We start from the raw sequence: 57,671 nt of genomic DNA, 5'->3' as shown, positions 1-57,671 counted from the left end.
TGAAGAACAAGGATCTGACGGCCTTCATCTGCGATTATGTTCGTCTCATCATCATAGGCAACGCCCGCTCCCACGAGATCGAGGCGCTGATGGATGAAGAACTCGACACCATGCAGCACGATAAGATGAAGCCCTATCATTCGATCACGATCATGGGCGATTCCTTCCCCGCCATCGGTATCGTCGCCGCCGTTCTCGGCGTCATCAAGGCTATGAGCCATATCAACGAATCACCCGAAGTGCTCGGCCATCTCATTGGCTCGGCGCTGGTCGGCACCTTCCTCGGTATCATCCTGTCCTACTCAGTCTGCGCGCCGCTGGTCTCGCAGATCAAGGTCGTGCGCAACAAGCAGCATCGTCTCTACGTCATCGTGAAGCAGACGCTGCTGGCCTATATGAACGGCTCCGTACCGCAGGTGGCGCTTGAATATGGTCGCAAGACCATCTCCTCCTATGAGCGTCCGTCCATCGACGCCGTCGAGCAGGAAATGATGAACCCCGGCGGTGAGAGCAAGGCGGCCTGATGACCATGAGCCAGCAATCCGCACACAAGATGCAGACGATGGATCGAATCCTCTACGCCAAGCTCACGGGCAGCCTTGGCGATGAGGCGGCGCTTACAAAGCTCGGCACGGCGTTCGGACAGGTCTATGCTGAATTTCTGCCCGATATGATCAAGAGCGAAACCGGTCTCGACATAGGGATCGCCTATGCCAGCTGTCAGCCGGGTCTCATGAACGATCTGGTTGCCGGACTTGGCGGCAGCTACGCCCTGGTAAACGGTTCGCTGCGCAACTGGGCGCCGAAATTCGTGCTCGGCTGCGGCGCCGGCTTTATCATGACGCTCATGGAACATATGCTGGGAGCTCGTCTGGAGGACATGGAAGCCGCCGTTCCCCGGCCGCTTTCGGTGATCGAACTCGATCTTTCCGTCATGGTGTTCGACAAGATCGCCAATGTGTTGCGTTCGGCCGTCAATGCGACCGGCGGCTTCGAGCCCTATCTGGACCCGCCCCACAATGTCGAAGATCGTCCGGCACCGGTCAGCGGCGAAAAGGATGAATTCGCCGCGGCGATCACGATGACGGTTTCGCTCGGCAAGTCGCTTTCCCAGGTCGTCATCATCGTGCCCCAGCGCGAACTGTTGCGGACCGTCGTCAGTGCACCGCGGCCGAAGAACACGACGGCAGCCTCCGAGACATGGTCGGAACAGCTCGGCGAGCAGGTGCGTCGCTCGCAGGTGACGCTGGATGCGCGCATCCGGCTGCAATCCCTGACGCTCGATACGATTTCCAGGCTCGCCGTCGGCGATGTCATTCCATTCATGGATGCGAGCGACGTGCGGGTCGAGGTTAGCGCCAACAGCAAGGATCTCTACATCTGCGAATTCGGACGCTCTGGCGAAAACTATACGGTGCGCGTCAAGGACAATGTGAATTCCGATGACGAGCTTCTTCGGCACCTGATGAATTGACCGGCTGGCGGTGCCCGCCACCCACGGCAGCTTGAGGCAAGTTTCAACTGGAATAGTGATTTCATGGCTACGAAGACGATACAGCAAAGCAGCGAGGAATCGCTCGAAGTTTCAAGCAGCGACGCCGCGTTGGACGAGGCCATCGATGGCCTGCGCGGCGTCCTGAAAAAGGGCAATGAAGGCAGTATGCCGGATCTCGATGCCGATGCATTCGGCGCGGAACCAAGCACCGGCCTTTCGACATTCGGCGATTTTGGCGACGACAATTCCGGCTCGGCCTTCGGCGACAGCGACTTCGGTAGCCCATCCTCCGAGCCTGTCCCGCCGGGGAGCGCTCTTGCCGCCAATCTCGACCTGATCATGGATATCCCGATCGACGTCCAGATCGTTCTCGGTAATTGCCGGATGCAGGTCTCCGGCCTGATGAACCTGACCGAAGGTGCCATTATCGCACTCGACAAGAAGATCGGCGAGCCGGTCGAAATTACCGTAAACGGCCGCAAGATCGGCCGGGGCGAAATTACCGTTCTGGAACATGACGACACCAGGTTCGGTATCAAGCTCATTGAAATATACAATACGAAAAAAAGCTGAACCCGGCTCAGGATGAGCCCACTCCCCGTGCGGGATGGAGACGAAGACCATGATGGACTTTGACGATTTCAGCGGCGCGCTTGCCGAGAAACCGTTATCTCAGACTGAAAAAGCGGCGGCCGTCCTTCTTGCCATGGGAAAGCAGGTGGCGGGACGGCTGCTCAAGTATTTTACCCAGAATGAACTGCAGCTCATCATCGCCTCGGCACAATCGCTGAGGCTCATTCCACCGGATGAATTGGCGCTACTCGTCGCGGAATTCGAGGACCTCTTCACGGAGGGCGCCGGCCTGATGGACAACGCCAAGGCCATCGAGAGCATTCTCGAGGAAGGCCTGACGCCGGACGAGGTGGACAGCCTGCTCGGCAGGCGTACCGCCTTCCAGGCTTACGAAACCTCGATATGGGACCGTCTCGGCGAGGCCGATCCGGTTTTCGTCGCGAAGTTCCTCCTGCGCGAGCATCCGCAAACCGTCGCCTATGTGCTGTCGATGATGCCGTCGGCCTTCGGCGCGAAGGTATTGCTGCAGCTTCCGGAAGCGCAGCGCCCAGACATCATGAACCGTACTGTCAACTTGAAGGAAGTCAGTCCGAAGGCGGCGCAGATTATCGAGAACCGCGTTCTCGGGCTGATGGCGGAGATCGATGCCGAACGCAACGCTTCCGGCTCGACCAAGGTCGCGGATCTGATGAACGAACTCGACAAGCCGGTGGTCGATACCCTGCTCAACTCGCTGGAATCGATCAACAAGGAATCGGTCGAGAAGGTCCGTCCGAAGATCTTCCTGTTCGACGATCTCATCCGCATGCCGCAGCCGAGCCGCGTGCTGCTGCTCAACGACATCGCCGCAGACATTCTCACCATGGCGCTCCGGGGTTCGAACAACGAAATCCGCGAGATCGTGCTTTCCTCGATCAGTCCGCGCCAACGGCGCATGATCGAATCCGATCTGCAGATGGGCAATACCGGCATCAACCCACGCGAAATCGCCATCGCGAGACGCGCTATCGCGCAGGAGGCCATCCGGCTCGCCAATTCCGGCCAGATCGAGCTCAAGTCCAAGGAAAATACGCCTGTGGAAGAAGCAGCGTAATCTCGGCACGACTCACCTAATTCGTCTTAGTATGTTCAAGCTCAGGGCCGCGTGTGATGCGCGGCCTCTTTCCGTTTCATGAAGGACGGCTGTTTTGGCTGACGAAGACAAGGACAGTAAAACAGAAAAGCCGACGGAGAAAAAACTCCGCGACACGGTGGAGAAAGGCAACGTTCCCCACTCCAGGGACGCAACCATCTTTGCTTCCATGCTCGCGACCATCATCTACGTCACCTTCTTCCTGCCGGAGCGCATGGGCCGCATGGGCGAAGTCCTGCGCGACCTCTTCGAAAAGCCGGATCAATGGCAACTTGAAACAGGCCCCGACGCCATGTTGCTGTTTACCCGCCTGGGCTGGGAAGTCGGCAATCTGGTGCTGCCGGCCGTCGTGTTGTTCTTCGCCTTCGGCATCGGCTCCTCGATGTTCCAGAATCTGCCGACGCCGGTTCTCGACCGCATCCAGCCGCAATTTTCCCGAATATCGCCCGTCTCCGGATGGAAGCGGATCTTCAGCACATCCGGCCTGGTGGAATTCGGAAAATCTCTCGCCAAGATCGTGGTGGTCGGCATCATCATGTTTTTCGTGCTGCGAAGCCAGTTCTTCCACGCGATGGACTCCATGTCTTCCGACCCGCAGACAATCTTCGTGCGCCTGTCGACGATCGTTCAGCGGATTCTGGTCATCGTGCTCATGGCGACGGCGGTCGTCGGTATCGCCGACGTGTTGTGGAGCCGATATCACTGGTTCGATCAGCTGAAAATGACCAAGCAGGAGATCAAGGACGAGCACAAGCAATCCCAGGGCGACCCGATCGTCAAATCGCGCCAGCGCTCGATCGCGCGAGACCGCGCCCGGCGCCGCATGATGAAGCAAGTGCCGCGCGCGACCCTCGTCATCGCCAACCCGACGCACTTTGCCGTGGCGCTGCGCTATGTGCGCGAAGAGAATGACGCGCCCGTCGTCGTCGCGAAGGGGCAGGACCTTATCGCCTTGAAAATCAGAGAGATAGCGGAGGCCAACAATATTCCCGTTTTCGAAGACGTGCCCCTCGCACGCTCCATGTTTGCGCAAGTCTCGGTTGATAGCGTCATTCCGTCAGTATTTTACAAAGCTGTCGCCGAGCTCATCCATAGGATCTACGCCGCGCAGACGAATAGAAAACGGGTACGATAAACCAAATGAAAAAATGCCCCTACTCTGCCCAACGTGAACAAATACTTGCCGAAGCCATCAGCCCGGTCGCGAGCGAGCTGCGCCTCCTCGACGCCGCCGACCTGATATCGCTGCTGCGTTTCGAACGATATGGTAATATTGCTGACCTCGTTGCCTCGGCGGCCGAGCTCTATTTCCTCCCCGGCACAGTCAATTTCGGACTTGGCGGCGATTACAAGCTCGATTGGGGCGGCCCGGCGGAGGTCACGATCGACCTCGAAATCAAGCCGCACGGCGTCACCATCTATGCGAAACTGGCGCTGGCCGAGCATCATGCCGGCATCGAGATCAATCACATCGCCTTTGACAGGGCGTCGACCGATCCGGACGAGAATACGGCGCTGCTCGCACGTAGTCTCATGGATGCCCGCTACGTAATCCATGGCGAGATTGCTCGCGCGAGCTGAGCTGCTTCCAAATCTTGCAATTTATGTGATAAGGGCTATCCGCCGCGGCGCGGCGGCTCAGCCTATCAGCTTATATAACCGAAGCGGATCGCCTTCGCGATCGCCTGGATGCGGTTCACGCTGTCAAGCTTTATCGTGGCCGAGCCGAGATAGGCGTTGACGGTGTGTACCGACAATCCGAGCTTCTCGGCAATTTCCTCGCTGATGCGGCCGTCGCCGGCGAGCTGCAGACAGACGATCTCACGCTCGCTGAGTGCTTCGGCGGCCTGCGAGCGACGTTCATCAAGCGACAGGAGCTCCATCATGAGCTGGCAGCAGCGGCCGTGCAGCTCCACGATCATGTCGCTCGCCAGATCCATGAATTTCGCAGTGAAGACGACATAGCCGTTCCCCACGCTACCCAGCCGTACGGGAAAGGCAACGCCGGCAAATGGCACGAGATGCGGTTTCAGGCGCTGCGTGAACGAGGCGAAGTCCAGCGTCTCGGCGGTGCTATCGCTATCGCGGCCGTTCCACATGAGAGGAAGCATCGATTTCTCGATATGCTCGATCAGCGCATCGCTATAGGCGTCGACGAAAGCCTTGCCGACGACGGAGTTCGCTGAGCCCCAATTGTCGAGCTCGCATACCAGGCGCTGCTTGTGCGGCAGGCCGGAGCCGTGGAGACGGTAAACCGCAAAATGCTGCGCATCGATCAACTTCAGCATCGAGACGAGCTTCGGAAAAAGATCGGAGCGGCCAGAAATCCTGCCCGAGCGGGTAAGCCGTGTTTCTGCCGGCGTACCCGTCGTCCTGTCTGGCTGATATCGCATTCACTATGCCTTCAAACGAGATTGTTTCGGACGGCGAAGGCAATTGCCTCCGATCTGGTCTTGGTCGCGGTCTTACGCATGACACTGGTGATGTAATTGTTGATGGTATTGCGCGATATTCCAAGGATCATGGCAATCTCGTCGCTCGTCTTTCCCTCGGCGATCCAGAACAGACATTCCAGCTCACGTTCAGTCAGATCGAAATCGCGCTCCGACCTGACTTCGACGCAACGCGTGAAGCTGGCAAGGTAACCCGACAACAGACCGACATCGCGGAGGCGTTCGAGCAAGAACGGCACGGAGTCGCGGGTCAACAGCAGCAAGGAGAAGCGCGTTCGGCCGACGTTGAAAGTCATAGCGTAATATTGGCGACCGACGCCTTCCGGCAGCTCGACATCGTCGGGCAAGACAGCCGCACTCGGCTGGAACAGCGCCATGCATTTTTCCAACTCGCCGGTGCGGCCATAGCCGCTCGTCAACTCCGGTGCAAGGCGCCTGACAAGATCGAAAGGCCAATCGCAGGCCACGACGAAATCGAGACCGTTCTCCTGTATGAGATCGCACCGCGCCAGAAGATAATGAGAGGCGCCGGCATAGCTCGCCAGCGCGCGCAGGCCGGCCTGCAGATAGGATGGGCCGGCAATGGCGCTCAGCTGCAGAATGAGCTGCTCGCGCGACATGGCGCCGATGGATGCCGCTGATCGCGCATCCCTGTCGCCCTTGCTCGCCTGCGATATCTGCATATCCATTCTTGCATTTCCTGCCGCTGCTGGACGATCGGCCGTCAAACGAGAGCATTGTTCCGTCAGCGCCCAGCGCATTGCCAAGAAAGCCGCTTTCGGTTCTCGGCAAGGCATTCGCGCCGATTCATTCTCTTCCGCGACTAAAATACATCCCGGCGCGGGCGGGGCAGATGAGCGCACTCACTACTGAATTCCATGTCGGCAATCGCATTGGCATCAATCGCCGCATACACAACCATCGAACCATGAATTGATTTTTCCGCGTTCCCGGACTCTGCAAACTCTTCGAACCTGCGAAACACGGAAATCGAGGGCCGAATCGCGCTGCTTAAACAACCATTGCGGAAAGGCATATCAGTTGTAAGTCGATTCTTTCTACCCAGCAACGGCATTTCCAGTGAAATTCCATCTTACGCACACGTCAAATTACCCAGTTGAATCAGAGAGGCCCCAGGACGGCAAGGGCAAGGGAAGAGCGGCATTTCAAGTACCCTCAAATGAGAAAGGACCGGGATCTCTCCCGGTCCTTTCGTCAGGCTGCCTGGTCGACGGCCCATTTTCTGAGGATCTTCGCGGCTCGTTCCTCGCTGATCTCCACCATCCGCGAGAGGCGGCGTTCAGGCCCTTCCTTGACGCGGCGGTTGAAGGTGCCGCCATCGTCGCCCATCGTCAGCAAATCGTCGGTGCTGTCGAAGCCGAAATCCGAGCCAAAGCCGTCCATCAGGGCGGCGCCGGGTCCCTCGACCGCGGGAGCGAAGTCCGGTAGTTCCAGGCCCGCTGCTTCCGGCAGAGCCGTGCCGCTGCCCGCGCCAGCGCCGAGCGAGCGGATCAGTGGGCGGAAGCCGACCCAGACGATCAGGAAGGCAACCGCGACGAAGGCGAGCGAGTTGATGATGCCGGCCATGTTACGGCCCAGCATATCCGTGACGCTGAAGCTGGAGGAATTGTCGTCGAGCAACTGATTGTCGAGGAAGTCCATCGCATTGACGGTGACGATGTCGCCACGGCTCGGATCGACGCCGGCCGCAGTCGCCACGATCTTCTGCATCTCGGCGATATAGGCGTCGATTTTCGCCTGATCCGCGCCCTGGCCGACCATCTGCGCGACGCGGCCCCTGTTGACGACCACGGCGACGGACAGCTTCTCGATCTTGTAGCTGTTGCGTGTCGTCGCCGTCGTCTTGCTGTTGATTTCGTAGTTGGTCTGTTCTTCGCGCTTGTCGGACTGATCGTTCGAGGTCGGCGTGTTGCCGCCGGATTGCGGGGCCGCCTGCGGAATATTCTGCTGGACGGTTGCCGCGCTGTCGGGCTGGCTCTGCTGCGACTTCTGCGCTTCCTTCACCGTGCGGACGGAGCGCTCGACCTTCGATTCCGGATCGAAGGTGGTTTCCTGCACCTGCTGGCTGTCGGTATTGAGCTGCGCCGTTACGCTGGAGCGGAAGTTGTCCATGCCGAGGAAGGGTGCGAGCGCCTTGTCGATATTCGACTCAACTTCGCCCTGCACATTCTGCACGATGCCGAGATTGCGGCTGAGCGCACCGTTGCTGGGATCGTCGCCGGAGGCAAGCAACTGGCCGGTCGAATCGAGAATCGTGACGTCATCGACCTCAAGACCCGGAACGGCGGACGCGACGAGATGCCGGATAGCCGGCGCCGACTTGCGCGCCGCTTCCGCACTGGCGCGGATCATGACCGAGGCAGTCGGCTTCTGATCCGCCTTTCGGAAGTTGCCGACATCCTGCATGACAATGTGCACGCGCGCCGCGCTGATGCCGGCGATGGAGGTGATCGTGCGGCTGATTTCTCCTTCGAGCGCACGAACGCGGGTGACTTCCTGCATGAATGAGGTCAGGCCGAGCGAACCGACATTGTCGAACAGCTCATAGCCGGCATTGCCGCTATTCGGCAGACCACGCTCGGCGAGAAGAGCGCGGGCTTTGCCGGTCATGCCGGTCGGCACAGTCAGGCTGGTACCATCCGTACCGACCTGAAAGTTGATCTTTGCTTCGGCAAGCGCGATGCTGATCTGATTGAGATCAGTGGCATCCAGGCCGACATAAAGCGTCTCCTGGGTGGGCTTATTGACGTAAAGGGCGGCAAGAAGGACCAGCACAATGGAAGCTGCGCCCACGCCGCCCATGATCAGCAGGCGTGTTCTCCCGAGATTCTGGAGATTCCGGAACAAGGGAACTAATTGATTTAACAGATTCATTCTGTTCTCGCACGATTCGTCAAAGACCTGATGGCTTTGTGCCGTGCAGCGAAAATAGAAATCGAAACTTGTGCGAACGTTTCGTCGGGCCGAAAAACAGGAAAAAAGCCGGAGTAAATTAGAGAAAATTATATAAGAAAAGCAGCATTTACCGTGGCGGCTTCGATCAGAAGAAATCGAAATCGCCGGCGGCTTTCGCCGTGGGTTGGGAGTGCGCATGGAAACTGCCGCCGCCGAGCGCCTTTTGCATTTCCGTCAGCTTGACCAGGCTCAAGGCCGTCGCAAGATCGACCGTCCAGCCCTCCGGCATGGCGCCGGCAATCGTGTCGATGAATTCAGCGATGCCGCGCGTCTTCTGGACGGCGAGATCGATACCCTGGATGACCTTCATCGTGTCGGGCGATTCGAGCACGTTGATACCACTGATATCGAGCAGTTGCGGTTCGATGCGTTCGATCAGATAGGCGACGTCATGCAATTCGGAAACAATGCGCAGAAGGATGGCCGGAAGCGTTTCCTCGATGGTGGACGTTTCGGCACGCTGGAAGGGGGTCATGCAGTAGCCTCGCTGATCAGAAAAACTCGATCGTGTTGTCGACCGGCTTGGGTGCAACAACCGGACGCTGCTCGAGCGCCACGGTCTTCTGCGTCTCTGCGCCGGTTAGCGGATATTGCCTGGCACGTCCGGAGATCGGCCAATATTCGATCTTGCGCCCATGCTCGCCGCCCGTGCTGGAGCCGACAACCGGGATACCTTCGTCTTTCAGAAACTGCATGGCGAAAGCCGCATTCTGCTCACCGACATTGGAAAAGGTCGCGATCGTCTTGGCGCCGCCGAAGACCTTAGCCTCCAGCCGATCACGCCGCGCGCCCTTTTTCAGGAGGCCGTTGATCAGAAGTTCCATCAGGTGCACGCCGTAACGCGTCGCATCGCCACCGCTCATCGGCGAAGTCGCCATTCCCGGGAGGAGGAAATGGTTCATGCCGCCGACGCCAGCGACCGGATCACGCAGGCAGGCCGCCACGCACGAGCCGAGGATGGTCGCCAGCACCACGTCCGGATCGCTGACAACCTTGTACTCACCCTGGATGATGTGCATGCGACGGACCGCACCCTCAGCAATCATTTCAGCGCTCCGAACACGGCCTCGATGGCCGCTTTCATTTTCTCCATGGTGAAAGGCTTGGCCAGAACGTTGTTGGCCCCGAGTTGTGCCGCCTTCTGAACCAGAGCGCGGTCGCCTTGCGCCGTCAGGATGATGAAGGCCGCCTTCTTGGTCGCCGGATTGTTGCGGACGGCCTGAAGAAGGCCGAGCCCATCCATCTTGGGCATGTTGAAATCGGAGATGACCAGATGATGCGGCTGCTGCTGCATGATCTTCATCCCCTGTTCGCCGTCACCGGCAGCCGTGATCTGCTTGAACCCGAGCTGCGTCAGCGCGTCACTCAACAAGAGGCGGCTGGTGACCTGATCGTCGACGATCAGAACTTTGATTTTCTCCGCTAGAGACATTATTCGCTCCCTTCCTTTCGGGCGGCTGTTATTTTCAAAATTTCCTCGCCAATGGCGTTCAGCGGAAACTGTTGTTCGACGGCACCAAGCTCGTAGGCGACCCTCGGCATCCCGTAGACCACGCAGGTCTTTTCATTCTGGCCGATGGTGCGCGCGCCGGCATGACGCATCTTGAGAAGACCGGAGGCGCCGTCGCGCCCCATGCCGGTCAGGATCACGCCGACGGCATTGCGGCCCGCCAGTTCGGCGACCGAATCAAAGAGCACGTCGACGGAAGGGCGATGGCCGTTCACCGGCCCACCGTCTGCCAGACGGCAATGGGGTGCCGAAGCGTTGGCGACCCGCAGGTGCCTTTCGCCGCCGGGCGCCAGATAGATCTTGCCTATTTCAAGCCGTGCCCCGTCGGTCGCCTCCTCCACGACAGGCGCACAGAGGCGGTTCAGCCGCTCGGCAAAGCTGCGCGTGAAGCTCGGAGGCATATGCTGGGTGATGACCGTCGGCGGGCAGTTGGCCGGAAATTTCTGCAGCACGTTGATCAATGCCTCGACGCCGCCGGTGGACGAGCCGATGGCGACGATCTTGCGGCCGACGCGGAAATCGGCAACGGCCGGCGGCGGCGTACGGCTGGCGGCGGGCTTGACATATTGCCGCTGCGAGCGGGCGGCGGCCTTCACCTTCTCCGCCAGGTCGCCGAAGGGGTGCGGCTCGCCCGGGGAGGGCTTTCCGACACAATCGAACGCACCGATTTCCAGCGCGGCGAGCGTCGCATCCGCCCCGCGATGTGTCATTGTGGATACCATGATGACCGGCATGGGCCGCAGCGTCATGATCTTTTCCAGAAAATCGAGGCCGTTCATGTTCGGCATCTCGATATCGAGCGTGACGACATCCGGATTGAGCGCCTTGATCGCAGCGCGTGCTTCAAGAGCATCGCCGGCCTGACCGATGACGTCGACCTCCGGATCGGAGCGCAGTACAGCGGTGATCAGGCCACGCATGGTCGGGGAATCGTCGACCACGAGAACACGGGCAGCGGCGCTCATGACTTTCTCCCCGCGTTTTTACCGAGATAGCGGTAGGTCGTAATGCCGACATTGTCGAAGAGATGTTTCGCCTCGCCGGCAACCCGCTCGGAATGGCCGATATAGAGGTGGCCGCCCTCCTGCAGCTGTCCGGCAAAGCGCGACCAGATCTTCACCTGTGTCGGTTCGTCGAAATAGATGACGACGTTGCGGCAGAAGATGACGTCGAAGGCACCCTTGAGGGGCCACTGCGCCATCAGGTTCAGCTCGTTGTAGGTGATCAGCCGCTTGACGCGATCGTCGATCTGGAACTTGCGTCGCCCCTGAACATCAACATCCTGGAACCATTGCTTGCGCATGGCAGGCGAGATCGTCTCGAGGGCTGCTTCGTCATAGGCGCCTGCGCGGGCCAGACTGAGGATCTTGGGGTCGATATCCGTCGCCAGAATCTTGAAATCGAAGTCCGCGGCATTCGGCATGAGCGCCAGAACCGTCAATGCTATCGAATAGGGCTCCTGCCCGTCGGAACAGGCAGCCGACCAGATCCGCACACGGCCTCCGGCCTTGGCGCGGGCGAGGAGACCAGGCAGAACCTCATCGCGAAGATGATCGAAATGATGATTTTCCCGGAAGAAACGGGTAAAATTGGTCGTCAGATGCGACAGCATCTCGCGCCGTGCAGCGCTTCCCGCCGGAGAGGAAACCAGCAGGCAGTAGTCTCTGAAGCCCCGCAGGCCCAACGCACGAATATGCTTCGACAGCCGTGAATAGACCAGCGACGCCTTGCTTTCGTTGAGGGAAATGCCCGCATCCGCATAGATCATGGCGGCGATCTCGGCGAGATCGCGCCGGGTCAGCGGATATTCGCCGCTGGCCAGGACCTCGTCTGGCGATGCCTTGAGATCTATTGCTCCCATCACGCTCATGCAGCTTCGCTTTCGTTTTCAGGAAACAGGGCTTCCAGTTCGATCAGGCAGATCATGCGGCGCTCGATTGCGACGATGCCGCGCGCGAACTGCCGCTCATGGTCCGAGGAGACTTCCGGTGTCGGTTGGATATTGTCGGTCGTGATCGTCAGTATGTCGGACACGGCGTCGACCAGAAGGCCGACGACCTTTCGCTTGACCTGCGCCACGATGATGACATGCCGCGCAGTCAGTTCCGCACGCTTCATGCCGAGCCGGGCCGAGAGATCGACGATCGGCAGCACCGCGCCACGCAGGTTGATGACGCCAAGCATGTAGGCAGGTGCATGCGGCATTGCTGTAGCCGGTGTCCAGCCGCGAATTTCGCGAACCGACATGATGTCGATGCAAAATTCCTGGTCGCCGATCCGGAAGGCGATCAGCTCGCGGTCTTCCTGGGTCAGGTTCTTGACGGCATAGGACATAGACTTACCCCACCGCTGCGTAAGAAATCTCGGCCTTCAGCGACTGGCCACGCGAAGCGCCGACCACCGCATCGACATCGAGGATCAAGGCGACGCGGCCATCGCCGAGGATGGTCGCGGCCGCAATGCCGGGCACATGCGTATAATTCGCTTCAAGGCTCTTGATGACGACCTGACGCTGACCCTGAATGGCATCGACCATGAGCGCGCGCTGACCGCCGCCTTCCGATTCGACCAGCAGTGCGACACCCTCGACCGGATTGGCCTGTGTGGCGCGGAAATTCAGGATGCGCCCGACATCGACCAACGGGCAGAAGCTGTTGCGGATCGAGATCAGGCGATGGTTCGCGCCGAAGGAATGGATGGCGGCGGCCTCCGGCTGCAGCGTCTCGACGATCGCGGTCAGTGGCACGACCAGGGTCTGGCCGGCAACCGTCACCACCATGCCGTCGAGGACGGCAAGCGTCAGCGGCAGGCTCATGGTGAAGACCGAGCCCTGCCCCGGCTTGGAGGTGATGTTGATGCGGCCGCCGAGCGCCTGGATCGAGCGCTTGACCACGTCCATGCCGACACCACGTCCCGAGATGTCGGAAATCTTGTCGGCGGTCGAAAAGCCCGGCAGGAAGATCAGGTTGTCGATCTCCTCGTCGGAAAGATTGGCGTCGGCCGCGATCAGATCATTGTCGATGGCCTTCTGGCGCACCTTTTCGCGGTTGATGCCGGCGCCGTCGTCGGCAAGCTCGATCAGGATGCGGCCCGAACGGTGCTTTGCCGTCAGGCGGACGGTGCCTTCCGGGTTCTTGCCGAGCGTCTCGCGCTTTTCAGGGGTTTCGATGCCGTGGTCGACGGCATTGCGGATCATGTGGGTCAGCGGTTCGGCGAGCTTGTCGATGACTGTCTTGTCGACCTCGGTGTTCTCGCCCTCGGTGATCAGACGGATCGACTTGCCCGTCATGTCGGCGATTTCGCGCACGATACGCGACATGCGCTGGAACACCGGCTTCACCGGCTGGGCGCGGATCGCCATGACGCTGTCCTGGATCTCGCGGGTGAGCTGCTGCAGCTCTTCGAGGCCCATGTTGATCGAGGATGTGCCATTGTTGTCGTTTTCGATGACGCTCTGGGACAGCATGGCCTGATTGATGACGAGCTCACCCACCAGGTTGATCAGTCGATCGACGCGGTCGAGGTCGACGCGAATGGTCTGTCCCGCAGCGGCGGCAGCGCTGTTCTGCGCGGCGGCGGCGTTGGCAGCGGCGGCAGCGGCCAGGGCCGCTTCCTTCTTTTCGACGCGAGCGGCGACAGCGGCAAGCTGGGTGACGTTGCTGGCGGTTTCAGCCGCCGCAACGGCCGCGGCCGCATCGCTCTTCGGCAGCGGTGCTTCCTCGATCGGCTCGGCTTCCGGCTCGGTGCTCTCCTCGTCGAGGATGGAAAGATCGAAGGGCACGGGCACCATCGGCAATTCTTCGTTACCGGAAGGCCCGGCGGCATCTGCGACCTGCCGGACATCAAGGTCGCAATCCCATTCGGCAAATTCGAAGACGGTGCGAATGGCATCCTCGCCCTTGTCCGTCTTGATCGAGATCGTCCACTTGAAATAGGCCGCTTCCGGATCGAGTTCGGGAAGACCCGGCAACTCATCCACGTCGCAATAGATGCTCATCTCGCCCAAGCGCGCGAGATCGCGCAGCAGCAGCGTGGCATCGTTGCCCTTGGCGTAGAGATCGGAGCGCGGGCGGAAGCTGACTTCGTATTCCGGTACGGCGCCAGCGGCCTCGTCGGCACCGAAATCATCATCGAAGCTGAAGGGGATCGGCTGGAAGCCGCTGTCATCCGTCGGCGCGGGCGCGGGTGTGGCGGCCTTCGGAGCCGCCTCGGCGACAACAGCGGCGGATGGTGCCGGCAGGGCACCGTGCGCCAGCGCCTCCAGCTCCTTGACCAGGCCCCGGCTGCGCGCCTGATCGACACTGCCGCCGTCGCGGGCGGCATTGGTCAGGTCGGCCAGAACGTCGGCGGCCTTGAGCATGACCTTCAAGACATCCTGAGTCGGCTCCAGTTTGTTGGATCGAACGCAATCGAGCGTGGTCTCGAAGACGTGGGCGAATGCGACCAGATCGTCCAGACCGAAGGCCCCCGCCCCACCCTTGATGGAATGAACAGCTCGGAATACGGCATTGACGGTTTCCGGGTCGCGGTCGCCATCATTCATTTTCAGGAGACCGGATTCCAGTTCGGCGAGTTGCTCTTCGCACTCCTGGAAGAAAATCTCTTTGATTTCGTTCATATCCATGAGGGGTGAATCCTGTTTAAGCGGTTACACGCTCGATGGCCTCGATCAGCTTGGCGGGATCGAACGGCTTGACGATCCAGCCGGTCGCACCGGCCTGGCGGGCACGGTTCTTCTTTTCAGCATCGCTCTCGGTCGTCAGCACGAGGATCGGAACGGCGCGGTATTTGTCGTTGCGGCGCACGCCCTCGATGAAGCCGAACCCGTCGAGACGCGGCATGTTGATGTCGGTGACGATGACGTCCGGGTTGGCTTCTTCCAGAATCTCCAGGCCCTCGACACCGTCTTCGGCCTGAATGGTCTCGAAGCCCGCATTGTTGAGGGTGACGAGAAGCATGTTTCGAATGGTCCGTGAGTCATCCACGGTCAGAACTTTTTTCTTCATTGCCGGATCTCCTTGGCAAGCAGATGGGAGATATCCACCCCGATCACCTGCATCGTTTTCTGAAATGCGTCCGACACCTTGGAGAAAGTGAAGGACAGCTTGTCTTCATTCCACGTCTTGGCAGCGGCCATGATGACCTGAACGCACAGGGCCCCGATCCTCTCGACGCCGGACGCATCAATCACGACATTGCTGCCGCGCAACCCCATCAACTTGCCGCGAAGTGCCGCGGCCTCGTTGAGGTCCAGCACCGCGGCCAGACTGACTGCCTTTTCGCTTTTCCTACTCCGCATCGCTTCATTCCTTAGTTGTCTGAAATCGGGCCTGACGGCCCGCATGCGCATAAAACAGAGACATCAATAGGCATTCCGCTCGCCTCCCAGGCCGATCCTGCGAAGCGGAAAATCGAATTCGGACACATCGTCCTCATCCCGCCGGGCAACGAACTCGTCGCGACCGGGAAGCTGGCGCTGGCGCGCGGCCGCCACCTGCACCGGCGCGGCAGCATGGCGCCGTTCGCGTTCGATGCGGAATTCACGGATCGTCCGGCCAAGCTCAACGACGACGGTCTGCAAATGATCGGCGCCTTCGTGCGCGCGGCTTGCGAGGCTTTCCCCCGCAGCAGCGCGTTGGCTGAAGCCCCCGATATCGGTCGTGACCGAATGCAGGCCGACGGCCTGCTCATCGCTGGCCGTCGCGATCCCGGAGATGACGTCATTGATGTCGGTCACCTGGCGAACGATGCTGCCGATCGCGTCCTGCGTACGGCCGACCATCTGCACGCCGGCATCCACCTGTGCCTTGGTGCCGGTCACCAGAACCTTGATCTCGCGGGCGGCATCGGCGGAACGCTGCGCCAGGGCGCGAACTTCCTGCGCGACAACGGCAAAACCGCGACCGCTGTCGCCGGCGCGGGCGGCTTCGATGCCGGCATTCAGGGCAAGCAGATTGGTTTGGAAGGCGATCTCGTCGATGACACCGATGATCTGACCGATCTTTTCGGCCGAGGTCTCGATATCCGACATGGCCGATATGGCCTGGCCGACAATCCGGCCACTGTCTTCCGCAGCCACCCGGGTAGAAGCGGCGGCGCGTTCGGCCGAGCGCGTATTGGCCGCATTGCCACGCACCTGATCGGCCAGTTCAGCGAGCTGCCGCGCGGACGCTGCAAGCCCTTGCGACTGTTCTGCCGAAGCCTCGGCGAAGGATCTGGACGCGCGGGCGATGGCGTCCGTTGCGGTCTCCGCCGCCTGAACACCACCGGACAGAGCGGCAAATTGCTGCTGGATGTCGTCGAGAGCTGCGTTCAGGGCCTCGGCCACTTCCGCATAGGCTTCGGGACAATCCATGGGCAGGCGAACCGTCAGGTCGCGCACGGCAAGACCGTTGACGACTTCCGCAATGAGGTCGGCCGCCTCGGCGCGATCGGCAGCCCGCTGCTCGGCAAGCGCGCGCTGGTGGCCGACACGCAATTCATTGAACCGAAGCGACACCGCAATCTCGACATCCACCATGACGAGGCGAATGACGGCGGCGACGAGCTCGCTCAGTTCCCGGGCACGACGTTTGCTTCCCGGCAGGATGGCGCGGGCGCCCATCTCGTCGATGATACCGGCAAGCATATGCTCCAGAACCACCCCGTGGCCCGCGACATGCCAGCGCGGATCGAGCCCCATCTTGCTTTCGCTGTCGGAGAGAACCTTGACACGCTCGGCATAGAGACTGTCGAAGCGCGCATCCGTCAGCACGTCCCAATGCGAGGTTTGCAGATCCTGAAGCCGTTGGAGCTGGCTTTCACTCGTAAAATTGCGGGCGGCGTCCGGAAAGCTTTGGAACCGATGGAAGAGATCGCGAAGGCCAGCCTTGAGATGGGCTTCGAGCATCGGTCGGCTGCGGCGCAAGGTTTCGCATTGTCCGGCGTCGAGGCCAGCAAAACGCAAGCGGTCGCGAAGGCTGCCAGCCTGCGCCCTACCTGCCTGATCTGACGGCGAATCCTGCGCCAAAATCGTCCTCGCAACTGCCGCGCGCCCAAGCGCTGGCGAAACCGCTGATGATCCGCGCCGGACGCTATGAGGAGGCGAGAAAGGGGCCTTTAGCCTTCGATCGTGTGATCTAGGCGCTGAAGCTCGCTCGTTCATCAAAGTCTTTTGCGGACCTGTCTGATGAGATGGATACCGGATCTACACGGTACGGCGGGGCGGCTTCATGCCTGGTGAGAACGAGTCACAATTTTCCCATTCCGACGTTCAAGCTCAATGTTTATGGTTAATTCCTTGCCCGAAGGTTAATGACATCATGCCGAGCGTCCTGTTTCGAACAGCCCTAATTTAGCGATGCGCTTCATGAACGTTCAGCCGACCGAAAAAAGCTGCCGATCGCAAGTCACGAGCAAGCTTCATGCCCTACTGCTGAAGGCATAGACACCTTCGATGTCGATACGGAGAGAGCAATGATTGTTCTTGGTTTGACCGCCTCGCTGATGGCCAGCCTGACGCTGGCGGCGTTCATGCTTCTATGCCGCATAGAACAGGCGCGCGGCAAGACCGCATCTCGCGTCCTCTAGGGAAGACCTACCCGGTATCTCGGACGCAAAAATCGGCCGCGGAGCCTTTTGGCGGCGGCGGCAACGGGCGTCTCGCCATCTTTCCCGGCCGCCGGGAGCTAGCATTGAGCTTGATAGTTCCGTATTAAGCCCCACGACCCGGCACCGAGATCCATCAGTCAATGCCCGATACGACCCATTCCCGAACAGACACCCAGAAACTTTCGCTGGGGCTCGGCCTTGCAATCATCTTCGGTGTCACGCTTTGGCGCGTGATCATGTTGCTGCTCAACAGGACGGACCTGTTCGTCGACGAGGCGCAATATTGGTTCTGGGGTCAGAACCTGGACTTCGGCTATTATTCCAAGCCGCCGATGATCGCCTGGGTCATCCGCTTCTTCAACACCATATCGGGATCGGATTCGACATTCTGGATCCGCGTATCGGCGCCGCTCTTTCATCTCGCCACCGCCCTGATGCTGATGCGCACGACACGGCGGCTGATCGACGGAGATGCCGGGCGCGATATCGAGCCCTGGGTCGGCGTGATCTTCATCACCCTGCCTGCCGCCTCGCTCTCGGCCGTGCTGGTATCGACAGACACGATCCAGATTCTGTTCGTGACCATTGCGATCTGGGCTTTTCTCGGCCTCACGAAGCGCTCCTCTGCACTCGAGGCGCTGATCCTGGGTATCAGTCTCGGCATAGCCTTCCTCACCAAATATTCGGTACTCTTCCTGCTGCCGGGCGTCGGCTTCGCCATGCTGACGCTGCGCTCTGCCCGCATCGCCTGGCGCGACGTCGCAATCGCTGCCATTGCGGGCGCCATCGTCGTTGCGCCCAATCTGTGGTGGAACGTCACCCATGGAGCGGCGACCGTGCGCCATACGCAAACCATCGCCCATTGGGGCACGGGCGGCGGCAACGGCGGGCTGCTGAAACACGTGCTGAGCGCACTCGGGTTCGTCGGGGCGCAGTTCGGCGTGGTCGGGCCGGTTGTCTTCTATGCCATGCTGTGGGCCGGGTGGCGGCTGATCCGGGGCCAGAGCGACGACCGGGAAAAGCTGCTGTTCTGGTTTTCCGTTCCGGTGGTGGCCCTGATCACCCTGCAGGCCCTTTTCGCCAAGGCCTATGCCAATTGGGCTGTTACCGCCTATGCCGCCGGCACCATCCTCGCCGTCTGGCTGCTCTATCGGCTGACGAAAAAGGGATTGGTCACCTCATTGATCATCGGTGGCGTCGTCGCCTTCGTCATCCCGATCCTGACCGTCTTCGCCTATGACATCAAGCTGCCCAACGGCGATCTGGTCATGAAGCGCTATATCGGCCGCAGCGCCATCAGCCTGGAAATCGCCGACATCGCCACAACGGCGAAGACACCGGATATCGTCGGCGAAGACCGCGATATTCTCGCCGATCTCTTCTATACGCTGAAGGGCAAGCCGTTCCACATCTATGCGCGCAACTTCGGCGGCTTCCCGAAAAGCTATTACGAGCAGAATTTCTCTCTGCCAGCGACCGTGACCGGCAGCGTGCTCTATGTCTCCGACGATCCGTTCGACTGTGTCGGGGGCCAAGCGGAGCTGGTGAAGAGCTGGTCGCCCGATCTCGGTGACATGAAGGGAAAGACGCTCTACGCCTATCGCGTCCCGGCGAGCTGCCTGTCGCCCAAATCCTAGAGCGGTTACGTGTTTCACGGAATCGCCCGACCGCTCTATGCTATTGTTTTTACGCAATTCCGGACGGAAAACCGCTACGCACTTTTCCTGGAATTGCTCTAATCGCGAATGACAGGCGCGCGCGGGCAAAGCCCCCAGCCGAGACCCGGCATCTCCGTGAAAACGACGCCGCCTTCCTCGAAGGCGAGGCGCAGTTGTGCCTCGGTCGCCCGGTGGATTTCGTGATGGCCGCCTTCATAGTCGCGTATCGTGCTTCGCGATACGCCAGCCTTCTCCGCTATGTCCGATTGAGTCCAATCGAGCAGGCCACGTGCCGCGCGACACAGCGCCGGGGTCAGAATCATTGGTTTCATGCCTTGATTCACGATCAAAAACCAACCATATTGGTCAACATAAACCAAATTATAGCATAATCGCACAGGATTTCCAGCGTCGAGGAGACGGCAATGCCACATGACACGCCCTTGATTTCGACCATCGTCATAGGCCTTGTCCTGGCATTCATCCTCGGCGCCATCGCCAACCGGTTCAAACTGCCGCCGCTGGTGGGATATCTCATCGCCGGCGTGCTGGCCGGCCCGCATACGCCGGGCTTCGTTGCCGACCAGAACCTCGCGCCGGAACTGGCGGAAATCGGCGTCATCCTTCTGATGTTCGGCGTCGGCCTGCATTTCTCGCTGAAGGATCTCCTGTCGGTGCGCGGCATCGCCGTTCCCGGCGCAATCGTCCAGATCGGCTTTGCCACCCTCCTCGGCTGGGGCCTCGGCACACTGATGGGATGGCCGCTCGGCGGCAGCCTGGTGTTCGGCCTTGCGCTTTCGGTCGCTTCGACGGTCGTGCTTCTGAAAGCCCTGCAGGAGCGGCGGCTGGTTGAGACCGAGCGAGGCAAGATCGCGGTCGGCTGGCTGATCGTCGAAGACCTCGCGATGGTTCTGGCTCTCGTGCTCATTCCGGCGGCGGCCAGCATTTCCGGTAACGGCCACGGCAGCGTCGAGCCGCTGTCGGCCGGCTTGAGCCGGCTGCTCGGCCTCGATCTCGGCATCACCGGCATCATCGGGGTGACGCTGCTCAAGGTCGCGGCTTTCGTCGGCCTCATGCTGGTTGTCGGGCGCAGGGTCATTCCCTGGATCCTCCACCGCATCGCTCACACCGGTTCGCGCGAACTTTTCCGCCTCGGCGTCCTCGCCATCGCGCTCGGTGTCGCCTTTGGCGCGGCAAAGCTCTTCGGCGTCTCGCTGGCGCTCGGCGCCTTCTTCGCCGGCATGATCCTTTCGGAAAGCGAGCTCAGCCACAGGGCAGCACAGGAAAGCCTGCCGCTGCGCGATGCCTTCGCCGTGCTCTTCTTCGTTTCCGTCGGCATGCTGTTCGACCCCAATATCCTGATCGACAATCCGCTGCCGTTGCTCGCGACCGTGTTCATCATCGTCATCGGCAAATCGGTCGCCTCCTTCGTTATCGTGCTCGCCTTCCGCAAGCCGATGAGTACGGCATTGATCATCTCCGCCAGTCTGGCGCAGATCGGCGAATTCTCCTTTATCCTCGCTGCCCTCGGCGTCGAACTCGGTCTGCTGCCGAGCGAAGGGCGCGACCTCATTCTCGGCGGCGCGATCATCTCGATCATCCTGAACCCTCTCGCCTTCATCGCCTGCGACTGGCTGCGCAAGATGCTGGACGCCAGGCGGCAGGGCGGCGAGACACCCGAAAGCGGAGAGCAGGCAGCTGTGCAGGCCGATAAGGTGGCGACCGTCGAGCCATCGCCCATTCCTGCCGAACAGCCAGCTGCCGCCGAAGTCGATGAAGAGTTGCGCAGGGTCACCATGACCGGTCACGCCGTGCTGATAGGCTATGGCCGGGTCGGCAGCATCGTCGGCGAGAATCTGAAATCGTCTGCTACGCCCTTCGTCGTCATCGAGGATTCCGAAAAGCGGATCGGCGAGCTCAAGCAGGCAGGGATCGAAGCGATCTACGGCAATGCCGCCTCGGCGCTGGTGCTGGGATATGCCAATATCGCCGCAGCCCGCAGCCTGGTCATCGCCATTCCCAACGCATTCGAAGCCTGCAGCATCGCCGAGCAGGCTCGGGCGATCAACCCTCCGCTGCTGATCGTCGCACGGGCGCATTCCGATATCGAGATCGACGTGCTGAAGCAATACGGCGCCGATACCGTCATCATGGGAGAGCGAGAAATCGCGCTTGGCATGGTTGACCGGCTCGCGCAAGTGCATCATGACAGGCCGCACTATGAAGACGCGGAGCGTCCTGATATCATGACCGAGCCGCCGGAGCCCGCGCCGGCAAAGGAATGAAGGCATCTTTTACCGTTGAACCCGCTCGAATTCGGCGCCGCCGACAGCGAAGATAAGGACAACAGGACGCACCGCGCCGGAGCGCGCGTGATCGCCTCGCTGTTCCTCGCCTTCTTCGCTTATCTCGGGCTGGCGCTTGGCGGCGGCATCAACCTTGCCGCTCGCTCGGATGCAGACGCGCTTTCTTCCGGTAAGGACAATCAACCCCTTTACCTTTCGCTGCGGGACCCGGTTCGCGGCATGGTGGTCGCCGATCGCACGGCTCTGCCGAAAGCCACCTGGCATGATATTGGGCCCGCGACGCTCGCGACCGCTCCATCGTTCCGACTTCTCATCGATCTCTGGCAGCCGCGCGATCGCAATGACGTCACGCAGCCTGAAATCCTGGCATTTCGCGCCTATCTCGCGCGCGCCCCGCCGGTCGGCCTCATCTGACCGGTTAACGCGCCCTTTGGCGCATTCCCCGACATGACCTACGTCCGCCAGCGGCATCACCGCTGGCATCAGCGTATTTCCAAGGATAATACCCATGCGCACTTCACCATGGCTGGTGGCACTCTACTCGGTGATCATCGTGCTTGGCATTCTCGTTGCCTTGCCGAACGTACTTCCGCAGTCGGCTCTCAGCAAAATCCCAAACTGGCTGCCGCATAGCCAGGTACCGCTCGGCCTCGACCTTCGCGGCGGCTCCTATCTCGTCCTCGAAGTCGACGAGAAGGATCTGACTAATGGCCGGCTGCAATCGCTGCAGCAGGATTCGCGCCGCGTTCTGCGCGACAAGAACATCCAGACCCGCTCGATCATCCGCAACGGCAACCAGGTCGTCGTAACACTCACCGATCCCACGCAAAGCGGCGATGCGGTTACGCAGTTGCAGACGCTTGCCAACACGGTCACCTCGGGCCTCTCCGCCGGCCAGTCCGACCTGACGATCGCCCCGAACGGCGGCACGATCACTATGTCCTTCTCGCAGGCCGGTATCGCCAGCAATGTCGATTCCGCCGTCCAGCAGAGCCTTGAAGTCATCCGCAAGCGCGTCGACCAGGTGGGCGTTGCCGAACCGACCATCCAGCGCGTCGGCCCGAACCGCGTTCTCGTGCAGCTTCCGGGCGCACAGGACCCGTCGCGCCTGCGCGAGCTGCTCGGCTCGACCGCGAAGATGTCCTTCCACCTGCTTGCCGACAATGCCGATCCGAACAATCCCGGTCCCGGCGTCACGATCCTCAAGGATGAGCAGGGCAACAGCTATCCGGTCCTCGACCGTATCGAACTGTCCGGCGACCGCCTGACGGACGCCCGCGTGAGCTTCGATCCGAACACGCATGAGCCGCTCGTCACCTTCCGTTTCGACAGCGCCGGTGCCAACCGCTTTGCCGAAATCACCCGCGAAAATGTCGGCAAGCCTTTCGCCATCGTCCTTGACAACAAGGTGCTGAGTGCCCCGAATATTCGTGAGCCGATCACCGGAGGTTCGGGCCAGATCTCCGGCAACTTCACCGCCGACAGCGCTACCACGCTCGCAGCCCTGCTGCGCGCCGGCGCGCTCCCGGCCAAATTGACCGTCATCGAAGAACGCACCGTCGGCGCTGACCTCGGCGCCGATGCGATCCAGAAGGGCATCTATAGCGGCCTGGTAGGCTTCGTCCTGGTTGCCGCCTTCATCTTCGTGCTTTATGGCGCCTGGGGCATTCTCGCGAATTTTGCACTGCTCGTTCACACGATCCTGACCTTCTCGGCCCTGACGCTGGTCGGCGCCACGCTGACGCTGCCCGGCATCGCCGGCATCGTCCTCGGTATCGGCCTTGCGGTTGATGCCAACGTTCTCATCAACGAGCGTATCCGCGAAGAAACCCGCAAGGGCCGCGGCGCCTTCGCCGCTATCGATAACGGCTTCAAGAAGGCTTATTCGACGATTATCGACGGCAATATGACGGCCCTGATCGCGGCCGCCATCCTGTTCTACTTTGGCTCCGGCCCGGTTCGCGGCTTTGCCGTGACCATGGGGCTCGGCCTCATTATCTCGATGTTCACCTCCGTCGCCTTCGTGCGCGTCGTGATGATCGCCATCACCCGTCGCCGCAAGCTGAAGGTGCTCAACATCAGGCCGCTGATCCCCTTCAGCCCCTATGACAGGCACATTCACTTCATGAAGGCCCGCTTCTTTGGCGTCACCGTCTCGGCGATCCTGTCGATCGCCTCGGTGGTGCTATTCATCCATCCAGGCCTCAACTACGGCGTCGATTTCCGCGGCGGCATCCAGATGTCGGTCAAGACCAAGGACGCGGCCGACTTGTCGACGTTCCGCCAGGGGCTGAACACACTCGGCCTCGGCGAAATCTCACTGCAGTCTTTCGGCGACAACAACAGCATCCTTGTCCGCGCCCAGCGCCAGGACGGCGGCGAAGAGGCACAGACAGCAGCGGTGACCAAGCTCAAGGCGGAAATCACCAAGATCGACCCAGCCGCGACCATTGAAGGCACCGATGTCATCGGTCCGAAGGTCTCGGGCGAGCTTGCCTGGGCCGGCATCCTGTCGGTCGTGATCGCCAGCCTGGCGATGCTCGTCTACATCTGGGTGCGGTTCGAATGGCCGTTCGCGGTCGGCGCCATCGTCACGCTGGTGCTCGACGTCACCAAGGCGATCGGCTTCTTCGCGATCACCGGCCTCGATTTCAACCTCACGGCCATCGCCGCGATCCTGACGCTTGTAGGATATTCGGTGAACGACAAGGTCGTGGTCTATGACCGTATGCGTGAAAACATGCGGCTCTACAAGTCGATGCCGCTGCGCGAGATCATCGACAAGTCGATCAACGAGACCCTGGCGCGAAGCCTCTATACCAACGCCACCGCCTTCCTGGCGCTGGTGCCGATGGCGATCTGGGGCGGCAGCGCCGTCTCCAGCTTCGCGATCCCGATGGTGTTCGGCATACTTGTCGCTGGCGCCTCGTCGATCTTCATCGCAGCACCCATCCTGCTCTTCCTCGGCGACTGGCGCCGCCGTCACGCCAAGACAGTTGCCAACGACGAGAAGCCGGCGGACGGCAAGTCCGGCAAGGATAATAAGCAGGTCCCCGCCGCGGAATAAGCGGCAGCGCGATTGGAACAGGACATGCCCGGCCTCCGGGCATGTCCACTGGCGTCCACACTGGACACCGGGGCGTTCTTTCCGTCCGGAATTGCGCAAAGCAAAAACATAGAGCGGTTAAGCGATTCAGTGAAACGCCTAGCCGCTCTAAGTCTTTTCCGGAGAAGTCCGGTCGATCACGGACATGATTTCGCGGACACAAGAGCCGCTTCAGCAATCATATCGACAGTGGATATGGAAGCGCTCTCGCCGGCTCCGGCGGGCCGATGGGGCGTGGTACCCTGCTGCGGTGACAGGTAATTCTGCAGGAGGCCACCATAGACGACAGCAACCCTGCCGATTTCCGATTTGGCGGAGGCATGTGCCAAAGCTTTGGGCGAGGCGTGCATGAAGCCGTTCAAAGCACCAAGGCTACTCGCCGATTTGGCTTTTGACGTCGAAGCATCGCTCGCCGATGCGTCCTGAGCGGAATTGTCGGCGTTTTTGCTATTTGCATGGCTACTGCCACTGCCATTGCCATTGCCGTTGCCAGCGCCATTGCCATTGCCATTGTTGGCGAGAGCAGGAGAAGCGACAAGAACTGCGCCAAGCAGGATTGCGGAGACGGATCACGCGAGGAAATTTGTGTGATGTGTGATAAGCACGTGGTTCTCCCAACCAGACCCCGGCAACTTTCCTTTCATCGCTTCATGACTACGGATATGGCGGGAGATCGAGTCTCTAGATGGACGGCATATGCAATGGCAGCCCGGGTCGCGGCGCCGTTATCTTTTCCACAGCACCATTGTCCTGCTCGCTGACGAGCAAATGCTTGCCGTCGACAGTAAAGGCAATCTTGCCGGGCCGCGCGCCGTTCGTGCGGATATGGCCCGCCATCCTGCCCTCGGTATCGACAAGCGAAATTTCGCCCAATCCGTACATGGCGCAATAGAGCACGCCGCTGCGATCGAAAGCGATGCCGGCCGGCCCGCGCAACGCGTTGACGGTGGGCGATGTCATCGACTGCGCGAACATCTCCTGCCGCCCGCCGACGATCTGCCGATGAATTTTTCCGGTCAGGGTCTCGCTGTAATAGAGCAGCCCGTCGGCGCTGAAGGCGATGCCATTGGCAAGGAGCAAGCCCGCGGCCAAGACCCTGATGACGCGGCCTTCGGCGGGATCGATCTGATAGACGCAGCCATTGTAGGCCGCCTTGAAGAAATCCGGATGAATATGGCCGCCTTCGAGCAGATCGGCGGTGCGGATGCCCGAATCGGTCATGTAAAGCAAGCCGTCAGGCCCGAAAGCGAGATCGTTCGGATGGAGAAACGAGCCGTCAGCGCCACCTTCGATCACCTGCAGCACCCGGCCCTGCGGCGAGAGCCTGACGAGGGAATGCTCTGGGCCGTCGGTTATCCAGAAGCAGCCATCGCCGTCGATCGCAATCCCGGTCGGACGACCACCGATCCGACAAACTTCTCGATGCGCACCGCTAGTGTCGAAAAGCTTCAGACCGCGGCGGGTATGATCCATCTCAACGAGCGCGATGCGCCCATCCGGCAAAGCCACCAGTCCGCCCGGCAGATGCAGCCCAGTGGCGATCGTTTCGTTCATATTCTGAAACCTTCACTCAACGCACTGCTGAAACCCAAAACTCAAGATGCGCGCCATAATGATACATAAGCATGAGGATAGTCCTTTTCGAGCCATGCCTGACCAAATCCGGGTAGGATTCTTGCGCAAAAGATCACATCCCCAGCGAATCCCACAAATCTTGACAGGTTTAGGCAATTCGGAACATCCATAGAACGTCCGGATCATTTCGCCGATTCGATTCGTCGCCGATTTGCGCCTGGCGCGCCCTTCATCCGAGGCATTCAGGAGAGTTCATGAGCGCGGCCTATCTGGAAAAGCTGAACCCGGAGCAGCGACTGGCGGTGGAGCACGGTACAACGGCCGGCGACGGCCACGTCGCAGGGCCACTGCTTGTCATCGCCGGGGCCGGATCCGGCAAGACCAATACGCTTGCTCATCGTGTTGCGCATCTGATCGTCAAGGGCGCGGACCCACGCCGGATCCTGCTGATGACCTTCTCGCGCCGTGCCGCCGCCGAAATGGGCCGCCGTGTCGAGCGAATCTGCCGCGAGGTGATCGGTGCCAATGCGGGTATTACAGCCGATGCGCTCGCCTGGAGCGGCACGTTTCACGGCATCGGCGCACGTCTTCTGCGAGATTATGCCGAGCAGATCGGGCTCGATCCGGCCTTCACGATCCACGACCGGGAAGACAGCGCCGACCTCATGAACCTCGCGCGCCACGACCTCGGCTTTTCCAAGCTCGAAAGCCGCTTTCCGACCAAGGCGACATGCCTTGCCATCTATTCACGCTCCGTCAATTCGGAAGCGCCGCTCGCAGAGATGCTGCGCGACTTCTTCCCATGGTGCGCGACCTGGGAACAACAATTGCGCGATCTCTTCGCCGCCTATGTCGAGGCGAAACAGGCGCAGAATGTGCTCGATTACGACGATCTGCTGCTCTACTGGGCGCATATGCTTCAAGAGCCGCTGATCGCCGAGGATATCGGCGGTCGTTTCGACCATGTGCTCGTCGACGAATACCAGGATACCAACCGGCTGCAATCGTCGATCCTGCTGGCGCTGAAACCGGATGGCCGCGGCCTGACCGTTGTCGGTGACGATGCGCAATCGATCTACTCCTTCCGCGCGGCGACGGTGCGCAACATCCTCGACTTCCCGAAAGCCTTCACGCCCGCTGCCGATATCGTGACGCTCGACCGCAATTACCGCTCGACGCAGCCAATCCTCGCCGCCGCCAATGCTGTCATCGATCTTGCTTCCGAGCGCTTCACCAAGAATCTGCGCACGGAACGGCAAAGCGTCGAGCGACCGCGACTGGTGACGGTGCGCGACGAAAGCGATCAGGCGCGTTATGTCGCCGATGAAGTGCTGGAAAATCGCGAGGGCGGCACCAGGCTCAAACAGCAGGCGGTGCTGTTCCGCACCTCAAGTCATAGCGGGCCGCTGGAAGTGGAGCTTACCCGCCGCAATATCCCCTTCGTCAAATTCGGCGGGCTGAAGTTTCTCGATAGCGCCCATGTCAAGGACATGCTGGCCGCGCTGCGTTTCGCCCAGAACCCGCGTGACCGGGTGGCGGGCTTCAGGCTGATGCAGCTTCTGCCCGGCGTCGGCCCCTCCACGGCGCAGCGCGTGCTCGACCAGATCGGCGAACATGCCAATCCGATCGCCGCCCTCGCCGAGCTTCCGACGCCGCCGCGCACGGGCGATGACTGGACCGTCTTTGTCGAGACGATGCGAGACGTGAAGAGCGGCAAGGCCGGCTGGCCGGCGGAAATCGGGCTGGTGCGGCAATGGTATGAACCGCATCTGGAGCGGGCGCACGAGGATGCCGCGACGCGCCAGGCGGATCTCGTCCAGCTTGAGCAGATTGCCGCCGGCTATGGTTCGCGCGAGCGTTTTCTGACCGAACTGACGCTCGATCCGCCGGATGCCACCAGCGACCAGGCCGGCGTGCCGCTGCTCGACGAAGACTATCTGATCCTGTCGACCATCCATTCCGCCAAGGGGCAGGAGTGGACAAAGGTCTTCATCCTCAATGCCGTCGACGGCTGCATCCCCGCCGATCTCGCCGTCGGATCATCCGCCGAGATCGAGGAGGAGCGGCGCCTGCTCTATGTCGCGATGACGCGGGCCAAGGACAATCTCGATCTCGTCACGCCGCAACGGTTCTTCATTCATGGCCAGCATGCGCAGGGCGACAGGCATGTCTTTGCCTCGCGCACGCGCTTCATCCCGGCGACATTGCTGCAATTCTTCGAAGTCTGCGGCTGGCCACAGGCGCGGGCGGAAAGCCCTGCCGCCATTCGAGCCCGGCAGGTGCGCGTCGATGTCGGCGCGCGCATGCGCGGCATGTGGCGGTGAGTTCAAGCTCATTCTTTGAGGCTGTTGCTCGGCAAAGAGCCCCTCGCCCTCGCCCGGCTCGCTGGGAGAGGGAACTATAGCGTAAAACAGCCTGCTCTCAGTCCGGTTGAAGTAGCATGGGACATAATCCCCCTCTCCCCGCGAGCGGGGTGAGGGCCGGGGTGAGGGGCAATCCGGGCTTTCAACTCACTGGACTGTTACCGGTTATACTCAACCAGCTTCCCGAAACATCTCGATGATCGCGGAAAAATCACGCCCCCCATTGCCGAGCTTTTCAAACAGCGCGTAGAGCTGCGCCGCTTCCGCGCCTAGCGGCGTCGATGCACCGCTCGACAGCGCCGCCTCCTGCGACAGGCGCAGGTCCTTCAGCATCAAGGCTGCCGAGAACCCGGGCTTATAGTCGTTATTGGCCGGCGATGTCGGCACGGGGCCTGGCACCGGGCAATAGGTGTTGATCGACCAGCATTGGCCGGAGGAGGTCGAGGCGACATCGAACAGGGCCTGATGCGAAAGGCCGAGCTTTTCGCCGAGCACGAAGGCCTCGCAGACGCCGATCATGGAAATGCCGAGGATCATATTGTTGCAGATTTTCGCCGCCTGTCCGGCGCCGGCATCGCCGCAATGGACGATCTTGCGGCCCATCACCTCCAGCAATGGCTTGGCGGCCGCAAAACTTTCCGGGGAGCCACCCGCCATGAAGGTCAGCGTTCCCGCCGAGGCGCCACCCGTGCCGCCCGAGACCGGCGCGTCAAGCGATAGGCAACCAACCTCACCTGCCATGACGTGAGCCTTGCGGGCACTATCGACATCGATGGTGGAACTGTCGATCAGCAGGGTACCCTTCGGCACGGAGCGCAGGATATCGGTCCAGACCGTAAGGACATGCTGACCTTTCGGCAGCATGGTCACCACCACCTCAGCCTCCGCCAAGGCTTCGGTCAGCACGTTCGCAGGTTTGACTCCCGTTGCCTCGGCGGCCTTGAGCATGTCATGCGAGAGATCGTAACCGATGACGGCGTGGCCGGCCTTGACCAGATTGGCGGCCATCGGGCCTCCCATATTGCCGAGGCCGATGAATGCGATCCGTGTCATGATTTTCCTCCCATGATCCGTTATGCTGCGAAAAGCGGCGGCTGCGCCGGTACGAAGAAGCGGTCGATATCGCTGGACCTCACCTCGGCAAGACTGGCCGGCGACCATTTCGGGTTGCGGTCCTTGTCGATGACGGCGGCACGGACGCCTTCGTAGAAGTCATGATTATACAATATGCCCAGGCAGGCGCCGAGTTCACGATTGAGGCACTCGGCGAGATCTGCGCTCGTACGCCCGGCGCGCAGCAGCCGCAGCGTCAGCTTCAGGCTGGTCGGCGAGCGGCCGGCAATCACGCCGGCGCTTTCGGCGGCGAATTCCCCCGATTCTTTGGCCAGCACCTGTAGAATCTCCTCGACCGTATCCCCTGCAAAGGCGCGATCGATCACGTCACGATTTGCCGCAAGGCGGCTCTCGCCGGCATCCGTTGCCATGGTCTTGATCAGGGCATGCACATCGGCGGCGGAGGCCGAGGCAGGCAGCGCCGCGATCGCATCTATCAATACAGGAAGCGCCGAGGAGGCAACGCAATGATCCGTAAACCCCGCGTGCAGCGCGTCGGCGGCGTCGACGGCAAGGCCGGTCAGGCCCAGCCAGGTGCCGGCTTCGCCCGGCGCGCGCGGCAAGAGCCATGTGGCGCCGACATCGGGGAAATAGCCGATGCCTGTTTCAGGCATGGCAAGGCGCGTGCGCTCGGTAACGATGCGATGGCTGCCATGCGCCGAAAGGCCGACGCCGCCGCCCATGGTGATGCCGTCCATAAGCACGACATAGGGTTTGGGATAGCGTGAAATGGCATGATTGAGCCGGAATTCCTCGCGCCAAAAGGTTTCCGCGCCGTCCGAACCCTCCTTGCCGCTCTGGTGCAGCAGGCGGATATCGCCGCCCGCGCAGAAACCACGCTCGCCCTCGCCCTTGACGATGACGGCGGCGATGGCGGGATCGATGGCGAACTCCTCAAGGGCCGAGGTTATCGTCCGCACCATAGGCAGCGTCAGGCTGTTCAGCGCCTTCGGCCGGTTGAGCCGGATGATGCCAGCCGATCCGCGTCGCTCGATGATCACTTCGTCCGTGCTATCCATGCAAATCTCCTGTCCTTGCCGCCAGAACGGTTCGCGTTTCACGGAAATGCCGAACTGTTCCGGTTCTTTGTCTTATCGCAACTCCGGACGGAAAACTGCTGCGCACTTTTCCTGGACTTGCTCTCGTCAACAGGTGTTCAGCGGTTGTCGGCAAGGATCATCTCAGCCGCCTTTTCGGCGATCATGATCGTCGGCGAGTTGGTGTTGCCCGATGTGATCGACGGCATGATCGACGCATCCGCGATGCGCAGCCCTGCAAGGGCGCGCAGCCGCAGACGGGGATCTACGACGCTTTGCGGATCGCTACCCATGCGGCATGTGCCGACGGGATGGAAAATCGTCGTGCCGATGTCGCCGGCGGCGCGCTCGAGATCAGCATCGGTCTGATAGGACGGGCCGGGCTTGAACTCCTCCGGACTGAATCTCGCGAAGGACGGCTGCGCCACGATCCGCCGCGTCAGGCGGATGGAGCGCACGGCGATCTCCCGGTCGCGCGATGCGGAGAGATAATTCGGGCTGATTGCCGGCTGCATGGCAAAATCGGGGCCGCTGACATGCACCGAGCCTCGGCTTTCCGGCCTCAGGTTGCAGACGCTGGCGGTGATCGCCGGAAAAGGATGGACGGGATCGCCGAACTTGTCGAGCGAGACCGGCTGCACGTGATATTGCAGATCCGGCGTTTCCTTGTCCGGCCCGGAGCGGGTGAAGATGCCGAGCTGACTCGGCGCCATCGCCATCGGCCCGGAGCGGCGGATGAGATATTCGAGGCCGATCGCCGCCTTGCCCATGAGCTTCGTCGCCTTCTCGTTCAAGGTGGGAACGCCGGTCACCTTGTAAGCCATGCGAAGCTGCAAGTGATCCTGCAGGTTTTCGCCGACGGACTTGACCTCGCGGACGACCTCGATGCCGGCCTTGCTCAACACATCGCCCTGCCCGATGCCTGACAGTTCGAGGATCTGCGGCGAGCCGATGGAGCCGGCCGACAGCACCGTCTCCTTGCTTGCGTAGACGCGCTTCGCCACGCCATCGTGCTGGAACTCGACGCCGATCACGGCATCACCCTCGATGACGAGGCGCCGCACCTGGGCCTTGGTGTAGACCGTCAGATTGCCTCGCTTCATTGCCGGCCGCAGGAAGGCCTTCGCCGTATTCCAGCGGATACCGGAACGCTGGTTGACGTCGAAATAGCCGGAACCCTCGTTGTTGCCACGGTTGAAATCGGCCGTTTCGGGGATGCCTGCCTCGCGGGCTGCCGCCTGGAAGGCGTCGAGCACGGCCCAGCGCACACGCGCCTTCTCCACCCGCCATTCGCCGCCGGCGCCGTGCATCTCGTCCTTGCCCCTGTAATGATCCTCGGACTTGGTGAAATAGGGCAGCACGTCTTCCCAGCCCCAGCCGGTGCAGCCGAGCTGCCGCCAGAGATCATAGTCGCGCGCCTGGCCGCGCATGTAGATCATGCCGTTGATGGAGGAGCAGCCGCCAAGCACCTTGCCGCGCGGATAGTTCAGCGAGCGACCGTTCAGCCCCGCCTCGGGCGTCGTGGTGAAGCACCAGTCGGTGCGGGGATTGTTAATGCAGTAGAGATAGCCGACGGGAATATGGATCCAGTGGTAGTTGTCATTGCCGCCCGCCTCCAGCAGCAGCACCCGATTGTTGGGATCGGCCGAGAGCCGGTTGGCAAGCAGGCAGCCAGCACTGCCGGCACCGATGATGATGTAGTCGAAGCGATCCATGTTCAAAACTCAGTCATTCCCTCTCCCGCGTGCAGGGAGAGGGTTAGGGTGAGGGGCATGAAGGTTCGGCAAATCCCGGCTTGCGGATCAATCTCGAAATAGCCCCTCATTCGCCCTTCGGGCACCTTCTCCCCGCGAACGGGGAGAAGGAAAGGCAACCAATCAACGCCGATATTCAAATCCCAGCTTCCGTCCCAGCCGCGACGCATAGAATTCGCCGATGACGCCACGGCGGAAGAGCAGGACACAGACCATGAAGACGATGCCGGTGATGATGGTGACGGGGAATTCCGACGTCGCGAGGTAGTTTTCCAGGGTCGCTACGAATCCCGCGCCGAAGAGCGGGCCGATCAGCGTGCCTATGCCGCCGAGCAGGGTCATCAGGATCACTTCGCCCGACATCTGCCATGCGACGTCGGTGAGCGTCGCGAACTGGAAGACCAGCGCCTTGACCGCTCCGGCGAGCCCCGCCAGCGCCGCCGACATGACGAAGGCGCCGAGCTTGTAGTGCGCGACGGAATAGCCGAGCGAGATCGCCCGCTGCTCATTCTCGCGGATCGACTTCAGGATCATGCCGAAAGGCGAATTGATGAAGCGCCAGATGATCAGAACGCCGATCAGGAACACGGCGAGGACGAAATAATACATGTTGAAGGAGTTGTTGAGATCGAGGATGCCGAAGAGATAGCCGCGCGGCACGGACTGAATGCCGTCCTCGCCATGGGTAAACGCGGCCTGGAGGCAGAAGAAATAGAACATGTAGGACAGCGCCAGCGTGATCATGGCGAAGTAGATGCCCTGCCGTCGGATCGCGACGAAGCCCATGACCAGGCCGAGCAGCGCCGCGCCGGCGACGCCGATGAGGATGCCGAGCTCCGGCGGCACGCCCCACTCCTTCACCGCATAGGCGGTGAAATAGGCGGCACCGCCGAAGAAGGTGGCATGACCGAAGGAGAGCAGGCCTGCATAGCCGAGCAGCAGGTTGAAGGCGCAGGCGAAAAGCGCGAAGCAAAGCACCTTCATGACGAAGATCGGGTAGATGAAGAACGGCGCCCAGATCAGCCCGACGACGCCGATAACCAGCAGCAGTTTCTGCGCCGAAAACCTCTGGTGTCGCCTGGATCCCAATGTGGTCAGATCAACCATCTCACGCATCCCGACCGAAGAGGCCCGCAGGCCTGATGAGCAGCACGATCGCCATGATCACGAAGATGACGATATTCGACGCTTCCGGATAGAAGACCTTGGTCAGGCCCTCTGCAATTCCGAGCATATAACCTGTCACGATCGCGCCCATGATCGACCCCATGCCGCCGACGACGACCACGGCAAAGACGATGATGATCATGTTCGATCCCATCAGCGGCGAGACCTGATAGATCGGCGCCGCCAGCACGCCGGCAAAGGCGGCAAGTGCGACACCGAAACCATAAGTCAGCGTCAGGAGCACGGGCACATTGACGCCGAAGACCTGGACGAGCACGGAATTTTCCGTCGCCGCGCGCAGATAGGCGCCGAGCTTTGTCTTCTCGATCAGCAGCCAGGTGCCGATGCAGACGATGAGAGAGGCGATGATCACCCAGCCGCGATAGACGGGCAGGAACATGAAACCGATGTTCCTGGCACCCGCCAGTTCCGCCGGCACCGCATAAGGCTGGCCTGAGGAGCCGTAGAGATAGCGGAACGTGCCCTCGATGGTCAGCGCCATGCCGAAAGTGAAGAGCAGGCCGTAGAGCGGATCGATGTTGTAAAGCTGGCGCAGGCATAGCCGCTCGACGAGGGCACCGAACAGACCGACGATCAGCGGCGCCACGATCAAGGCCGGCCAATAGCCGATCCCGGCATAGGCGAGCAGCAGATAGGCTGTGAAGGCGCCGAGCATGTAAAGCGCGCCGTGAGCAAAATTGATCACCCGCAGCATGCCGAAGATGATCGCGAGCCCCAGGCTCAGCAGCGCATAAAAGGAGCCGTTGATGAGGCCGATCAGCAATTGCCCGAGAAGGGCCTGGGCGGGGATACCGAATATCGTCGTCATGGTTCAGACCCCCAGCACTTTGTGCAGCATGTCCATGCGCTCGGGCAGTTCGCCGACCGGAAACTCCGAGACCATCTGGCCGTGATCCATCACATAGAAGCGATCGGCGATGCGGCTGGCGAAACGGAAGTTCTGCTCGACCAGCAATATGGTCATCCCTCGCGCCTTGAGCTTCTGCAGGACCTCGCCGATGCGCCGGACGATGACGGGCGCAAGGCCTTCCGTGGGCTCGTCGAGCAGCAACATGCGAACGCCGGTGCGCAGGATGCGCGCCATGGCGAGCATCTGTTGCTCACCGCCGGAAAGCTTGGTGCCGGCGCTGTTGCGGCGCTCGTGCAGATTGGGAAACAGTTCGAAAATCTCGTCGACCGTCATCCCGCCTGATGCCACGACCGGCGGCAACATCAGGTTTTCATAGACGCTGAGCGTCGAAAAGATGCCGCGTTCCTCCGGAACGAAACCGATGCCCTTGTGGGCGGTCTTGTGCAAAGGCACCTGCATCATGTCGGCGCCGGCAAAGGCGATCCTGCCCTTGCGCGCGCGGACGATGCCGACGATGGTGCGCAATGTCGTCGTCTTGCCGACGCCGTTGCGGCCAAGGATGGTGACGGTTTCGCCCTCGCCGACCCGCATGTCGACGCCATGCAGGATGTGGCTTTCGCCATACCAGGCATTCAGCCCCTGGACTTCGAGCAACGCCGCCATCCTCAAGCCTCCTCCGTGCCCATATAGGCTTCGCGGACGCGCGGGTCGCGGCTGACCGTGGCGTAATCGCCCTGAGCCAGGATCTCGCCGCGCTGCAGCACGGTAACCTGATGGCAGATATCGGCGACGACGGAGAGATTATGCTCCACCATCAGCACGGCCCTGTCGCGCGCCACCTCGCGGATGATGGCGGAGACGGTGTTGACATCCTCCAGCCCCATGCCGGCCATCGGCTCGTCGAGCAGCAGCACTTTCGGGTCGAGCGCCAGGGTCGTCGCGATCTCCAGCACGCGCTTGCGGCCATAGGAAAGATCGGCGGCAACGGCATCCCGCTCCTTCGAAAGTCCGACGGAAGCGAGAAGCTGCTCGGCGCGGGCGTTGAGGCTGTCGAGCGCCGAGATCGGCCGCCAGAATTGATGGGCGAGATTGCTCGTCCTCTGCAAGGCGACACGAACATTGTCGAGCACGGTCAGATGCGGGAAAACAGCCGAAATCTGGAAGGAGCGCACGAGGCCCATGCGCGCCACCTTGTCGGGTCTCGCGCGGGTAATATCGGTGCCGAGCAGCGTGATCGTGCCGTGGGTGGGCTGCAGGAACTTGGTGAGCAGGTTGAACACCGTCGTCTTGCCGGCGCCGTTCGGGCCGATCAGCGCGTGGACGCGGGCATGCTGCACATCGAGATCGACATTCTTGACGGCGGTAAAACCACCGAAATCGCGGCGGAGTCCCCGGGCGGACAAGACCACCCGAGGCTCTTCATGCTGATCTATTGCTGACATCGCCATCGGCCGGCCGTAACCTCATTGCTTGACGAGATCGCAACCACTCTTGGCGGGATCGATATAGGCTTCCTTGCCAGGAATGGTTGCCAGCACGTTGAAGTAATCCCACGGCTGCTTGCTCTCATCCGGCTTCTTGACCTGGAGCAGATACATGTCGTGGATCATGCGGCCGTTGGCGCCGACCGTGCCGCCGCGGCCGAAGAAATCATCGACCGGCATTTCATGCAGTTCCTTGGCGACGGCCTCGGTATCGTCAGTGCCGGCCTTCTGCACCGCCTTCAGATATTGCGTGACGGCGGAATAGGTACCGGCATGGATCATGTTCGGCATCTTGCCGGTGCGGGCGAAGAAGCGCTTGCCGAATTCGCGGCTCTTGTTGTCGAGGTTCCAGTAATAGCCCTCGGTCAGCGTCAACCCTTGAGCCGCCTGCAGGCCAAGACCGTGGACTTCGGCGAGCGTGAAGAGAAGTGCCGCCAGATGCTGGCCGCCCTGGGTGATGCCGAATTCCGAGGCCTGCTTAATGGCGTTGGAGGTATCGAGGCCGGCATTGGCAAGGCCGATGACCTTGGCGCCGGACGATTGCGCCTGCAAAAGGAAGGATGAGAAATCATTCGTCGACAGCGGATGGCGAACGGAACCCAAAATCTTGCCGCCGCTTGCTTTGACGTAATCGCCGGTCTGCTGCTCCAGCGAATAGCCGAAGGCGTAGTCGGCCGTGAGGAAGAACCAGGTATCGCCGCCCTGCTTGACCAGCGCGCCGCCGGTGCCGACGGCCAGAGCATGCGTGTCGTAGGCCCAGTGGAAGCCATAGGGCGAGCATTGCTTGCCTGTCAGATCCGTCGTTGCAGCGCCGGTGACGATATCGATCTTCTTCTTCTCCTTGGCGACGGCCTGCACGGCAAGCGCCACCGACGAGGTCGTCAGCTCCATGATCGCGTCGACCTTGTCCTGGTCGTACCACTGGCGGGCGATGTTCGAAGCGATATCCGGCTTGTTCTGATGGTCGGCATCGACGATCTCGATCGGCACGCCGAGCACCTTGCCGCCGAAATCCTCGACGGCCATCTTTGCAGCCTCCACAGACGACTTGCCGCCGAAATCGGCATAGACGCCCGACTGGTCATTCAGGATGCCGATCTTGACGACACCGTCGGACGCGCCGGCGGCGAAAGCCGCTGTGCTGCTTGCAAGCAGAAGTGCCAGGGATGCAATAAGACTCTTTCGCATATTCTCCTCCCAGAGATTTGGCAAAAATGAATCTGTTCAAATTTGGCCAGCCGCTTTCCTCCAAACGACTTTCCGAGACGTGCAGGATCAAGGAAATCGCGCGTTGACGCAAGTCGCGATTGCAATTAATTCCAAACAGGGTCTGTTCATTTTTGAACAGAAGGGGGAAACATGAAGGGCACGCCGCACTTTACCTGGGACGATCTGCAATTCTTCCTCGCCGTGGCGCGAACCGGGCAGCTTTCGACCGCGGCCCGGCAGTTGCGCACCAGCCACGCCACCGTTTCGCGCCGCATCGACCGGCTGGAATTCGCCCTGAAGGTCAAGCTCTTCGAGCGCAATCCGCGCGGCTACATGCTGACGGGCATGGGCCAGCGGTTCATCGACACGGCGGAGCGCATGGAGCAGGAAACCGAGCGTCTTCGGACGGATCTTTCCGCCGGATCGGCGGCGCAGCGCGGTGTAGTGCGCATCAGCGCGCCGGAAGGCTTTTCGAATTTCTTCTTTACCGGCGTGCTGCCGGAATTCACGGCTAAACATCCGACCATTTCGCTGGAGCTGATCACCATCCAGCAGATCATGTCGCTCTCGCGCAAGGAGGCCGACATCGTCGTCGTGCTCGACCCGCCGAAGGCCGGCCCCTATTTCACCGAGAAGCTGACCGACTATCACCTTCAGGTCTATGGATCGCGGGACTATCTCGCCAGCCATCGAGCGATCGAGAGCCGCGACGACCTGCCCGACTGCGCTTTCATCGGCTATATCGAGGACATGATCTTCGCGCCGGGGTTGGACTATCTCGGCGACGTCCATCCGCGCATCAGGCCGCAATTCCAGAGCTCGAGCATCTTCGCGCAGCTGACGGCGACCAAGAACGGGCTGGGGCTTTGCGTGCTGCCGTTTTTCATCGCCGGCAAGCATCCGGATCTGCAGGTCGTGCTGCCGCAGGAAGTGGATCTCAAGCGCCACTATTGGATCACCTGCCACCGCGATCTGCGCCAGTCGCCGCGCGTGCGCACCGTCATCGATTTTCTGACGGAAGCCGTGCGCCGGAATGCGCCGGCCTTTCTCGGACCTTGGAGACGTGCTGACAGCTGATGCGGTCGGCTCCCGTCCTCCGGGCTACCGGATGCTCGGGGCAGCGTAGACCTTCTTGAGCCCGCCCGCATCGAAGCCTGAACGTTGCGCAAGCTGCAGTTCCCAATCCAGCGACGAGCGCACGATCGTTTCCAGGCAATTGTATTTCGGCGCCCAGCCGAGTTCCCGATGGGCGAGCGTCGCATCGGCGACGACGCTGGCCGTGTCGCCCGGCCGGCGCGGCGCCATGTGGATGCGGAAAGCACGGCCATGGACGCGCATGACCATGTTGAGCACATCAAGCACGGAATAGCCCAGGCCATAGCCGCAATTGGCGACCAGCGGCCGGCCGCCGCTGCGCAGATGGCGCAGCGCCATGAGGTGCGCGTCCGCAAGATCGCTGACATGGATGTAGTCGCGAACGCCCGTTCCGTCATGCGTCGGATAGTCGGTGCCATAGATATCCACTTGATGGCGGCGGCCGAGTGCCGCCTCGCAGGCAACCTTGATGAGATGGGTCGCACCCTCGGTCGACTGGCCGGCCCGCCCCTTAGGGTCGGCGCCGGCGACGTTGAAGTAGCGCAGCGCGACATAACGGAAATCATAGGCCGCAGCGGCATCGCGCAGCATCAGCTCCGACATGAGCTTGGATTGACCATAGGGCGATTCAGGCCGCAATGGTGCGCCTTCGCTGACCGGCCTTTCCGCGGGCTGCGGACCGTAGACGGCGGCGGTGGAAGAAAAGACGAAATGACGGATGCCAGCCTTGACGGCGGCGCTCATCAGGATGCGGGTCTTGCCGGTGTTGTTTTCGTAATAGGCGAGAGGATCCTCGATCGACATCGGCACCACGGCCGAACCGGCAAAGTGGATGATGGCGTCTATGTCGTTTTCGGCGAAAATCTTCTGCAGCAGCGCTTCGTCCGCCATGTCGCCGAGATAGAACCGGGCGGCGGGCGGAACAGCCCAGCGAAAACCGGTCGAAAGGCGGTCGACGACCACCACGTCCTCGCCCGCTTCAAGCAATCTCCAGACCATATGGCTGCCGATATATCCGGCTCCGCCCGTCACCAACACCGTCATTCTTCGCGTCCCCGCCAAGTCGTATCGGCGATATATGAGGGTTGTATTCGTGCGATTTGATTAAAAGCCTGCGCTGAGCAGACTGTAGGAAGGGGAAGTTTGTTTCTATGGTTAGGTAGGGATTTGCGGGATCGGTCGCATTTTATCGATTGGCTATACGACGGGTAAGTATCGATATCGAGGAGGATGCGCATCCCCCTCTGTCACTGTCGTGACAGAGGGGGTATCAGAGGTGCGGCAATCGCGAAGATGCTTCTCGTTACAAACTCAAAATATACCGGCTCAACCGCTCTGCGGCATCGGCGACCTGAGCCGCGTCGCGCAGGAAGCAGGCGCGCAGGAAGAGTTCGCCGCCCTGCCCGAAAGCCGTTCCGGGCGCGAGGCCAACGCCGGTCTTGTCGACGATGTCGATGGCGGCTCCGCGGCTGTCGGTGACGCCGTCGATCTTGAGGAAGGAATAGAGCGCTCCATCCGGCTTCAGCGTCTGCACGCGATTGGTGGCGATCAGGGCATCGCAGAGAATATCGCGAGAACGGGTGGCCTTGGCGATGTTCGAGCGAACGAAGTCATCGCCCTCGTTCAGGGCGGCGACCGCGCCGCGCTGCATGAATTGCGCGACGCCGGATGTCGAATATTGTACGAGATTTTCGATTACCTGGCCGAGTTCGGCCGGCGCGACGATCCAGCCGACCCGCCAGCCGGTCATCGACCAGTTCTTCGAGAAGGAATTGACGAAGAGGATCTTGTCGTCGGCTTCCTTGATATCGAGGAAACTCGGCGCGCGGCCGCCGGCATAATAGTAGAGCGCGTAGATTTCGTCGGCCATGATCCAGAGACCGTGCTTTCGCGCCAGCGCCAGAATATCGGCAAGATCCTGATGCGTTGCCGTCCAGCCGGTCGGGTTTGATGGGGTGTTGATGAAAAGACCCTTGGTCTTCGGCGTGATCGCAGCCTCGAGACGCCCGAGATCGAGCGACCATTTGCCATTCTCGAACTGCAGCGGCACATCGACGGAGCGGGCGCCTGATATCTCCAGCGCGGCGGCGATATTCGGCCAGGCGGGTGTCAGATAGACCATTTCGTCGCCGGGCGAGGTGATCGCCTGTACGGAAAGCTGGATCGCCTGCATGCCGGAGCCGGTGACGTAGAAATGCTCCATCGGCAAGGAGGTGCCGAAGTGCCGGCCATAGTAATCGGCGAGCGCCTGGCGCAGTTCCGGAATGCCGCGTTGCCAGGTGTAGAAGGTTTCGCCGGCGTTGAGCGAGGCCATGGCGGCGCGATTGATGAAATCCGGCGTCGGCAGATCGCCCTCGCCGACCCAGAGCGGCAGGAGGCCGTCACGGCCACGGGCATAATTCACAACTTCGACGATCCCGCTTTCGGGTGCTGCAAGCGCACGCGGGCTGAGGCTATTCAGTATCGACATGCAAAGTCTCCGGTTTTCGCCTTCATAGAGCACAATGGTGGGCAAATCCCATGACTTTGCCTTAGTGATCGATCGATTTTGGTGATGAATAAAGCCCCGGCCCTTGTCGGGCCGAGGCTTTAAAATCAGCGGCGCGGAACCTCCTCAACGCTTGGCGAGAAGGTCGCGGATCTCGGTGAGCAACTGCACATCCGCCGGCGGAGGCGCTGCCTCGGCGATCTTCTCTTCCTTGCGCTCGACTTGCTTGCGCAACGTGTTCACGCCCTTGACCATCAGGAAGATGATCCAGGCGAGGATGAGGAAGTTGATGAGGACGGTGATGAAATTGCCGTAGGCGAAAACGGCACCCTGGGCGCGGGCAGCCGCCAGTGTCGGCGCATTGACCGCCGAGGAGAGACCGAAGAAGTAGTTCGAGAAATCGAAGCCGCCGAAAATCGCACCGACGACCGGCATGATGATATCGTCAACCAGCGATTTCACGATGCCGCCGAAAGCACCGCCGATGATCACTCCGACGGCGAGATCCATGACATTGCCGCGTGCGATAAATGCCTTGAATTCATTAAGCATTGAGCAGACCCCTTCGCGTTGCCGTTGAATTCGCTAAAGATAATTAGCATCATCTTCTGCTTTATTTTTCAATAACAAATTGACGAAGGGCCCCATTCCGGCACGCGTATTCCAAGGAAATTCCATTGCATTGACAATTTTTGCGTGTATTCATCCGTTAACTTGTTCGTCAGTTGCGGGCAACCAATCAAAGTCGCAAAGAAGACAGCCCGACAGCGTCTGGTGAGTCGTGCGCCGGAATCGACCGCCGTCTCAAGTTCGGGATGTGTCCCTCGGCATTGCTCGTGCGATGAGTTCGCGAACATAGTCTGTGCCGGGCGCCTGATCGAAAAGGACGCGATACATGATCGGCGAAATGACGTGATCCATCAGCTCGACCAGGGTCGGAAAGGCTTCACCGTATTCCTTGGCCCGGGCAATGAGCACACATAATTGATGCTGGGTATAGCCGCTGCACCTTTCGGCATTTGCCGTGTCGGCGGCCGAGAGCACATCGCGGATCATCTCGCGGCCGACGCCGGAGGCCATTTCGTCTGCATATTGCTCGACCCAGGCTTCGAGATCGTCGCGCGCGCTACCGATCTTTGGCGGCGGGCCGTCAGGCTGCAGGCGCGAGGCAGCGACATCGGCCAGGAGCTCCTGCAGATCGCCCCAGCGGCGATAGATCGTTGACGGCGTGACATTGGCGCGCTGCGCAATCAACGGGATCGTCACATCGGCGCGATCCATTGTCGAGAGCATATCGCGGACGGACTGGTGCACCGCAGCCTGAACCCTGGCGCTGCGCCCACCCGGACGCGGGTTTTCCCTATAGCCCATAAACCTTGCCAATCTTTCCCTTTTGCCTATCGTGAACGGGGTTGACTGTCCACTAACGCAAATTATTTGCTTTTGTGCATGCGGCGCTCTATATGAGCCTAACGCAATCTTTTAGCTTTAAGCAGGATATAATCGATGCCCTCGATCGAATCCACTACCAGCACTCCGATTTCGCCGGCCAGACGCCTGGCGCCGTTCTATTATGCAGCGACGAGCGCCCTGTTCTTTGCCGCTTCCTCCGCGCCGACACCGCTTTATCGCCTCTACCAGCAGGCTTTCGCCTTTTCGCCGGTGCTGATCACGGTGATCTTCGCCGTCTATGCCTTCGCCCTGCTCGTCGCGTTGCTCATCGTCGGTTCGATCTCCGATCATCTCGGCCGCCGCCCGGTGATCTTTGTGTCCATCCTCCTCAATATGGTGGCGATGGCGCTGTTTTTAATGGCCGAGGGTCCGAATTGGCTGATCGTCGCGCGCATCGTGCAGGGCCTGGCAACGGGCGCCGCAGCAAGCTCCATCGGCGCCGCGCTTGTCGATCTCGATCCGATCAAGGGTTCGATCACCAACAGCCTTGCGCCGCTTGCCGGCATGGCGATCGGCGCGCTCGGTACGAGCCTGCTGGTCGAGTACGCGCCGGCGCCAACGCTGCTTGTCTATGCCGTGACGCTCGTCTTGCTTGCCATTCAGGCCGTGCTTCTCTGGCTGGTGCCCGAAACGACCCGACGCCGGGCCGGGCTTCTCGCATCGCTGAAGCCGGAAGTGGCGGTTCCGCCGCAGGCTCGCCGCACATTGCTGGCGCTGACGCCGATCAATGTTGCCGTCTGGGCCCTCGGCGGCTTCTATCTATCGCTGGTGCCCTCGCTCGTGAGTGCGACGACCGGCAGCACGGCGCCTCTCGTCGGCGGCTCCGTGGTCGCGGCGCTGACGATCAGCGGCGCGGGTGCTGTGTTTCTGCTGCGCAAGAGATCGGCCGCGACATCAATGACATTTGGCATATCGAGCATGACGCTCGGCGTATTGACTGTCGTCGCCGGCGTGCATGCGGCTGAGGTGTCGATCCTTGCCGCGGGAACGCTGATCGCCGGCGCAGGCTTCGGCGCGACTTTCCTCGGCACCGTGCGCAGCATCATGCCGCTGGCAAAGCCGGACGAGCGCGCCGGGCTGCTTTCGGCCTTCTATATCCAGAGCTACCTCGCCTTCAGCGTGCCGGCTATCCTGGCAGGCTTCCTGTCGAAGGCGCTCGGATTTGCTGCGGCAGCCGACATTTACGCGGCGGCGATCCTTCTGCTGGTCGGCTGGGGTGTCCTTGCCCTGCGGGCTGGCAAGGAGAAACCGTTGAGCATAGCGTAAGATAATCCTTACGGTTTCAGTTCGAGTTCGGCGCGGCCGCTGCCGTCCATCGCAAATGGCACCGACGTGTGCTCGTGCACGATCTTCCAGACGCCGGCCTGCTTTCTGAGGCCGAGCGTCTGGCGGAACCAGAGGTCGACTTCGAAGCCATCGGTCTTCCGGCCAGTCATATGCACAAGCCCGGTCCAGAAGGCGACGTCTTCACCGACAGTCAGCTTGACGTCGACGGCATCGCCACCGATCGGGCCTTGCCAGGTCGAAAACCAATTCTCCAAGCCGTCTGCACCTTTGCCCTTGTGCACCAGGGGTGCCGCCAGCGTGAAGCTGACGATATCGTCGCTCAGATGCCCAACGACACCAGCCGCATCCTTGTTGCCAAGGGCGGTGGCCCAGCTTGCAAGCACGTCACCAATGGCTTCGGCCTCGTCGCGATTGCCGATGATCTCTGTCATGTCACTCTCCTCGGTTTGATGGACTGAGCAGAGGACGAACGAAAAGAGCCGCTCCCGACAGGAGCGGCCCATTTTTTGCTGTCGGCGATGGATTATTGCCTCAAGCCGCCTTCTCGACGCCGTAGGGATTGAAGCGACCGTAGAAGCTCTCGCCCTTCGCGGCCATGTCCTTCAGAAGTGCCGTCGGCTTGAAATGCGGGCCATAGGCCGTCGCGAGCTTTTCGCAGAGATCGACAAAAGCCTGGGCGCCCATGCCATCGATGTAGGACAGCGCGCCACCGGTATAAGGTGCAAAGCCGAAGCCGAGAATGGAGCCGACATCGGCCTCACGTGGATCGGTGACGATGCCCTCTTCCATGGTACGCGCCGCCTCAAGCGCGATGGTGACGAGGAAGCGCTGCTTCAGCACGCCGACATCGACGTCATCGGCCTTCTTCTGCGGATAAAGCTCTTTCAGGCCCGGCCAAAGCGACTTCTTGGCCGGTTTCGGCGGATAGTCGTAGAAACCCTTGGTATTCTTCCGACCGAGGCGACCTTCGCCTTCCACAAGACCGCTGACTAGCTGCATGTGACGCGGATCGACCGCTTTCTCACCGAGATCCGCGACGGTCGCCTTCAGGATCTTGTAGGACAGATCGATGGCAACTTCGTCGTTGAGCGCCAGCGGGCCGACAGGCATGCCGGCCATCTTGGCGGCATTCTCGATCATCGCCGCGGGCACGCCTTCGATCAGCATGTCATAGGCTTCATGGATGTAACGGAAGACGCAGCGATTGACGAAGAAGCCGCGGGTGTCGTTGACGACGATCGGCGTCTTCTTGATGGCGGCGACATAATCCAGCGCGACCGCCAAAGCGCGGTCGCCCGTTTCCTTACCCAGGATGACCTCGGTCAGCATCATCTTCTCGACGGGCGAGAAGAAATGGACGCCGATGAAATCCGCCGGGCGCTTGGAATTCTTAGCGAGACCGGTGATCGGCAATGTCGAAGTATTAGAAGCGAAGATGGCGCTTGCGGGCAACACAGCTTCTACCGCCTCGATGACGGCCTTCTTGACGTCGCGATCCTCGAACACCGCCTCGATGACGAGATCCGCATCCTTCAGATCGGAGTAATCGGCCGAGGGCGTGATGCGGGAAAGCAGGGCTGCTCCCTCATCCTGAGTCAGTCTTCCCTTACCAATTGAATCCTTGACCAGACCTTCGCCGACACCCTTGCCCTTGGTCGCGGCTTCCATATCACGATCGATGAGCGTGACCGGGATGCCGGCCGCTGCGGTGACATAGGCGATGGAAGCCCCCATGAAACCGGCGCCGACAACGCCGACTTTCTTCAACACCGTCTTCGGTTGCCCCGCCGGGCGGCGAGCACCCTTGCCGAGCTCCTGCATGGAGATGAACAGCGAGCGGATCATCGAATAGGCTTCAGTGGTCTGCAGCACATGTGTGAAATAGCGCTGCTCGATCTTCAGGCCGGTGTCGAAGGGAACCTGCAGACCTTCATAGACGCATTTCAAGATAGCGAGTGCGGCCGGATAGTTGCCCGATGTCTCGCGGCGCAGGATGGCCGGGGCTGCCGGCCAGAGCTGGGCTGCGGCCGGCGTCCAGATGCCGCCGCCCGGCGCCTTGAAACCCTTTTCATCCCAGGGCGCGACCGGCTTCAGGCCGTCCTTGATCATCTGCTTGGCCGCGGGGATCAGCTGATCCGGCTCGACCACCTGGTGCAGGAGGTTCATCGCCTTGGCGCGCGCCGCCGTCAGCGACTGGCCCGTTGTCATCATTTGTAGGGCCGATTGAGCGTCAGTCAATCGTGACACACGCTGCGTGCCGCCGGCACCCGGGAAGATGCCGACCTTGACCTCGGGCAGCGCGATCTTGACGCTCTTGGCGCTCGAAGCGACGCGTCCGTGGCAGGCGAGCGACAGCTCGAAGGCACCGCCCATGCAGGTGCCGTTGATGGCCGAAACCCACGGCTTGCCGCAGGTCTCCAGCTTGCGGAACAGGCCGGTCATGCGGCCCACGAGATCGAAGAGCTTCTGTGTGGCAGCGGCCGGGTCTTTCGCCTTCTCCTCCTGATAGAACGAGAACATCGACTTGATCATCGACAGATCGGCGCCGCCGGAGAAGGACGATTTGCCCGAGGTGAAGACCACGCCCTTGACGGCTGCATCGGCAACGGTCGCGTCGATGATGGCGTTCAGCTCGTCCATCACCTCGGCGGTGAAGACGTTCATGGACTTGCCGGGCATGTCCCAGGTGACGAGTGCTACGCCGTCTGCGTCGGTCTCGACAGTGAAATTTGTGTAAGCCATTGGTTTCCCCTCCCTCAGACGCGTTCGATGATCGTGGCAGTGCCCATGCCGGCGCCGATGCAGAGCGTGACCAGCGCGGTATTGAGGTCGCGGCGCTCCAGCTCGTCCAGAACGGTGCCGAGGATCATCGCGCCGGTGGCACCCAGCGGATGGCCCATTGCGATGGCGCCGCCGTTGACGTTGATCTTGTCGTGCGGAATGTCGAAGGCCTGCATATAGCGCAGCACGACGGCGGCGAAGGCTTCGTTGAGTTCGAAGAGATCGATATCGGCAAGGGTCATGCCGCTGCGCTTCAAGAGCTTTTCGGTGACGTCGACGGGGCCGGTCAGCATCAGCGCCGGGTCAGAGCCGATATTGGCAAAGGCCTTGATGCGGCCGCGCGGCTTCAGACCCATGCTTTCCCCACCCGCCTTGGAGCCGAGCAGCACGGCGGCAGCGCCATCGACGATGCCGGAAGAATTGCCGGCATGATGGACGTAGTTGATGCGCTCCACTTCCGGATGCGCCTGGATGCCGACGGCTTCGAAGCCGCCCATCTCACCCGGCATCTGGAAGGAGGGATTGAGCGAGGCCAGCGCCTGCATATCGGTGCCGGGGCGCATGTGCTCGTCGCGGTCCAGAATGGTCAGGCCGTTGATGTCCTTCACCGGGACGACGGAATTCTTGAAGTAGCCCTTCTCCCAGGCATTACCAGCGCGCTTCTGGCTTTCGACGGCATAGGCATCGACATCATCGCGCGAGAAGCCGTATTTGGCGGCGATGAGATCGGCTGAGACGCCCTGCGGCATGAAATAGGCCGGGAAATTGACCGAGGGATCCATGAACCACGCGCCGCCGGACATGCCGAGACCGACGCGCGACATGCTTTCGACGCCGCCGGCAATGACGATATCATCAGCCCCTTGCGCGATCTTGGCCGCGCCGAAATTCACGGCATCGAGGCCGGAGGCGCAGAAACGGGAAATCTGCATGCCGGGCGCCTTGGTGGAGTAGCCCGCTTCGAAGGCAGCACCCCTCGGGATGACGGCGCCTGCTTCCATGACCGGATCGACGCAGCCCATGATGATGTCGTCAACCGTCGCTGTGTCGAGGCCGTTGCGGTCGCGGATCGCTTCAAGCGTCTTGGCGGCAAGACGTACGGACGGCACTTCGTGCAGCGATCCATCCTTCTTGCCCCGCCCGCGCGGCGTGCGCACATGGTCGTAAATGAAAACCTCGGTCATGTCTCATCTCCCTGCGGCGGCGTGCCGCCTTCCAATTCAGCATATGGCGACCGAAGCCGCGAATTCCCCACTCTCCCCGCCGGGGAGAAGGTCGAACTCAAAAGGCTTCCGCCGCCAGTTCCATCATCGTGTCGGCGCCGGTTTCGATGCGGGCCTTGCGCAGCGCCGTTTCCGGCATAATGCGCTCCATGTAGAACCGCGCCGTGACAAGCTTGTTCTTCAAATAGTCTTCGCGCGCGCTGTCGCCGTTCGCAAGGCCATCCTGCGCCGCCTTCGCCATCTTCGCCCACATATAACCGAGGACGACGAGGCCGAAGAGGTGCATGTAATCGGTCGAGCCGGCACCGGCATTGTCGGGCTTGGCCATGGCGTTCTGCATGAACCACATGGTCGCGGCCTGCACGTCGTTCAAGCCCTTCTTCAAATGCTTGGTGAAGAAGCCCATCTGTTCGTCGTTGCGATGCTCCTCACAGAAATCGCCGATCTCCTTGAACATGGCCATGACGGCGCGGCCGCCGTTCAGCGCCAGCTTGCGACCGACGAGATCCAGCGCCTGAATGCCGTTGGCCCCTTCATAGATCATGGTGATGCGGGCATCGCGGACATACTGGCTCATGCCATGCTCTTCGATATAGCCGTGGCCGCCAAACACCTGCTGCGCCATGACGGCATGTTCGAAACCCTTGTCAGTCATGACGCCCTTGAGGATCGGCGTCGCCAGGCCGAGAATATCGTCGGCGGACTGGCGTTCCTTCTCGTCTGGCGAGCGATGGGCGATATCAGACTTCAGCGCCGTCCACAGCAGAAAGGCACGGCCGGCCTCGTTGAAGGCACGGATGGTCATCAGCGTGCGGCGGATATCGGGATGGACGATGATCGGATCGGCCTTCTTGTCCGGCGCCTTCGGGCCGGACAGCGAACGGCCCTGGATGCGCTCGCGGGCGTAGGCTGCCGCATTCTGATAGGCAATCTCGGCGATCGAAAGCCCCTGCAGGCCGACGCCGAGGCGCGCCTCGTTCATCATGACGAACATGGCGTTGAGGCCCTTGTTCTCGGCCCCGATCAGGAAGCCCGTCGCCCCGTCATAGTTCATCACGCAGGTCGCGTTGCCATGGATGCCCATCTTATGCTCGATCGCACCGCAGGAGACCGGGTTGCGGGCGCCAAGCGAGCCGTCTTCCCTAACGAGAAACTTCGGAACGATGAACAGCGAAATGCCCTTGGTGCCTCCAGGCGCCCCCTCGATGCGGGCAAGAACGAGATGGACGATATTGTCCGTCATGTCGTGCTCGCCGGCGGAAATGAAGATCTTCTGGCCGGAAATCTTGTAGCTGCCGTCGCCTTGCGGAACCGCCTTGGTGCGCAGCAGGCCGAGATCGGTGCCGCAATGCGGCTCGGTGAGGTTCATGGTGCCGGACCATGTGCCATCGACCATCTTCGGCAGATAGGTCTGCTTCTGCGCGTCGGAGCCATGCACGAGGACGGCCGCGATCGCGCCCTGGGTGAGGCCGGGATACATCATCAGCGACATATTGGCGGCGGAGGTGTATTCGCCGACAGCGCAATGCAGCACATAGGGAAGCCCCTGGCCGCCGAATTCCTCCGGCACCGCCAGACCCAGCCAGCCGCCTTCGCGATAGGCTCGATAGGCTTCCTTGAAGCCCTTCGGCGTCGAGACGGTGCCGTCATCATGGCGCACGCAGCCTTCCTGGTCGCCCGAATAGTTCAGGGGGAAGAGCACCTCTTCGGACAGCTTGGCCGCTTCGCCGACGATCGCTTCGATCATGTCGGGCGTGGCTTCGGCGTAACCCGGCAGATTGTTGTAACGCTCGAGCCCGAGCACATCGTTCAGGACGAAGAGCGTATCGTTCACCGGGGCCTTGTAGACTGGCATTTCTCGAATTCCTCCAATTCGCCGCCGGATCTCAGATTCCGGCCACCGGGCTACTCTTACAAAATATTGACGTTTGCGTAAACGTCAAATTTGTACCGCGCGTTGAAATTTTGGTGACGGGCGATGCGGGAACTGTTGGATCCAGGCAGTGGGAAACACCGGTTTTGGAGGTGCCGCCGGCGCAGTCCCTTCATAAGAATATCCGAACATTCGATTATGGAACCGAAATAAAAGGTTAAGACTTCGGCAAAACTTAACGAGTTGTTTACCACGTTTCGTAAATTGTACGAGTTGAGCAGCAATGCTTCGCGTTTCTTCAATTTTGTCCTTTGAGGAAACGCCGTTTTGCGGCTCGGTTTGAGGAAAGCCAATATATTTATCCCTTTCCGAATGGTGGGATGCGGGCGGCGCGGAAACGTCGCGATGTCCTCGTCCTGTCAGTCCGGTGGCCCGTAGTGGTCGATAGTTCGAAGCGAGCAAAAGACATGAGCGGATCGCGATCAAATCCTACCGGTACGGGCGACTGGGCGTCGCTGGACGCTTTGAGCCGCACGATCGAGGGGCTGGAGGCGCGCATAGAGGGCCTGATGGGCACCGCCGCCTCCCGGGACACCCGCCAGCGCGTTGCCGGCGGCTATGCAGCCGCTCCCGAGCGGGCCGCTGTACCGGAGCGCATGTCGCCACGCGTCGAACGCGAGGCCCCTGTCAGCCGACCCTATGAACGCCCGCTGCGCGCCGAGCGCCAGGAAAACGATATCCGTCCCGACCCGCTTGCGGAGATCCGCCAGCGTCAGCGCGCGCTTGAGGCGAACCGCGAGCGGCTGCACGCGCGCCGTGACGATATCGCGCATGCCGAACCGCAGCCGACCCGCCGGCAGGTTGATCCTTATACCTCCGCGCGCCAGCCGCAGCGACTGACCGCCGAAAGCTCAGTCGACATCGCCCAGGCGCTCGTCAACCTTCGCCAAGATCTCAAGCGTGACATCGCCGAAAGCGTGACCCGCGAAGTCGGCGCCTTACGTCTCGAAATCCGCGACATCCGCGAGAGCGCGCAGAACACGCAATTCGCCGCCGACGTTCGCGAAGACATGACTCGCCTTGCCGACAGCATCAATCAACTCGCTGGCCAGCCGGAAACGATGGGCCTGAAGGCCGAGTTCGACGAGCTCCGCTCCCTGATGGACGGCCTTGCCCGCGAGGAATCCCTGCATCATGTCGAGCGCCAGGTTAAGGCAATCGACACCGCCGGCCTGCAGGACGAACTCGTTTCGCTTGCTTATCGCCTCGACGACATGAAACAGCAGCTGGCCGGCAGGAACGACAGCCCGGCCGTGCATGCCCTGGAAAACAAGCTGCTGGCGATCGCGACCGCCGTGGAGAGCTTCGGTAGCATGATGCAGCCGCAGGATCAGGCGATGCAACGGCTGGAAGGCCGCATCGGCGGCCTTGCCGATCAGATAGACCTGATGGGCCGCGATGCGGCGCGGCGCCAGCCGGCCGACGATCTCTCCGCTCGTCTTGAAGCGCTCGCCGTGCGTATCGACGAATTGGGCAGCGCCAAGGCCGTCGCCCGGCTCGAGGAACGTCTGGACCAGCTTTCCTACATGATGGAGCACGCGCAGAAGGCCGCCGTGCAGCCCGAGCTCGTCGGTTATCTCGCCGACATCTCCCACAAGATCGACGCACTGGAGCATGGATCGGTCGACCATGTACTGGCGGACCGGCTCGATTACCTGGCCCGCCGCATCGACGAGATGGATTTTCATCCGCCGCTTCCCGCGGCCGGCCTTGACGACGGCATGGCACACCGGCTGGAGGGGCGCCTGTCCGATATCGCGGCACGGCTGGAGGCCAGCACGGCCGCAGCGCCGACGGACACGCAGGCGCTGCGCAATCTCGAAGAGCAGATTGCCCATCTGTCCGCGTTGCTGACGAATGAACCGAGGGCTGCTGCCGACCACATCCCGGTCGATTTCGACCGCCGGATGAGCGCCATCGAAGACTATATGGCGACCAATGACGAATACATCATCGAAGCGGCGCGCCACGCGGCGGAAGCCGTCGTCGAGGCCTATTCCCGGGACGGCGGGATCGGCAATGGCGTGCAGGCCGCCGATATGTCCGCTCTTAGCGCGCTCGCCGAGGATCTTCGCCATTTAGAGGATCTCAGCCGCAGCAGCGACGAACGCACGCACCGCACCTTCGAGGCGCTGCATGGCACGCTGCTGCAGATCGCCGACCGCCTGGATCACATGGAGCATCGCCGGCCGACACCTGCCATGCCCGGCGCCGGCTTCGAAAGCGACGTCTTCGCCGAAGAGAATGCGCCGGCCGTGAAGCCGCCGAGGGCTGCGCAGCAGAAGGCCGGGCCGATCATCCGCACGATTGCGCCCGCCGAATCCGCCGTCTCTTCCGAGGTCGCCATCGCGGAAGCGATCGATGCCAACACGAAAGCCGAAATCAAGGCGGCTGCGAAGAAGAGCGGCTCGAAGGCCGGCCTGCTCGCCAGCCTTGGCAAGCGTTTGTTCACGCCCGAAAAGGCGGAACCGATCTTCCCGCCGGACCGCCCGGTCATCGAACAGGCGCCGTCGATCGATCCCGCCGACATGATGCCCGCCGAAGAGGCCAACGCGCTGCTGGAGCCGGGCTCGGGCGCGCCCGACATCAAAAAAATCCTGGAGCGCGTGCGCGCCAGCCAGAATGCCGCGCGCAACGGCAACAGCCGCCAGCCGACCGAAATCGAACGCGCCGACTATATCGCAGCAGCCCGCCGCGCCGCTCAGGCAGCGGCGATGGAAGTCGACCAGACGCAGCGCTCGACCCCTTCGTCCAAGAAGGACGCAAAAAAGGGCGGTGCATTTTCGCGCTTCCGTCGGCCGATCCTGCTTGCCGTCGGCGCAGCCCTGCTCGCCATCATGGCGTTTCCGCTGGTCAACACGCTGACGCGCGGCCAAAAGGCCCTGCCGCCCGCAGAGGTCTCGACGATGGCCTCGCCGGCAGCCAGCGCCGCGACCAACGGCATCGCCGCCAATGCAAGCCCGATGGTGAACAACCAGCAGCTCGCAAACCAATCCGCCTTGCCTGCCGTTTCCACGGGCAATGCGGCGGACGTTCAACAGACGGCAGCGCCCACCAATCCGGCCCCTGCGCAGACAAACGATCACCTGACGGTCGCTGCTCCGCTCGACGGCAACCAGGCAAGCGAGGCTCTGGCTCCGGTCGGCAGCACGCCGCCGTCCGCACAGCAGACGGCAGCCTTCGTTCCGGCCGACAAGGCAGCGCCGGCAGCAGCTTCCTCAGCGCCAACGGACATCAGTGTGCCCGACGGCATCCAGCCGCCTTCGCTCGCCGCCGCCGCCAAGTCGGGCGACCCGGTCGCGCTTTTCGAAATCGGCGCACGCTATACGGATGGTCGCGGCGTCGCGGCGGATCTCAAGCAAGCGGCAAGCTGGTATCAGCTTTCGGCCGACAAGGGTTACGCGCCCGCGCAGTATCGTCTTGCCAGCATGTACGAGAAGGGCAACGGCATCGACCACGATCTGGCCAAGGCCAAGCAATATTACGAGCAGGCCTCCAATCAGGGCAACGCCAGCGCCATGCATAACCTCGCCGTCCTCTACGCCTCGGGCGCTGCCGGCCAGCAGGATTATGATTCGGCGGCAAACTGGTTCATCCGCGCCGCCAACCTCGGCGTGTCCGACAGCCAGTTCAACCTCGCGATCCTCTATGCGCGCGGCAACGGCGTGAAGGCGGATCTGCAGGAATCCTACAAGTGGTTCGCGATCGCCGCAAAGAGCGGCGACAAGGACGCCGCTCAGAAGCGCGACGAGGTCGCCAACGCCATGAAGCCGGCCGATCTCGAAAGCGCTCGCGCCAAGGTCGACCTCTGGAAAGTGCAGCCGACCGACGCCAAGGCCAACGGCACCGACATTCCGGAGGAATGGACGACCGGCAAGGGTGTGAACACAGCCTCCATCGACATGAAGAAGGCTATTCGCAACATCCAGGCGATCCTCAACAAGAACGGTTTCGACGCCGGTGCGCCTGATGGCAGCATGGGCGACAAGACCGTGGCGGCATTGAAAAGCTTCCAGAAGTCGGTCGGCCTGCCGTCGGACGGCCGGGTGACCGATCAGGTCGTCAAGGAGCTTCTGGCCCGCAACAAATAGGCTTTGCGGCTCCTGCGGAGTTCAGCAAATCGACATGCCGGCGCCACCACGCCGGCATTTTTCGTTTCGGGGAGCCGCGATACGCACTGCCGTCCACATCCTGTCACCCGTCTGCTGGATCAACGTCACAGAAATGCGGAAAAATCCGCGCTAGAGTGGAGCCAGCAATTCGAAAACTGAAGCGGCACGGCTTTTCCTAAGGCTCTGGCAACGATTTCAGATTAGAATCCGCTGTTTAAAGGGGAAAATGGTCCGGGCTCCGGTCGACATGCCGGAATGCCTGCAAATGGGAACAACGCGTGACGATCTATCTGCCGATCGCAGAACTGTCGGTGAATATCCTCATTATTCTCGGCATGGGCGCAGCCGTAGGGTTCCTCTCCGGCATGTTCGGCGTCGGCGGCGGCTTTCTCATCACGCCCCTCCTGATCTTCTACAACATCCCGCCCGTCGTCGCGGTCGCCACCGGCTCCAATCAGGTCGTCGCCTCCTCGGTCTCGGGCGCGCTTACCCATTTTCGCCGCGGCTCGCTCGATCTGAAGCTGGGGGCGATACTTCTGGCGGGCGGCCTTGCGGGTGCGACGTTCGGCCTCTGGCTGTTCGTGCTGCTGCGCCGACTGGGCCAGATCGACCTGATCATCTCGCTGATCTACGTGCTTTTGCTCGGCACTGTCGGAACGCTGATGCTGTGGGAAAGCGTGCGGGCGATGCGCCGGGCCGCGGGAAAGCTGCCGCCGTCCTCCGGCAAGCCGCGCCATCATAACTGGGTGCAGCGCCTGCCTTTGAAGCTGCGCTTCAAGAAATCCAAGCTCTATCTCAGCGCCATACCGGTCGTCGGCCTCGGCTTTTTCGTCGGCATGCTGACGCCCATGGGTATCGGCGGCGGCTTCATCCTCGTGCCGGCCATGATCTATCTGCTGCGCGTTCCGACGAACGTGGTCGTCGGCACCTCGCTGTTCCAGGTCATTTTCGTGACGGCTTTCACCACCATCGTCCAGGCCGCAACCAACTATTCCGTCGATATCATACTGGCCTTCCTGCTGATGGTGGCGGGCGTCGTCGGCGCCCAATACGGCGTGCGCGTCGGCCAGAGGCTGCGCGGCGAGCAGTTGCGCGCCTTGCTCGGCCTCCTCGTTCTCGCCGTCGGGCTTCGCCTGGCGATCGCCCTGGTGGTCACGCCAGCAGACGTCTATTCGGTCGTGCTCGAAGGGGTGAGCAGATGAGACGCTTCGGCTTGCTCATCGCCGCGACACTGCTGCTTGCGCCGCTCGGCGGCCAGGCGCAGGTGCTTCTCGATCAGCCGACGACCTCGACGTCATCGCGCGAGACTATGGAGATCGGCACCTCGACGAGCGAGATCGCCATCACCTCAGACTTCGCCGGCGCCGACCTGACGATCTTCGGCGCCCTTTCGAACACCGACCAGCTGCTTCTGGCGATCGGCCAGTATGACATCGTCGTCGTGCTGGAGGGCCCACGCGAAAACGCCACGGTGCGCAGGAAGGAACGGGTCTTCGGCATCTGGGTCAACACCCGGTCGATGACATTCGAGCATGTGCCGCAGGCCTATTCTCTGTCGAGTACGCGCGCCGTCGACAATATCACCGCGCCGCTCGAGCTCAGCGACCGCGGCATCGGCGTCGACCATATTCCCCTGACCCCGGTCGGCTTCGTCGGCAATGTCGCCGATGTGCCGGAATTCCGGCAGGCCTTCCGTCGGCTGCAATCGGCCGGAGGCCTCTATGAAAGCGATCCGGCAGGCGTGCGCTTCGTCAGTTCCACACTGTTCAAAGCGACGCTCAGAATACCCGCCGATGTGCCGAACGGCGTGCATACGGTGCGCGCCTATCTCTTCAAAACCGGCAAGTTTCTGAACGAAAAATCCCTGCCGCTGCGGGTCATCAAGACCGGCATAGAGCAGATGATAACCGACGCCGCGCACCAGCGACCGATCACCTACGGCGTGTTCTCCGTCTTGCTGGCATTGATTACCGGATGGGCGGCAAGCTTCATATTCCGGAAAAGCTGATCATTCGCTTTTCTTGCGCTCGACGACCGCGAGATAGGCTTGCGTCAATCTGCCAAGCACCGACGGCGTGCCCGGCAGCAGCACCTTGCCGAGATGCCTAGCGCGCAGTTCGTCCATGAAATCCTCCCAGAGCTTCGGCCCACCCTCTTCCAGCAGCTCGGCGCGGATCGACAGTTCCTCCGAGACCGGAAGATGCTTGCGGCCCCAGGCGCCCATGTGGGCAAAGAGCGGCACGAGATCGATCGCCATCTCGGTGAGGCTGTAGACGGCTTTCTGTTTGTGGGTGGGATCATCGTCACGGGTGAGAAGCCCGCGCTCGACCAGCCGCTTCAGGCGGTCGGCGAGAATATTCGAAGCGATACCCTCCTCCGACTTCTGCAGCAGCTCGCGGAAATGGCGGCGATTGCCGAACATGATGTCCCTGATGATGATCAGGCTCCAGCGATCGCCGAGGATTTCCAGCGTCAGATTGATCGGGCAGCCTGAGCGGTGCAATGCGTCCATAAGAGTCTCCAAAAACTGCTTGCATTTTGCCATCAGTCGAACTAGTTTTCAACTGCTTGCATTTGGCAAGCGGTTTTGATTGTGATGCGGTTATGGCGAAGGAAAAAACGATGAGGAAGCTTGTTGTCTGGAATCTCATGACGCTCGACGGCTACTTCGAGGGAATCAAGCCATGGGACCTCGATTTTCACATGCTCGCCTGGGGCGACGAACTGGAACGCTATGCGACCGAGCTCGGCAACGAGGGCGACCTATTGATCTTCGGCCGCAAGACCTATGAGGGAATGGCCGCCTACTGGCGGACCGCAACTGAGACACCCGATATCGCCGCTTATATGAACGGTATCGCCAAGATCGCCGCCTCGCGGACGCTCGACAAGGCGGAATGGAACAATACCCGCGTGGTTCGCGACATTGCCGCCGAAGTCAGGAAGTTGAAGGAAGAGCCCGGCAAGACCATGTTCGTCTTCGGCAGCGCCGAGGTGACGGATGTGTTGCTCAAGGCTGATCTGGTGGACGAGATCCGCATCTGCCTCGTTCCCGTCGTGCTGGGCGCCGGCAATCCGCATTTCAAGCCGGCAGCCGAGCAGAGACCGTTGAAGCTGCTTGAATCCAGAGCACTGAAAACGGGAGCGGTGGTCCTGCGCTACGAGCCGGTGAAATTTGCCTGAAATGCTTCAGGCCGACAGATTGCCAAACCGCACCGAATAGATCCGGTCGCGGCCGAGCAGATGAGCGATCAGGCTCTCCGGCTCGAACAGGCCGGCCATGGCCTTGTGACGAAGGTCGAGGCCGCCGGTCATGACGCCGAAGGCGGGCATCAGCAGACGTGCGCCGTCCGTGGCGAAACACGGGCGTCGCACCGATTTCTCACGGCGACGGACGGTGGCGGAAGGATGCAGGTGGCCGGCGATCTCGCCGGCATGCCGTCCCGCCTTCGGCTCATGGCGGAAGGTCAGCCCGCCATAGTGCATCTCGTCAACCGAATGACCGGGCAGATCGACGGTACCATCAGGATCGTGATTGCCGTTGATCCAGATCCATTCGCGGCCGCGCGCCATGGTGACGATCAGACTCCGAAACTCCTCCGGCAGATGCTGCGAGCCGACGCGATCGTGGAAATTGTCGCCAAGCGAGACGACGAGCTTCGGGTCGTAACGGGAGATGACGGCGGCCAGCACGGTCAGCGTCGCCAGCGTATCGTAGGGCGGCAGCAGTATGCCGCGGCGGGCGAAAGCGGCGCCCTTTTCCAGATGCAGATCGGAAACGACGAGAATGCCGGCATCCGGCAGATAGAGCGCGCCGAGCGGATCGCAGAGGGCGGCAACGCCGTGAACGACGGTCTCGACGCCCGACGCAGTTGCCGCGCAGTTCCCTTGACCGTTGATATCTCGCGCTAGCGCCAGGCGGTTCATC

Annotated in this window: 50 protein-coding genes (1 of these 50 only partly in view); 17 read left to right on the top strand and 33 right to left on the bottom strand. The window is 61.3% G+C overall.

The annotated features are described in order from the left end of the window. The 6 genes from motA to FHT28_RS27915 form a co-directional block, all read left to right on the top strand. A protein-coding gene (motA, locus tag FHT28_RS27940) for a flagellar motor stator protein MotA (RefSeq protein WP_037203242.1) crosses the window boundary here: on the top strand, positions 1-524 show its 3' portion. Its footprint begins 349 nt before the window's first position; 524 of the gene's 873 nt are visible here — the last part of the coding sequence; the start codon falls outside the window, past its left edge; its stop codon occupies positions 522-524. Beyond that, positions 524-1,474, top strand: a complete 951-nt coding sequence (locus FHT28_RS27935) for a FliM/FliN family flagellar motor switch protein (protein WP_168597982.1) — start codon at positions 524-526, stop codon at positions 1,472-1,474. Before motA ends, FHT28_RS27935 begins: the two co-directional genes overlap by 1 nt. 63 nt (positions 1,475-1,537) lie before the next feature. Beyond that, the gene (gene fliN, locus FHT28_RS27930; RefSeq protein ID WP_168597981.1) at positions 1,538-2,068 is read left to right on the top strand and encodes a flagellar motor switch protein FliN; all 531 of its coding nucleotides are present in this window, start codon (positions 1,538-1,540) and stop codon (positions 2,066-2,068) included. A gap of 49 nt (positions 2,069-2,117) precedes the next feature. Further along, positions 2,118-3,161, top strand: a complete 1,044-nt coding sequence (fliG, locus tag FHT28_RS27925; protein ID WP_037203338.1) for a flagellar motor switch protein FliG — start codon at positions 2,118-2,120, stop codon at positions 3,159-3,161. Positions 3,162-3,255: 94 nt separating this feature from the next. After that, positions 3,256-4,335, top strand: coding sequence for a flagellar biosynthesis protein FlhB (gene flhB / locus FHT28_RS27920; protein WP_037203238.1), 1,080 nt, complete (start codon positions 3,256-3,258; stop codon positions 4,333-4,335). A 5-nt stretch (positions 4,336-4,340) separates the two neighbouring features. Continuing rightward, positions 4,341-4,781: a hypothetical protein gene (locus tag FHT28_RS27915; protein ID WP_047555998.1), complete on the top strand. Its 441-nt coding sequence runs from the start codon at positions 4,341-4,343 to the stop codon at positions 4,779-4,781. A 65-nt stretch (positions 4,782-4,846) separates the two neighbouring features. On the opposite strand, the gene FHT28_RS27910 is transcribed toward FHT28_RS27915, so the two are convergent. The 13 genes from FHT28_RS27910 to FHT28_RS27845 all read right to left on the bottom strand — a co-directional run bounded on the left by FHT28_RS27910 (position 4,847) and on the right by FHT28_RS27845 (position 17,148). Beyond that, positions 4,847-5,593: a helix-turn-helix transcriptional regulator gene (locus FHT28_RS27910; RefSeq protein ID WP_037203235.1), complete on the bottom strand. Its 747-nt coding sequence runs from the start codon at positions 5,591-5,593 to the stop codon at positions 4,847-4,849. A gap of 11 nt (positions 5,594-5,604) precedes the next feature. Then, positions 5,605-6,342: a helix-turn-helix transcriptional regulator gene (locus FHT28_RS27905; protein ID WP_037203234.1), complete on the bottom strand. Its 738-nt coding sequence runs from the start codon at positions 6,340-6,342 to the stop codon at positions 5,605-5,607. A gap of 526 nt (positions 6,343-6,868) precedes the next feature. Further along, positions 6,869-8,548 carry a flagellar basal-body MS-ring/collar protein FliF gene (fliF, locus tag FHT28_RS27895; RefSeq protein WP_037203232.1) on the bottom strand — a complete coding sequence of 560 codons (1,680 nt, stop codon included), beginning with the start codon at positions 8,546-8,548 and terminating at the stop codon, positions 6,869-6,871. Positions 8,549-8,714: 166 nt separating this feature from the next. Further along, complete coding sequence (locus FHT28_RS27890) at positions 8,715-9,104, bottom strand: hypothetical protein (RefSeq protein WP_168597980.1); 390 nt, start codon at positions 9,102-9,104, stop codon at positions 8,715-8,717. A gap of 16 nt (positions 9,105-9,120) precedes the next feature. After that, positions 9,121-9,675, bottom strand: a complete 555-nt coding sequence (gene cheD / locus FHT28_RS27885) for a chemoreceptor glutamine deamidase CheD (RefSeq protein WP_037203228.1) — start codon at positions 9,673-9,675, stop codon at positions 9,121-9,123. After that, complete coding sequence (locus FHT28_RS27880; protein ID WP_037203226.1) at positions 9,672-10,061, bottom strand: response regulator; 390 nt, start codon at positions 10,059-10,061, stop codon at positions 9,672-9,674. The genes cheD and FHT28_RS27880 overlap by 4 nt, the downstream gene beginning before the upstream one ends. Beyond that, positions 10,061-11,104 carry a protein-glutamate O-methylesterase CheB gene (cheB, locus tag FHT28_RS27875; RefSeq protein WP_037203225.1) on the bottom strand — a complete coding sequence of 348 codons (1,044 nt, stop codon included), beginning with the start codon at positions 11,102-11,104 and terminating at the stop codon, positions 10,061-10,063. The genes FHT28_RS27880 and cheB overlap by 1 nt, the downstream gene beginning before the upstream one ends. Continuing rightward, positions 11,101-12,009, bottom strand: a complete 909-nt coding sequence (gene cheR / locus FHT28_RS27870; RefSeq protein ID WP_037203224.1) for a protein-glutamate O-methyltransferase CheR — start codon at positions 12,007-12,009, stop codon at positions 11,101-11,103. The genes cheB and cheR overlap by 4 nt, the downstream gene beginning before the upstream one ends. After that, positions 12,006-12,473, bottom strand: coding sequence for a chemotaxis protein CheW (locus tag FHT28_RS27865; RefSeq protein WP_037203223.1), 468 nt, complete (start codon positions 12,471-12,473; stop codon positions 12,006-12,008). The genes cheR and FHT28_RS27865 overlap by 4 nt, the downstream gene beginning before the upstream one ends. A gap of 4 nt (positions 12,474-12,477) precedes the next feature. Then, positions 12,478-14,763: a chemotaxis protein CheA gene (locus tag FHT28_RS27860; RefSeq protein ID WP_168597979.1), complete on the bottom strand. Its 2,286-nt coding sequence runs from the start codon at positions 14,761-14,763 to the stop codon at positions 12,478-12,480. 16 nt (positions 14,764-14,779) lie between these two features. Then, a complete protein-coding gene (gene cheY1, locus FHT28_RS27855) occupies positions 14,780-15,145 on the bottom strand; it encodes a chemotaxis response regulator CheY1 (RefSeq protein WP_168597978.1) in 366 nt (121 codons plus the stop codon). Beyond that, positions 15,142-15,438 carry an STAS domain-containing protein gene (locus FHT28_RS27850; protein WP_037203221.1) on the bottom strand — a complete coding sequence of 99 codons (297 nt, stop codon included), beginning with the start codon at positions 15,436-15,438 and terminating at the stop codon, positions 15,142-15,144. The genes cheY1 and FHT28_RS27850 overlap by 4 nt, the downstream gene beginning before the upstream one ends. A 63-nt stretch (positions 15,439-15,501) precedes the next feature. Then, positions 15,502-17,148: a globin-coupled sensor protein gene (locus FHT28_RS27845; RefSeq protein WP_168597977.1), complete on the bottom strand. Its 1,647-nt coding sequence runs from the start codon at positions 17,146-17,148 to the stop codon at positions 15,502-15,504. A gap of 721 nt (positions 17,149-17,869) precedes the next feature. Between FHT28_RS27845 and FHT28_RS27840 the strand changes: the two genes are divergently transcribed. Then, positions 17,870-19,366 (top strand): glycosyltransferase family 39 protein, encoded by a 1,497-nt coding sequence (locus FHT28_RS27840; protein ID WP_168597976.1) that lies wholly within the window; start codon positions 17,870-17,872, stop codon positions 19,364-19,366. 98 nt (positions 19,367-19,464) lie between these two features. Here the strand turns inward: FHT28_RS27840 and FHT28_RS27835 are convergent, their stop codons facing one another. Then, the gene (locus FHT28_RS27835; protein WP_052212128.1) at positions 19,465-19,821 is read right to left on the bottom strand and encodes a helix-turn-helix transcriptional regulator; all 357 of its coding nucleotides are present in this window, start codon (positions 19,819-19,821) and stop codon (positions 19,465-19,467) included. On the opposite strand from FHT28_RS27835, the gene FHT28_RS27830 reads away from it, so the two are divergent. The 3 genes from FHT28_RS27830 (at position 19,813) to secD (ending at position 24,760) form a co-directional block, all read left to right on the top strand. Then, complete coding sequence (locus FHT28_RS27830; protein WP_168597975.1) at positions 19,813-21,672, top strand: cation:proton antiporter; 1,860 nt, start codon at positions 19,813-19,815, stop codon at positions 21,670-21,672. The two genes, FHT28_RS27835 and FHT28_RS27830, sit on opposite strands and share 9 nt — an antisense overlap. 15 nt (positions 21,673-21,687) lie before the next feature. Next, entirely contained in the window at positions 21,688-22,107 is a 420-nt protein-coding gene (locus tag FHT28_RS27825) for a hypothetical protein (protein WP_037203211.1), read from the top strand. A 94-nt stretch (positions 22,108-22,201) separates the two neighbouring features. Next, positions 22,202-24,760, top strand: coding sequence for a protein translocase subunit SecD (gene secD / locus FHT28_RS27820; protein ID WP_047556019.1), 2,559 nt, complete (start codon positions 22,202-22,204; stop codon positions 24,758-24,760). A 720-nt stretch (positions 24,761-25,480) separates the two neighbouring features. On the opposite strand, the gene FHT28_RS27815 is transcribed toward secD, so the two are convergent. Beyond that, on the bottom strand, positions 25,481-26,353 hold the full coding sequence (locus tag FHT28_RS27815) for an SMP-30/gluconolactonase/LRE family protein (RefSeq protein ID WP_037203208.1): 873 nt from the start codon (positions 26,351-26,353) through the stop codon (positions 25,481-25,483). Between the two features lie 275 nt (positions 26,354-26,628). Here FHT28_RS27815 and FHT28_RS27810 point away from each other — a divergent pair, with 275 nt between their 5' ends. Then, the gene (locus tag FHT28_RS27810) at positions 26,629-28,698 is read left to right on the top strand and encodes an ATP-dependent helicase (RefSeq protein WP_168597974.1); all 2,070 of its coding nucleotides are present in this window, start codon (positions 26,629-26,631) and stop codon (positions 28,696-28,698) included. 210 nt (positions 28,699-28,908) lie between these two features. Here the strand turns inward: FHT28_RS27810 and mmsB are convergent, their stop codons facing one another. The 8 genes from mmsB to FHT28_RS27770 form a co-directional block, all read right to left on the bottom strand. Further along, on the bottom strand, positions 28,909-29,790 hold the full coding sequence (mmsB, locus tag FHT28_RS27805) for a 3-hydroxyisobutyrate dehydrogenase (RefSeq protein WP_092575069.1): 882 nt from the start codon (positions 29,788-29,790) through the stop codon (positions 28,909-28,911). 20 nt (positions 29,791-29,810) lie between these two features. Continuing rightward, the gene (locus FHT28_RS27800; protein ID WP_168597973.1) at positions 29,811-30,869 is read right to left on the bottom strand and encodes an enoyl-CoA hydratase/isomerase family protein; all 1,059 of its coding nucleotides are present in this window, start codon (positions 30,867-30,869) and stop codon (positions 29,811-29,813) included. A 137-nt stretch (positions 30,870-31,006) separates the two neighbouring features. Further along, complete coding sequence (locus FHT28_RS27795; protein ID WP_168597972.1) at positions 31,007-32,602, bottom strand: GMC family oxidoreductase N-terminal domain-containing protein; 1,596 nt, start codon at positions 32,600-32,602, stop codon at positions 31,007-31,009. 162 nt (positions 32,603-32,764) lie between these two features. Further along, on the bottom strand, positions 32,765-33,748 hold the full coding sequence (locus tag FHT28_RS27790) for a branched-chain amino acid ABC transporter permease (protein ID WP_037203203.1): 984 nt from the start codon (positions 33,746-33,748) through the stop codon (positions 32,765-32,767). A gap of 1 nt (position 33,749) precedes the next feature. After that, entirely contained in the window at positions 33,750-34,637 is an 888-nt protein-coding gene (locus tag FHT28_RS27785) for a branched-chain amino acid ABC transporter permease (RefSeq protein WP_037203202.1), read from the bottom strand. A 3-nt stretch (positions 34,638-34,640) separates the two neighbouring features. Beyond that, positions 34,641-35,342: an ABC transporter ATP-binding protein gene (locus FHT28_RS27780; RefSeq protein ID WP_168597971.1), complete on the bottom strand. Its 702-nt coding sequence runs from the start codon at positions 35,340-35,342 to the stop codon at positions 34,641-34,643. Positions 35,343-35,344: 2 nt separating this feature from the next. After that, positions 35,345-36,127: an ABC transporter ATP-binding protein gene (locus FHT28_RS27775; RefSeq protein ID WP_168597970.1), complete on the bottom strand. Its 783-nt coding sequence runs from the start codon at positions 36,125-36,127 to the stop codon at positions 35,345-35,347. A gap of 15 nt (positions 36,128-36,142) precedes the next feature. After that, positions 36,143-37,351 (bottom strand): ABC transporter substrate-binding protein, encoded by a 1,209-nt coding sequence (locus FHT28_RS27770; RefSeq protein WP_168597969.1) that lies wholly within the window; start codon positions 37,349-37,351, stop codon positions 36,143-36,145. Positions 37,352-37,522: 171 nt separating this feature from the next. Here FHT28_RS27770 and FHT28_RS27765 point away from each other — a divergent pair, with 171 nt between their 5' ends. After that, positions 37,523-38,449: a LysR family transcriptional regulator gene (locus FHT28_RS27765; protein WP_168597968.1), complete on the top strand. Its 927-nt coding sequence runs from the start codon at positions 37,523-37,525 to the stop codon at positions 38,447-38,449. A gap of 24 nt (positions 38,450-38,473) precedes the next feature. On the opposite strand, the gene galE is transcribed toward FHT28_RS27765, so the two are convergent. The 4 genes from galE to FHT28_RS27745 form a co-directional block, all read right to left on the bottom strand. After that, a complete protein-coding gene (galE, locus tag FHT28_RS27760) occupies positions 38,474-39,511 on the bottom strand; it encodes a UDP-glucose 4-epimerase GalE (protein WP_168597967.1) in 1,038 nt (345 codons plus the stop codon). Between the two features lie 259 nt (positions 39,512-39,770). After that, positions 39,771-40,937: a pyridoxal phosphate-dependent aminotransferase gene (locus FHT28_RS27755; RefSeq protein ID WP_047641031.1), complete on the bottom strand. Its 1,167-nt coding sequence runs from the start codon at positions 40,935-40,937 to the stop codon at positions 39,771-39,773. A gap of 144 nt (positions 40,938-41,081) precedes the next feature. After that, entirely contained in the window at positions 41,082-41,507 is a 426-nt protein-coding gene (gene mscL / locus FHT28_RS27750) for a large conductance mechanosensitive channel protein MscL (RefSeq protein ID WP_037203190.1), read from the bottom strand. Positions 41,508-41,759: 252 nt separating this feature from the next. After that, on the bottom strand, positions 41,760-42,326 hold the full coding sequence (locus tag FHT28_RS27745; protein WP_047556039.1) for a TetR/AcrR family transcriptional regulator: 567 nt from the start codon (positions 42,324-42,326) through the stop codon (positions 41,760-41,762). 135 nt (positions 42,327-42,461) lie between these two features. Here FHT28_RS27745 and FHT28_RS27740 point away from each other — a divergent pair, with 135 nt between their 5' ends. Further along, positions 42,462-43,673 carry an MFS transporter gene (locus tag FHT28_RS27740; RefSeq protein ID WP_168597966.1) on the top strand — a complete coding sequence of 404 codons (1,212 nt, stop codon included), beginning with the start codon at positions 42,462-42,464 and terminating at the stop codon, positions 43,671-43,673. 8 nt (positions 43,674-43,681) lie between these two features. Here the strand turns inward: FHT28_RS27740 and FHT28_RS27735 are convergent, their stop codons facing one another. From FHT28_RS27735 to FHT28_RS27720, 4 genes are all read right to left on the bottom strand, one after another. Then, positions 43,682-44,125 (bottom strand): nuclear transport factor 2 family protein, encoded by a 444-nt coding sequence (locus FHT28_RS27735; RefSeq protein ID WP_047556382.1) that lies wholly within the window; start codon positions 44,123-44,125, stop codon positions 43,682-43,684. 100 nt (positions 44,126-44,225) lie between these two features. Further along, complete coding sequence (locus tag FHT28_RS27730; RefSeq protein WP_168597965.1) at positions 44,226-46,436, bottom strand: 3-hydroxyacyl-CoA dehydrogenase NAD-binding domain-containing protein; 2,211 nt, start codon at positions 46,434-46,436, stop codon at positions 44,226-44,228. 14 nt (positions 46,437-46,450) lie between these two features. Further along, on the bottom strand, positions 46,451-47,659 hold the full coding sequence (locus FHT28_RS27725; protein WP_168597964.1) for an acetyl-CoA C-acetyltransferase: 1,209 nt from the start codon (positions 47,657-47,659) through the stop codon (positions 46,451-46,453). Positions 47,660-47,756: 97 nt separating this feature from the next. Next, on the bottom strand, positions 47,757-49,553 hold the full coding sequence (locus FHT28_RS27720) for an acyl-CoA dehydrogenase C-terminal domain-containing protein (protein ID WP_168597963.1): 1,797 nt from the start codon (positions 49,551-49,553) through the stop codon (positions 47,757-47,759). A gap of 485 nt (positions 49,554-50,038) precedes the next feature. On the opposite strand from FHT28_RS27720, the gene FHT28_RS27715 reads away from it, so the two are divergent. From FHT28_RS27715 to FHT28_RS27705, 3 genes are all read left to right on the top strand, one after another. Then, complete coding sequence (locus FHT28_RS27715) at positions 50,039-53,722, top strand: peptidoglycan-binding protein (RefSeq protein WP_168597962.1); 3,684 nt, start codon at positions 50,039-50,041, stop codon at positions 53,720-53,722. Between the two features lie 299 nt (positions 53,723-54,021). Beyond that, on the top strand, positions 54,022-54,945 hold the full coding sequence (locus FHT28_RS27710; protein WP_037203176.1) for a sulfite exporter TauE/SafE family protein: 924 nt from the start codon (positions 54,022-54,024) through the stop codon (positions 54,943-54,945). Beyond that, the gene (locus FHT28_RS27705) at positions 54,942-55,751 is read left to right on the top strand and encodes a TIGR02186 family protein (protein ID WP_168597961.1); all 810 of its coding nucleotides are present in this window, start codon (positions 54,942-54,944) and stop codon (positions 55,749-55,751) included. The genes FHT28_RS27710 and FHT28_RS27705 overlap by 4 nt, the downstream gene beginning before the upstream one ends. Here the strand turns inward: FHT28_RS27705 and FHT28_RS27700 are convergent, their stop codons facing one another. Further along, positions 55,752-56,255: a helix-turn-helix domain-containing protein gene (locus FHT28_RS27700; protein WP_047641038.1), complete on the bottom strand. Its 504-nt coding sequence runs from the start codon at positions 56,253-56,255 to the stop codon at positions 55,752-55,754. Between the two features lie 110 nt (positions 56,256-56,365). Here FHT28_RS27700 and FHT28_RS27695 point away from each other — a divergent pair, with 110 nt between their 5' ends. After that, positions 56,366-56,926 carry a dihydrofolate reductase family protein gene (locus FHT28_RS27695; RefSeq protein ID WP_047641203.1) on the top strand — a complete coding sequence of 187 codons (561 nt, stop codon included), beginning with the start codon at positions 56,366-56,368 and terminating at the stop codon, positions 56,924-56,926. Positions 56,927-56,932: 6 nt separating this feature from the next. On the opposite strand, the gene pdeM is transcribed toward FHT28_RS27695, so the two are convergent. Further along, the gene (gene pdeM / locus FHT28_RS27690; protein WP_168597960.1) at positions 56,933-57,670 is read right to left on the bottom strand and encodes a ligase-associated DNA damage response endonuclease PdeM; all 738 of its coding nucleotides are present in this window, start codon (positions 57,668-57,670) and stop codon (positions 56,933-56,935) included. Position 57,671 lies beyond the last annotated feature (1 nt).

It is taken from the genome of Rhizobium sp. SG570 (genome assembly GCF_012275345.1).
In the GTDB taxonomy this organism is placed as follows: Bacteria; Pseudomonadota; Alphaproteobacteria; order Rhizobiales; family Rhizobiaceae; genus Rhizobium; species Rhizobium lusitanum.
This window is presented reverse-complemented; position numbering and strand designations above follow the sequence as displayed.

Coding starts and splice junctions, on each gene's coding strand:
- FHT28_RS27890 (WP_168597980.1), bottom strand. CDS start 9,104: ATGACCCCCTTCCAGCGTGCCGAAACGTCCACCATCGAGGAAACGCTT.
- mmsB (WP_092575069.1), bottom strand. CDS start 29,790: ATGACACGGATCGCATTCATCGGCCTCGGCAATATGGGAGGCCCGATG.
- FHT28_RS27765 (WP_168597968.1), top strand. CDS start 37,523: ATGAAGGGCACGCCGCACTTTACCTGGGACGATCTGCAATTCTTCCTC.
- FHT28_RS27800 (WP_168597973.1), bottom strand. CDS start 30,869: ATGGATAGCACGGACGAAGTGATCATCGAGCGACGCGGATCGGCTGGC.
- secD (WP_047556019.1), top strand. CDS start 22,202: ATGCGCACTTCACCATGGCTGGTGGCACTCTACTCGGTGATCATCGTG.
- cheY1 (WP_168597978.1), bottom strand. CDS start 15,145: ATGAAGAAAAAAGTTCTGACCGTGGATGACTCACGGACCATTCGAAAC.
- FHT28_RS27740 (WP_168597966.1), top strand. CDS start 42,462: ATGCCCTCGATCGAATCCACTACCAGCACTCCGATTTCGCCGGCCAGA.
- FHT28_RS27705 (WP_168597961.1), top strand. CDS start 54,942: ATGAGACGCTTCGGCTTGCTCATCGCCGCGACACTGCTGCTTGCGCCG.
- cheB (WP_037203225.1), bottom strand. CDS start 11,104: ATGAGCGCCGCTGCCCGTGTTCTCGTGGTCGACGATTCCCCGACCATG.
- FHT28_RS27695 (WP_047641203.1), top strand. CDS start 56,366: ATGAGGAAGCTTGTTGTCTGGAATCTCATGACGCTCGACGGCTACTTC.
- FHT28_RS27770 (WP_168597969.1), bottom strand. CDS start 37,351: ATGCGAAAGAGTCTTATTGCATCCCTGGCACTTCTGCTTGCAAGCAGC.
- FHT28_RS27830 (WP_168597975.1), top strand. CDS start 19,813: ATGCCACATGACACGCCCTTGATTTCGACCATCGTCATAGGCCTTGTC.
- FHT28_RS27835 (WP_052212128.1), bottom strand. CDS start 19,821: ATGTGGCATTGCCGTCTCCTCGACGCTGGAAATCCTGTGCGATTATGC.
- FHT28_RS27880 (WP_037203226.1), bottom strand. CDS start 10,061: ATGTCTCTAGCGGAGAAAATCAAAGTTCTGATCGTCGACGATCAGGTC.
- fliF (WP_037203232.1), bottom strand. CDS start 8,548: ATGAATCTGTTAAATCAATTAGTTCCCTTGTTCCGGAATCTCCAGAAT.
- FHT28_RS27905 (WP_037203234.1), bottom strand. CDS start 6,342: ATGGATATGCAGATATCGCAGGCGAGCAAGGGCGACAGGGATGCGCGA.
- fliN (WP_168597981.1), top strand. CDS start 1,538: ATGGCTACGAAGACGATACAGCAAAGCAGCGAGGAATCGCTCGAAGTT.
- FHT28_RS27915 (WP_047555998.1), top strand. CDS start 4,341: ATGAAAAAATGCCCCTACTCTGCCCAACGTGAACAAATACTTGCCGAA.
- FHT28_RS27755 (WP_047641031.1), bottom strand. CDS start 40,937: ATGTCGATACTGAATAGCCTCAGCCCGCGTGCGCTTGCAGCACCCGAA.
- FHT28_RS27865 (WP_037203223.1), bottom strand. CDS start 12,473: ATGTCCTATGCCGTCAAGAACCTGACCCAGGAAGACCGCGAGCTGATC.
- FHT28_RS27725 (WP_168597964.1), bottom strand. CDS start 47,659: ATGACCGAGGTTTTCATTTACGACCATGTGCGCACGCCGCGCGGGCGG.
- FHT28_RS27850 (WP_037203221.1), bottom strand. CDS start 15,438: ATGCGGAGTAGGAAAAGCGAAAAGGCAGTCAGTCTGGCCGCGGTGCTG.
- FHT28_RS27935 (WP_168597982.1), top strand. CDS start 524: ATGACCATGAGCCAGCAATCCGCACACAAGATGCAGACGATGGATCGA.
- FHT28_RS27780 (WP_168597971.1), bottom strand. CDS start 35,342: ATGGCGGCGTTGCTCGAAGTCCAGGGGCTGAATGCCTGGTATGGCGAA.
- FHT28_RS27745 (WP_047556039.1), bottom strand. CDS start 42,326: ATGGGCTATAGGGAAAACCCGCGTCCGGGTGGGCGCAGCGCCAGGGTT.
- FHT28_RS27715 (WP_168597962.1), top strand. CDS start 50,039: ATGAGCGGATCGCGATCAAATCCTACCGGTACGGGCGACTGGGCGTCG.
- cheR (WP_037203224.1), bottom strand. CDS start 12,009: ATGAGCGTGATGGGAGCAATAGATCTCAAGGCATCGCCAGACGAGGTC.
- FHT28_RS27785 (WP_037203202.1), bottom strand. CDS start 34,637: ATGACGACGATATTCGGTATCCCCGCCCAGGCCCTTCTCGGGCAATTG.
- FHT28_RS27730 (WP_168597965.1), bottom strand. CDS start 46,436: ATGGCTTACACAAATTTCACTGTCGAGACCGACGCAGACGGCGTAGCA.
- FHT28_RS27720 (WP_168597963.1), bottom strand. CDS start 49,553: ATGCCAGTCTACAAGGCCCCGGTGAACGATACGCTCTTCGTCCTGAAC.
- FHT28_RS27860 (WP_168597979.1), bottom strand. CDS start 14,763: ATGGATATGAACGAAATCAAAGAGATTTTCTTCCAGGAGTGCGAAGAG.
- galE (WP_168597967.1), bottom strand. CDS start 39,511: ATGACGGTGTTGGTGACGGGCGGAGCCGGATATATCGGCAGCCATATG.
- FHT28_RS27795 (WP_168597972.1), bottom strand. CDS start 32,602: ATGGATCGCTTCGACTACATCATCATCGGTGCCGGCAGTGCTGGCTGC.
- FHT28_RS27790 (WP_037203203.1), bottom strand. CDS start 33,748: ATGGTTGATCTGACCACATTGGGATCCAGGCGACACCAGAGGTTTTCG.
- FHT28_RS27815 (WP_037203208.1), bottom strand. CDS start 26,353: ATGAACGAAACGATCGCCACTGGGCTGCATCTGCCGGGCGGACTGGTG.
- FHT28_RS27700 (WP_047641038.1), bottom strand. CDS start 56,255: ATGGACGCATTGCACCGCTCAGGCTGCCCGATCAATCTGACGCTGGAA.
- FHT28_RS27840 (WP_168597976.1), top strand. CDS start 17,870: ATGCCCGATACGACCCATTCCCGAACAGACACCCAGAAACTTTCGCTG.
- FHT28_RS27910 (WP_037203235.1), bottom strand. CDS start 5,593: ATGCGATATCAGCCAGACAGGACGACGGGTACGCCGGCAGAAACACGG.
- FHT28_RS27810 (WP_168597974.1), top strand. CDS start 26,629: ATGAGCGCGGCCTATCTGGAAAAGCTGAACCCGGAGCAGCGACTGGCG.
- mscL (WP_037203190.1), bottom strand. CDS start 41,507: ATGCTTAATGAATTCAAGGCATTTATCGCACGCGGCAATGTCATGGAT.
- fliG (WP_037203338.1), top strand. CDS start 2,118: ATGATGGACTTTGACGATTTCAGCGGCGCGCTTGCCGAGAAACCGTTA.
- FHT28_RS27735 (WP_047556382.1), bottom strand. CDS start 44,125: ATGACAGAGATCATCGGCAATCGCGACGAGGCCGAAGCCATTGGTGAC.
- cheD (WP_037203228.1), bottom strand. CDS start 9,675: ATGATTGCTGAGGGTGCGGTCCGTCGCATGCACATCATCCAGGGTGAG.
- FHT28_RS27775 (WP_168597970.1), bottom strand. CDS start 36,127: ATGGCGATGTCAGCAATAGATCAGCATGAAGAGCCTCGGGTGGTCTTG.
- pdeM (WP_168597960.1), bottom strand. CDS start 57,670: ATGAACCGCCTGGCGCTAGCGCGAGATATCAACGGTCAAGGGAACTGC.